The organism is Enterobacter cloacae complex sp. HYC033_NIDB (genome assembly GCF_056673335.1).
This window is the reverse complement of record NZ_CP115123.1, coordinates 4,420,562-4,478,232: the sequence shown is the minus strand read 5'-3', so window position 1 is coordinate 4,478,232 and position 57,671 is coordinate 4,420,562. Positions and strand designations below refer to the sequence as shown.

Here is a 57,671-nt window from a genome sequence, read left to right as displayed (position 1 = left end):
AAGACGGTTTACAGTTTGCTCGTGGCACTAAGGAGGCGGCCCTGAAAGCGGTGCTGCTTACCGGCATTAAAAAAGACACCCTGGATTTACATCCGCTCAACTGGCCGCTAATCGAAGAGGTACGCGCCCGCCTGACGCCGCAGCAGAAGTACATTCGCGGCCTGTTCTGCGGCGGCACCCTGTGCGACGAAGCGATGTTTGCCGCGCTGGAGAAGTTTGACGATGTTTACAGCAACATCCAGCCGGACCCGGCCAGGCGTCTGAAAGACATCAGCGTCAGCCAGGCCCACACCTTCCTTGATTTCGGTGACGATGACTTCACCAACGGCAAGCCACACCCGATGATCGACCCGACCAACCGCATCAGCCGCCTGCTACAGGAGGCGCGCGATCCGCAGGTGGGGGTGATCGTGATGGATTTCGTGCTTGGCTTTGGCGCGCATGACGATCCGGTTGGGGTGATGATCGAGGCGATCAAAGAGGCACAGGCGATCGCGAAAGCCGACAACCGTCCGCTGGAAATTCTCGGCTACGTGCTCGGCACCGATCAGGATCCGCAGTCGCTGGCGCAGCAGTGCCAGCTGCTGACTGACGCAGGCGTCATCTGGGCCAGCAGCAGCACCAATACCGGATTACTGGCACGCGAATTTGTCTGCAAAGGGGAGAGAGCATAATGACGACCTTATTCAACCAGCCGCTGAACGTGATTAACGTCGGGATTGCGATGTTCAGCGACGACCTCAAAAAACAGCACGTTCCCGTGACCCAGCTCGACTGGACGCCGCCGGGGCAGGGCAATATGCAGGTGGTGAACGCGCTGGATCGGCTGGCGGAAAAACCGCTGGCGGAGAAAATTGCCGCCGCGAACAAAATTGCCCTTGAGCGGATTATTCAGTCCCATCCGGTGCTGGTGGGCTATGACCAGGCCATCAACGTGGTGCCGGGCATGACCCGCACGACCATTCTGCACGCCGGTCCGCCTGTTACCTGGGAAAACATGTGCGGGGCGATGAAAGGCGCGATTACCGGCGCGCTGGTGTTTGAAGGGCTGGCGACGGATCTGGAGGACGCCGCAAGGCTGGCGGCTTCAGGCGACATAACCTTCTCGCCTTGCCACGAGCATGACTGCGTGGGCTCGATGGCGGGCGTCACCTCCGCGTCGATGTTTATGCACATCGTTGAGAACAAAACCTACGGCAACCGCGCCTTCACCAACCTCAGCGAGCAGATGGCGAAGATCCTGCGCATGGGGGCTAACGACCAGAGCGTGATCGAGCGCCTGAACTGGATGCGCGACGTGCTCGGCCCGATGCTGCGCGACGCGATGAAGATTATCGGCGAAATCGACCTGCGCCTGATGCTGGCCCAGGCGCTGCACATGGGCGACGAGTGCCACAACCGCAACAACGCGGGCACCACGCTGCTTATTCAGGCGCTGACGCCGGGGCTGATCCAGGCGGGCTATCCGGTGGCGCAGCAGCGTGAAGTGTTCGAGTTTGTCGCCAGCAGCGACTACTTCTCCGGTCCGACGTGGATGGCGATGTGTAAGGCCGCGCTGGATGCCGCCCACGGCATTGAGTACAGCACCGTCGTCACCACCATGGCGCGCAACGGCTACGAGTTCGGCCTGCGCGTTTCCGGCCTGCCGGGGCAGTGGTTCACCGGCCCGGCGCAGCAGGTGATCGGCCCGATGTTCGCGGGCTATAAGCCGGAAGACTCCGGGCTGGATATCGGCGACAGCGCGATTACCGAAACCTACGGCATCGGCGGCTTTGCAATGGCGACGGCCCCGGCCATCGTTGCGCTGGTGGGCGGCACGGTGGAGGAAGCCATCGATTTTTCTCGCCAGATGCGCGAAATCACCCTCGGCGAAAACCCGAACGTCACCATTCCGCTGCTGTCGTTTATGGGCATCCCGACCGCCATCGACATCATGAAGGTCGCGGGCAGCGGCATTCTGCCGGTCATTAATACCGCCATTGCCCACAAGGACGCCGGGATCGGCATGATTGGGGCGGGCATCGTTCACCCGCCGTTTAGCTGTTTTGAAAAGGCGCTGTTAACCTTCCGCGATCGCTACGTTCTATAAGGTATGCATCCATGAAAAACATGAAACTGGAGTGGAAAAGAGGTGACTGGGCAGCTTATTTCGGGTTGATGACCAACAACCTGACCAATTTGCTGACCATGATGGGGCTGCTCATTTTTGTCGTCGGCATCCCGAAGGAGATTGTTTATGGACGCATCGCGCCAGCCTTCGGGCTGGCGGTGCTGGTGGCGAGTCTTTGCTATACGTGGTTTGGCCTGCAAATGGCGCGCGCCACCGGACGAACGGACGTCACCGCGCTGCCGTCCGGCCCAAGCGCGCCGTCGATTTTTACCGTGACCTTCCTGGTCTTAATGCCGGTTTACCAGCAAACCGGCGATGCGGATTTCGCGATTCAGATTGGCCTGGTGTGGTGCTTTGTGGAAGCGATGATCCTCGCGGGCGGTTCCTTCCTGGGGGAAACCATCCGCAAGATGATCCCGCGTACCGTGCTGCTGTCGTGCCTGTCCGGTCTTGGCCTGCTGCTGCTGGCGATGAACCCGATGTTGCAGGCGTTCGAAGCGCCGACCGTGTCGTTTATCGTCCTGCTGCTGATCTTCATTAACTGGTTCGGTAAAAAGCCGATTTTTGCCAAAATCCCGACCGGCCTGCTGCTGTTAATTGCCGGTACTCTGCTTGCGTGGATCTCCGGCCTGCAAAGCCCGGATGCCATTAAAGCGTCCATGTCATCATTCGGCTTTAACCCGCCAGAAGTGCACGTGGACAGCTTCATGCAAGGACTGCCGCACGCGCTGCCGTATCTGGCGTCCGCCGTACCGCTGGGGCTGGCGAACTACATCTTTGACCTGGAGAACATCGAAAGCGCCCACGCGGCGGGGGATGAATACCCGACCCGCAAGGTAATGCTGGCGAACGGTCTGGCCTCGATGCTCGGCTGCCTGATGGGCAATCCGTTCCCGGTCACGGTCTACGTCGGCCATCCTGGCTGGAAAGCGATGGGCGCCAGCATCGGCTACACCCTGGCGTCCGGCGTGACCATGTTCATCGTGCCGCTGTTCGGGCTGGGGGCCTTTATGCTCGCCATCATACCGATGACCGCCATCGTGCCGATTCTGGTGTTTATCGGCGTAGTCACCGCCAACCAGGTGGTGAGGGAAACCCCGAAAGTGGAGGTACCCGTCATCTTCATCTGCCTGTTCCCGTGGATCGCCAACTGGGCGCTGACCATGATGAACAGCGTGATGAGCGCGGCGGGGACCAGCGCGGCGAAAATCGGCACCGACGTGCTGCACAGCAAGGGGATCTACTACGAAGGCCTGATGCATCTCGGCAACGGCGCGCCGCTCGCCAGCATGCTCTGGGGCTGTATCGCCATCTTCGCCATTATCAACAAACCGCTGCGTGGGGCCGTCGCGGCGGCCGGTGGAGCGCTGCTGGCGCTGTTTGGCGTGATCCACGCGCCGGTGGTGGGCTTTGCCGAGGGCAGTTCCCTGATGTTCGTCACGGCCTACCTGATGATGGGCGGGATGTTTGTGGTGAAGCATGTGCTGGATACCTCTGTTAATCCCCCTCTCCCTGTGGGAGAGGGCCGGGATGAGGGCACCAGAACGCACCTTCTAAAGGAAACAAAATGAAAGAGCTTATGGTCGTCGCCATCGGCGGCAACAGCATTATCAAAGACAACGCCAGCCAGTCGATTGAGCATCAGGCGCAGGCGGTCAAAGCGGTGGCAGAGTCGGTGCTCGAAATGCTGGCCTCGGACTATGACATCGTGCTCACCCACGGCAATGGCCCGCAGGTGGGGCTGGATCTGCGCCGCGCCGAAATCGCCCACGAGCGGGAAGGGCTGCCGCTGACCCCGCTGGCAAACTGCGTGGCGGATACCCAGGGCGGGATCGGCTACCTGATCCAGCAGGCGCTCAACAACCGCCTGGCGGCGCGCGGGGAACAAAAAGCGGTCACGGTCGTCACCCAGGTGGAGGTGGATAAAAACGATCCTGGCTTTACGCACCCGACGAAACCCATCGGCGCGTTCTTCAGCGAGGCGCAGCGCGACGAACTGCAACTTGCGCACCCGGACTGGCATTTTGTTGAGGATTCAGGCCGGGGCTATCGCCGCGTGGTGGCTTCACCGCAGCCGCGGCGCATCGTTGAGTCGGATGCCATCAAGGCGCTGACGCAGAAAGGATTTGTGGTGATCGGCGCGGGCGGCGGAGGCATTCCTGTGGTGCGCAGTGAACAGGGCGATTACCAGAGCGTGGACGCGGTGATAGATAAAGATCTCTCCACCGCGCTGCTGGCGCGCGAGATCCGCGCCGACGTGCTGGTGATCACCACCGGCGTGGAGAAAGTGTGCATCCACTTCGGCAAGCCAAACCAGCAGGCGCTGAGCACGGTGAACGTGGCGCAGATGACGCGCTACATGGAAGAAGGGCATTTTCCGGCGGGCAGCATGTTGCCGAAAATCGTCGCCTCGCTGGAATTTTTACGCCATGGCGGCAGGCGGGTAATCATTACCTCGCCGGACTGCCTGCCCGCGGCGCTGCGCGGTGAAACGGGTACCCACATTATTAATGAAGGAAGATAAGATGAGTGAGAATAAAAGCCGCCGCGAGTTTATCAGCCAGAGCGGCAAAATGGTTACCGCCTGCGCGCTGTTTGGCGCCACGGGTTCCGTCGCGTATGCTGCCGATTCAGCAAAGGCAACCTGCGAGACGGGTAAACCGATGAACATCACCGCAAAACATTACTATCTCGACAACGTGCTGCTGGAAGCCGGGTTTAACTTCGACGGCAGCGTGGCGACAAGTACCCGCACCGAGCTAAAAACGCTGGAAATCAAAGACGGGAAAATCTTCGCCCTGCGCGACAACAACAGCCACGCGGACGCGACCCTGCCGCACTTCGACGCGGGCAAAAAGCTGATGCTCCCGGCGATGCGCGACATGCACATCCATCTGGATAAAACCTTCTACGGCGGCCCGTGGCGCTCCCTGAACCGTCCGGCGGGCACCACCATTCAGGACATGATCCGCCTGGAGCAGAAGCTGCTGCCGGAGTTACAGCCCTACACGCAAGAACGCGCCGAAAAGCTGATCGACCTGCTCCAGTCCAAAGGGTCAACCATCGCCCGCAGCCACTGCAACATAGAGCCGGTTTCCGGCCTGAAAAACCTGGAAAATTTGCAGGCGGTACTGGCGCGCCGGGGCGCAGGCTTTGACTGCGAAATCGTTGCCTTCCCGCAGCACGGCCTGCTGCTGTCTCATTCTGAAAAGCTGATGCGCGAGGCGATGCAGGCGGGGGCGCATTACGTGGGCGGGCTGGACCCGACCAACGTCGACGGCGCGATGGAGAAATCCCTCGACACCATGTTCCAGATTGCGCTGGATTATGACAAAGGGGTGGATATCCATCTGCATGAAACCAGCCCGGCGGGCGTGGCGGCGGTGAACTACATGGTACAAACCGTGGAGAAAACGCCGGCGCTGAAGGGGAAGCTGACCATCAGCCACGCCTTCGCCCTGGCGACGCTTAACGAGCAAGAGGTGGATGAGATCGCCACCCGCATGGCGGCACAACAGGTGACCATCGCCTCCACCGTGCCGATTGGCACTCTGCACATGCCGCTGAAGCAGCTGCGTGATAAAGGCGTGTTTGTCATGACCGGTACCGACAGCGTGATCGACCACTGGTCGCCGTACGGTCTGGGGGACATGCTGGAGAAAGCCAACCTCTATGCACAGCTCTATATTCGCCCGAATGAGCAGACGCTTTCGCGTGCGCTGGGCATCGCCACCGGCGACGTACTGCCGCTGAACGACAAAGGCGAGCGCGCGTGGCCGAAAGCGCAGGATGACGCCAGCTTTGTGCTGGTGGATGCCTCCTGTTCCGCCGAGGCCGTGGCACGCATCTCTCCGCGTACCGCGACGTTCCATAAGGGGAATCTGGTCTGGGGCTCTGTGGGCTAATGTGGTGCCGGGTGGCGCTGCGCTTACCCGGCCTACGGTTCGGAGATTTTGTAGGTCGGGTAAGGCGAAGCCGCCACCCGGCAATGCCATATACTCGCCGCCCGTAAGGTTCAATAACCGACCTTATACACCCGCCCGCTCTGCACCCCTTCCACGCTGCGGCGGTAAGCCTGCGCAACGGTCGCGGCGGGAACGCTTTCAAAGCCCGGGAAGAAGCCGTCGTACGCTTCGGCGGATTCGGTCAGCACCGTCGGGCTGATCAGATTAATGCGAATACCGCGCGGCAGTTCACAGGCCGCGGCGCGCACAAACCCTTCCAGCGCGGCGTTAACCGTGGTGGCATTCACGCCCTGAGCAATCGGCTCGTGCGCCACAATCCCGCTTATCAGCGTAATCGAGCCACCTTCGTTCAGGTAGTGCTGGCCGGTCAGCGCCAGACGAACCTGCCCCAGCAGCTTATCCTGCAAACCCTGGTTGAACTCGCCGTCGGTCATGGTTGAGAGCGGGCCGAAGTGCAACCCTCCGCTGGCGGAGACAATCGCATCCACCGGACCGATCTTTTTGAACAGCGCCTGCACGCTCGCCTGCGAGGTGATATCCACCTGATGATCGCCCTGCGTGCGACCCACGCGGATCACCTCGTGGCGACGGCTTAGCTCTTCTGTCACAGCACGACCGACCGTACCGCTGGCACCAATAATGACGATTTTCATAGCAGACTCCTTATGTTGTGAGCCTTCATTCTTTAATAAATAAAAATTCAGATAAACTGGGATGATGTTAGAAGATTACTAACCAGAGGTTCGTAATATGGATAAGCTTCGCGGCATGGAGACGTTCATCGCGGTGGTGGAAAGCGGCAGCTTTACCGGCGCGGCGGCCCGGCTGGAGATGTCGGCGGTAATGGTCGGGAAGTATATTGCGCAGCTGGAATCGCAGCTCGGTACGCGGCTGCTGGAGCGCAACACCCGTCGCCAGAGCCTGACGGATGCCGGACGCGTTTATTTCGAAGAGGCCAGGCGCGTGCTGGAGCAGGTCTCGATTGCTGAAAACGCAGTTGAGCGCCTGCGAGCCACGCCCGCCGGCACCCTGCGCGTGACGGCGCCTACCTCGTTTGGCGGCTGCGTTATCGCGCCTCTGACGGCCACGTTTTTGCAGCGTTACCCGGAAGTGCGCATCGAACTGGATCTCACCAACCGAATGGTGGATCTGGTAGAGGAAGGGGGCGATCTGGCCATTCGTATCGGTGAGATCCGTAATGAGGATCTGGTGGCGAAATACCTGTGTCCCTACAACATGGTGATCTGCGCCGCGCCGGATTATCTGGCGCGTCACGGTACGCCGCAAACGCCAGCCGATCTGGTGGATCACCTGTGCCTGTCGCACACGGTCTGGACGGCGCGTAACGAGTGGCGGCTGCCGGGAGTGGAAGGCGAAGTGCGCTGGAAGCGTGATGCCGTCTTACGATGCAATGACGGCTACGGCTTACGCATGGCGGCGCGAGCCGGGGCGGGACTCCTGCTGCAACCGGAAGTGCTGGTGGCGGAAGAGCTGGCGAGCGGCAGGCTGGTTCGAGTTCTGGAAGCGTTTACGCCCGCGCCGAGGCCGGTGCATTTACTGTGGCGTCAGGATTTGCGGCCGCTGCCTAAGCTAACGGAATTTATTGCCCATATTCTGCTAAGATTGGGCACAATATAAAAAAAGAAGGTAAGTAAAGAATGTCTGCAAACAAACTCGCCAGCAGCGCGCAGGGCCTGCAATCCTCTGCCATCCGTGAATTATTAAAACATAGCAAAATGGCAGGCGTGATTTCGCTGGGTGGCGGTATTCCAAATCCGGACCTGTTCGATCATGAGGGTTTAAAAATCGCTGCTGATGCCGTGCTGTCTCAGCATTTTGGCGAAGCGTTCCAGTATGGCCTGACGGAAGGCGTCCCGGGGCTGCGCGAAGAGATCCAACGCATCTGTGAAGGTCGCGGCATCGCCTGTAAAGCCGATGACGTGGTCATTACTTCCGGCTCGCAACAATCGCTTGACGTGCTGGCGCGGGCGTTAATTAACCCGGGCGATACGGTCGTCGTGGAGCGGCCTACCTACCTCGCCGCGTTGCAGGTCTTTGGCCTGGCGCAGGCGAATTTTGAATCCGTTGGCACCGACGGCGACGGCATGAAAGTGGATGAACTTGAAGCGCTGGTAGCCACCAAAACCATCAAAGCGGTTTATATCGTGCCAACCTTTGGTAACCCGGGCGGCGTGACGCTCTCCGAAGCGCGTCGTAAACAGCTGGTGGAATTATCGAAGCGCTATGACTTCGTGATTATCGAAGACGACCCGTACAGCGAGATCAACTACACCGACGAAGCGTTCCGCCCGCTGATTGCTCATGCCAAAGATATCGGCAATGAGGATAACGTGGTGTACACCTCCACCTTCTCTAAAATCCTCGCGCCGGGCACCCGCGTGGGCTGGGTGCTGGTGCCGGAGTGGCTGAAGCGCGCGGTGGTGAACCTCAAGCAAACCACCGATCTGCACACCAGCACGCTGTCGCAGCTGATGACGTACGAGTATCTGAAAACCGGTCGTCTGGCGAATCAGATTAAAATGATCCGCGAAGCCTATCGCCAGAAATACCAGACCTTTGCAACGGAACTGGAAGCGGAGCTGGGCGATGTGATGTCGTTCCACAAGCCAAAGGGCGGCATGTTCCTGTGGGCAAAAATGAACAACGGCATCAATACGACGAAATGGCTGGAAAAAACGTTGAGCAACGGCGTCGTGTTTGTGCCGGGTGAGTTCTTCTACTGCAACGAGCCGGACCATACCACGCTGCGCATGTCTTTCGTTACCCCAACGGATGAGCAGCTTAAAGAAGCGGTTCGACGCCTCAAAATTTCCCTGTAACAGGATGCGCATAATGGCAGATGCCGTTATGCGCTGTTCCCGTGCAGGGTAACGTCTGGCTTGCCGGATTTTCGCTTCGCCATGACTTCCGCAACGGTTTTTATCCGGCTTAACTCCTCCTGCGTGCGGGAGTTAGATTGCGCTTCCCAGATATCAACGTTTAGCTGTAAGTTCAGCCAAAATTCAATAGTGGTATTAAAGGCTTTTGCCAGTTTGATCGCCATATCGGCAGTAAGTTTGCGATTGTTATTGACCAACGCGCTTACGGTATTGCGGTGTACATTTAGCATCTCTGCCAGATCGTTGATTTTCAGATTGAGCGGTTCAAGATACTCATACTGCAACACCTCGCCCGGCGTGGTGGGTTTGCGGAGTGCCTGTTGAAGTGTCATAGGTGATGCCTCACTTGTGTTGCGTGTACTTGTGTGGAGAGAGATAGAGATCGTCTGCTTTTCCCTCTGACCAGCGAAATACAAGCCTGTATTGTCTGTTTACCCGGATAGAGGAATATCCCTTCAACGGAGGACTCAATGCTTCATACATATTGCCCGGTGGCGATCGTAAATCCAGGTGCGACATGGCCGCATTGATGATGTCGAGCTTTCTTGCAAGCGCTGTTTCCAGATTCAAAGGAATAACATTGCTCGATCTCCCGTAGAGAAAAAAATCCTCAAGCCATTGATCCCGAAAATGATTAATCATAATGCTGGTAAGCTCCAGTCCTTGAAGCTGAGTGGATAGTAATGCACTCCTGCACTGTGCGCAAGTGCGTTTTGTCTGCGAGTAATATTACCCTGGTCATGGCTGAAGGGAAGTGTGATGCATGACTAAAGGTTAATTCTTCGAGGCGGATTCAACGTCTTGCGTGCGGATTAATGCCCGGCGGCGCTGCGCTTGCGCGGGTCTGCGAGAATGTAGGCCGGGTAAGGCGCAGCCGCCACCCGGCGTTTGACTACCGCTCCCTCAGCGCCTCCTTCGCCCGGTTAAACGGTTTGATCATATAATCCAGCACCGTTTTCTCCCCGGTCTTGATATCCACCGTCGCTATCATCCCCGGCACGATCGAGAAGTGCCTGCCCGCCTTATTCACCAGATAATCCTGGCTGGTACGGATAAACACCCGGTAATAGAACACCTCCGGCTTCGCTTCGTCCTGAATAGTGTCCGGCGAAATGGTCTCCACCACCCCGTGTAGCCCACCGTAAATCGCGTAATCGTAGGCGGTGATTTTCACCAGCGCCTCCTGATTAGGGTGGATAAAGGCGATATCCCGCGGCGAGAGGCGGGTTTCAATCAGCAGGTGATCGTCCACCGGCACAATTTCCATCAGCTCACCGTTGGGCGGGATCACACCGCCAATCGTTGTCACTTTGATGTTTTTCACGATCCCGCGCACCGGAGACTTCACCGTCAGACGAGTAACGGAATCCTCGCGGCCTTTCAGGATCGCTGACACCATATCCACCTCGGCGTTGGCCTTCGACAGCGCTTCACGGGCCTGCACGTAATACTGGGAACGTACGTCGGTGAGCTTCAGCTCCAGGTCGCTTTTCTGCCGTTGCAGGCGCAGCACTTCCACGTGGCTGGCGGCCCCGGTTTTCACCAGCCGCTGGGTGATCGCCAGCTCTTTGTTCGCGAGATCTAACGCGGCGCGCAACTCCCGCTGGGTATCCTCAAGCTGGGCGCGGCGCGAGTTGTAGAGCCGCGTTTCAGCGGCGGTCAGGTCGGTCCATTTCGCCAGGGACGGCGGGAATTTGAGCGGCAGATCGTTCACCTCGGCATACAGACGCGCGCTGGAGGCCAGCGATGCCCGGTAACGCGCCGCGCTTTCGCCGACGTTGGATTCCGAGCGGGTAGGATCCAGCCGCGCCAGCACCTGTCCGGCCTGCACCTGATCCCCTTCGTGCACGTTCAGCTCGGTGAGGATGCCCCCATCCAGCGACTGCAAAACCTGCTCGCGTGAGCTGGGGATCACTTTCCCGGTGCCGGTTGAGACTTCATCCAGCACCCCGAACCACGCCCAGACGCCAAGCACCACAAACATCAGCAGGGAGAAGAAAACAATGCGCCGGGCACCGGTATAACCGCTTTCTGAGTCGAGCGCGTTATCCAGATCTTCTACTGCGGCAACGTCACGCTGACTGATTTTCATTTTTCCACTCCCGTCCGGTTGCCTGCTGCTGTTGCTGCATACGGCTGTTGTTCAGCGCCTGGGCTTTTGGCGCGTCCATCACCAGCATGCCATCTTTGAGTACCACCACGCGCTCCACCAGCTCCAGCACCGGCACGCGGTGGGTCGCGACAATCAGCGTGCGGTTGCCAAGCCACGCTCCGAGGCGCTGAATAAATTCCCGCTCGGTATGCTCATCAAGGGAAGCGGTCGGTTCGTCCATCAGCACGATATTCGGATCGCGCAGTAGCATCCGCGCCAGCAGGATGGACTGCCGCTGCCCGCCGGACAGCCCGACGCCGTTCTCCATAATCGGGTAATCCAGCCCCTTCGGCAGCTTCTGCACAAAGCTGGCCGCGCCGCACATCTCCAGCACCTCGAAGATCTCTTTATCGGTGGCGCGCGGCATGCCGAGCGTGATGTTCTCGCGCAGGGTGCCGTAAAACAGCCGGGCGTTCTGGGTCATAAAGCCGACGTTTCGCCGCACGTCAGCCACGTCCAGATGCGGCAGGCTGAGGTTGTCGAGCCGCAGTTCACCGCCCGCCAGATCCATCCCGCCCGCCATCGCCTGCAACAGGGTTGATTTGCCCGCGCCGTTGCGCCCGAGGATCGCCACTTTCTCGCCCGCTTTGATCTCCAGACGGTTAATGCGCAGCGCCATGCGCGGATCTTCCGGGTGATAGCGGAACTGCGCCTGCTCGAACAGGTAATGTCCGCGCAGCACGTCCTGACGGATCGGCGTCTCTTCGCGCTGATTCTCGGTCGGCAGCTGCATAATGCTGTCCAGCCCCTCTTTGGCCGCCTTCACCTGCTGCCAGCGGGCCAGCACGCCGCACAGCGTCGCCATCGGGGCGATCATCCGTGAGGCGAGCATTGAGGCGGCCACCACTGAACCGGTGGTTAAGGTGCCGTCGATCACCATCGGCGCGCCCACCACGATCACCCCGGCATACACCAGGCTCTGAATGGTCATCCCCCAGCTGATCAGGTTCTGGGTCAGCTCGCGGGTGCGCAGGCCGGATTCGGCGGTGATCTGGATATAGCTGTTCCACTGCTGCAAAAAGCGGTTCTCCGCCTGCATCAGCTTGATGTCCTCCAGCCCCTGCACGCTCTCCACCAGCACCGCGTTGCGCAGGGTCGATTCATGCGCCGACTGCTTCGCCAGCTCCGCCAGCTTCTTTTGCAGCAGCAGGCCGGGCAGGACCATGATCACCGCCGCCACCGGGGCGATCCACGCCAGCTGCGGGGCGATGATCGCCAGCACAATCACAAACAGGATAAAAAACGGCAGATCGACGATGGTGGAGATGGTGGAGGAGGTGACCATCTCGCGGATCTGCTCCAGCTCGCGCAGCTGGGAGATAAAGCTGCCGGTGGATCGCGGAATGGCGCTGTGGCGCAGCCGCAGCGCGTGGCCGAACACCCGATCCGAGACGCGCAGATCCGAGCGTTTACCCAGCAGATCCATAATGTGTCCGCGCGCCACGCGCAGCACAAAGCCAAACAGCGTGGCGATCAGCACCCCGATGGTCAGCACATAGAGCGTCGGATAGGACTGGGCGGGGATCACCCGGTCATACACCTGCATGGAAAAGACGATGCCCGAGAGGGAGAGCACGTTAATGAACAGTGCCGCCAGCATTACCCAGCTGTAAGGGCGAAGGTCGCGCATCACCAGCCGGTAGAGCCAGTCCGGGCGGTATTTGGAGATATAGGCATCCACGCGGCTGTCCTTCAGCGCCGCCAGCGGACGCAGGGCGATGACGTGGCGGATGGCAGGCAGCATCGCGCTCATCGACAGGCGGTTGGTGTGCGTGCTGTCGTCGAAAAAGCTGACCTCAAGCATATCCTCGCCGTCGAAATTGTCGATCACGCCGATTTTACCGTCGTTCAGCTCAACCACCACCGGCAGACGCCAGCTGTTGATAGCGTGCTGATCGGCCGTCAGCAGCTGGAATGTCAGCCCGGCTTCACGGGCGAGTTGCGTCAGCGCGGGCACCATCGGTTTGCCTTTCAGCCACGGCGCGCCGGCGATCAGCGAGCCTGGCGAACAGGCAACGCGATAGCGCGTCGCCACATAGCCAAACGCCTGCGCCCACTGCTCCAGCGCCTCATCCGTCATATTTTCACCCTGCGGAATATCGCGTTGCTTCATGGCTGGATCTCCACGGTCTGGATGGTGCGGTTTTCAAGATCGAACGCGTGACGCAGGCGCCCGGTGTTGTACAGACAGTTGAGCTGAAGCTGATGCAGCTGTCCGGCGGTTTGCTGTTGGGTAAAGCGCGCCTGATACACCTCCTGCTCGGCGTTGAGCACGTCGAGCAGCGGGCGGGAACCAAGATCGAGATACTGTTGCTGATACAGCTCGCGGGTGCGGGCGCTGAGCGCTTCCTGACGGCCCTGGATCTGAAGCGTGCTCATCAGGCTCATCACCTGGCTGCGCGCTTCCAGCAGTTTTTGCCGCACCTCAAGACGGGTGCGCTGGATGGTGGACTGGGCGGATTCCACCGCGTGTCCGGCGGCGTTACGCCGGGCGGTGAGGCCGCCGCCCTGATAGAGCGGCATCTGCACTTTTACCCACGCGGAGTACTGGGTGCGGTCCCGCGTTTCGTTGCCGGCGTAGCGGTCGTTCAGGTAGTGACGAACTTCCGGCTCCAGCGAAACGGTAGGGGTCATTTGCGCGTTGGCATAGTCGAGATTAGCCTGCGCGACGTTGGCCTGCGCCCAGGCCGCTAATACCGAGGGCACCAGACGATCGTCCGGCTCGGCGATGTCGCAGCTGCGGGCCAGACTCTGCGGAAAGTCATTGCTGACCGCGTTCAGGCTGTCCCAGCCCAGCAGGCTCATCAGCGTGGCGCGCGAGCTGTCGAGGCTGGCCTGATACTGCATCAGCTGCGCACGCGCCCCTTCGATGCGGGCGTCGGTCTGCACCACGTCAGAGAGTGACGTTGCGCCTTCATCATTACGTTGTTTCGTCAGGGTGCCGATGGAGGACAGGGCATCCAGCTGTTCTTTGGCGGTCTCGACCATCTGCTGCCAGGTCTGCACCTGCACCATGGCGATGGCGGTATCGTGGGCGATGGTGTCGATGCTCACCAGCACGTTGGCCTGCTGCTGGGCGACGCCCGCGTTTTCCGCGCGTACCTGGCTTGCGACTTTGCCGAAGTCGTAAAGCATTTGCGAAAGAGAAAGCACCAGCGAAGGGGTAAAGCCATTATCGTCACCGTCGTGGCTATAACCGTTATCCATGCCGGCGTTAATTTGCGGATAATATTTCGATTTGGCGACGTCCACATTTTCGCTCTGCTGATAAAGTTTGCCGACGGCTTCACTGATGGCCGGATGCCAGGTCACGGCGCGGTTAACCGCTTCATTCAGCTGTAGCGTGCCGGGGGCGGCTTTGCTGGCTACGGGCGCCACGCGACCATTTAAAGAGGGGAGTTCCTGCGTTTCGCTTAATTCTCCGGTATTAATCATCGCCGCAGGGTTTGCCGCGATAGCGGGCACAGATATCAGGCAGCACGAGAGCCACCAGTAAGGCATCTTCTTTCCCATGTCTTGTCCCTAATAAAAAAGTACTGCTTTTTTGTTTATGCCCGGGCGCTGTGCGCGCCCGGGTCATTTATTGCAGGTGCTATCAGGTAATGATGTGTTGCTGGTTTACAAGCTCGTCGTAGGTGGTCTGAACGTTGTCCAGCGTAACGAGCGCAGATTTAGTGTAGGCGGCTCCCGTGCCGTCACGGTCGATGGAGATCACAGTATTGTTACCGCTTTGTGAAACAGACACATAGTTCCCCAGCGTCGACGCACTACCGTTCCAGCCCACCAGCAGATCGCCAATGTCGATCTTGTCTCCCTGCGTGAGGGAGAAGTTCGTCCAGTGGTCGCCCGTGCTGTTACCTGCGGTAGCGTTACCCGCCGTATTGTTCAACACCTGATAAATCAGCGTGTCGCCGTAGGCCGTGCCGCTAATCACATCGTTATGCTCCGAACTGACAAATTTCGGCGCCATGTCAATGGTCAGCGACGCGGTATCCGTGGTGCCGCTGGCATCGGTCAGGGTGTAGTTAAAGACCTCCTTGCTGGTAATGGTAGAGAGCGAGATCCCCGGGTTGAGGGTATAGGTGTAACTGCCGTCAGCGGCAATCGCCAGCGTCCCGTAGTGGCCCGTGATGTTGGACATCGTGCTGCCGGTGTACGGATCGAGCGTGGTGGTCATGCCGTCGAAGCCGGTGATGCTCACGCGGGTATCAACCGAGTGCAGCTGGTCCATCGCCCCTGCGGAGCCGGTGCCGTCGAAGATATTACCGTCAACGGTGTGGGTGCCCGTCGCGTCGTACTGCGACAGGGAGTAGGTCGTGCCGTTTACGCTTGGGGTAATGGTGATGTTCCCCACGCTCAGCCCCGGTACGCTGCCGGTAAAGTTCAGCGTATAGGTCCCGGCGTTGAGATCCAGCCCGGTCAGCGGAACGTCGATGCTGCCGCCCAGCAGTGAGCCTCCGCTGAAGGAGCCGCTGCGAATCACATTCGTCCCGTCAGTGATTGACCAGTTCACCGTCAGCCCGCCCAGCGACAGCAGCGAGGCCACGTTAAAGTGCAGCGAGGCGTTATGCAGCGCGGTGTTTGCATCCACCACGAAGGTTCCGCTTCCGCTGCCCTGCGTTGACCCCAACAGGGCGGTAGTCCAGCTGGCGGTGCCGACGGAGGTATCCGTATAGGTTGACGTATGGTGAACCGACGTGACGTCCATCGCGGTGCTGACATCGTTTACCGCATCCATTGGGCGCGCGGTTGGGGTGATGTTCAGCGATGCCGTGTCTTTCGAGCCGTCAGGCGCGGTGATGGTGTAGACGAAGGTATCCGGCGTGCTGATATGGTCCGCGCCGACCCCGCTGTCCAGGGTGTAGGTGTACTCCCCGGCCGCGTTGATCCGCAGCGTACCGTACTCGCCGGTGATCTCCGTCAGACCGCTGCTGTTCACCGCCACGCCGTTAACGTCGGAGACTACGGTACCCGCTGGCGCAATATCATCCGCCAGCACATCCCCGGTCGTGCTCTCGCTCACGCTTGCCACGCTGTAGACATGATCCTGCAAGACGTTCAGCGTGTAGGCCGTCAGCGCGGTGATCCCCGCCGCCGTATTGAGCAGGAACAGGTACTCGCCGGCGGGCAGATTCAGCGTCAGCTGCGAGGAGGTGCCGCCCAGCAGCGGCGCGCGCAGCCAGCCGGGTTCAACGCGCATCTGCTCGAAGGTCTGCGTCGCATTGTTGAACTTATAGATGTAGAGGTCGAACACCGAGGCCAGCGCCACGCCGCCCACGGACGCCTGAACGGTCATGGTGCGGGTGGTGCCTTCTTCTACGGAGTAGATGATCGGGTTGGCCAGATCGTCCAGCAGGTTCAGCCCCAGCGTATTGCCAAGGTTGATCCCCACCAGGGTAAAGCCGCCCTGCGACGAGGTGCCGTTGTTAATCGCCTCCACGGTGGTATCGAAGGTCAGCGAGGCGGTATCGTCCACGGCCACGATACCGCTGCTGCTGGTGCCTTCGCCCAGCGACAGAACCAGATTTGCCGAGGCGCTGGTGCCGTTGTGGGTGATGGTGTAGGTAAAGTTCTCCGTGCGCCCAATGACGGCGGCGCTGGTGTTGGTCAGGTTATAGGTATAGCTGCCGTCCAGGTTGATGGTCAGCGTGCCGTACTGCCCCTGAATCACCGTGCCGTCAGCCGTGACGCTGGTGGTGGTGCCCTGGGCGTTGGTGACCGCGGTGACGGTGGTGCCCGCCGGGGCGTTGTCGCTGCCTGCGGTTGGGTCCACGTCGGTGATGACGTTCCCGACAACGCTGGTCTCGCCGGACACGGTGCCTGCGCTGGTCTCTTTCACCGCCACATCAAGGCTGGTGTAAGAGCCGGTTGCCAGCAGGTTAGTGTTGTAGCTCAGGACGCGATACTGACCATCCGCCAGGCCGGTCAGGTTCAGCGACACCCCCGTCGCGCCGAGGGTCAGCAGGTCAGCGAACTGCGGCTGTCCGGTGTCGACCACGGTGGTCCAGGTGTTGTTGGCGGCGTCAAAGCGCTGTACCACCAGCTCAAGGGTATTGAGCAGGGAAAGAACGGCACCCGTGGCGTTGGCGTTCACGGCAATATCCGCACTGCCGCCGCTGCCGACGGTGAAACCTACCTGCGCGGTGTCGTTGCCGAGCAGGGTCAGCACGTTACCTACGGCGCCCACCAGCAGGAAACCATAGTCGCTGTACTGCGAGTTGGTCACCGTTGCGGTGGTCGTCAGCGCCAGCTCTTCAACGTTGGTGCTGGCTGAGAGCGGCACCACCGGCGCAAGGGCTGAACCGGGCAGCGAGACGTTGCCTGCCGCGTCGGTGGCGGTGATTTGCAGCGTCTGACCTTCCGTCTGTTTATTTAGGAAGGTGTAGCTCCAGGAGCCGTTGCTGTCTGCCGTGGCGGTGACCGTTGAGTTGTCCGCCAGACGGATGGTGACGGTACTGCCCGCTTCGGCGCTACCGGTCAGTACGCTGCCGTCTGCGTTGAAGGTCCCGGTTGGAGCCGTTGGCGCAGTGAGATCGACAATCACGGTGGTCGAGGTGGAAATCGGGCTGGTGCCCGAGCCGTTGCTCGCCGTGGCGGTGAAGGCATGCGGCCCTTCGCTCAGCACCGGCGTGGTGAAGCTCCAGTTGCCGCTGGCATTTGCGGTGACCGTGCCCATCAGCACCCCGTTGTTATAGAGGGTGATAGTCGCGTTTGGCTGCGCCGTGCCGCTCAGGGTTGGCGTGGTGTCATCGGTGGTTTTCCCGTTGGTCAGGTTGCCCGTCACCGTGCCGACGTTATCGTCGATGTTAGCGATAACCGGCGCGTTCGGGATCGTGGTGATCGGAGCAATCACGGAGGTGGTGATACCCGCGTTACCGGCCTTATCGGTAGCAAAGACAATCAGTGACTCCCCGCCGGTCTGTGGAGGGGTGAGGGTGGCGCTGAAGTTTCCGCTGCCGTCCGCGACGGCGGTACCAAGCACGGTTCCGGTGCTGCTGGTGATGGTGACGGTACTTCCCGCTTCCGCCGTACCGGTAACCTGCGTCCCGTTGGTGATCACCGCCAGCCCGGTTGGGGCTGGTGGCGGCGTCAGGTCAACGTTGATCGTGATAATCGGCGATGGCGCGCTGGTATTGCCCGCGGCATCGGTGGCGGTGGCGGTGAAGTTATGCGCGCCTTCGGTCAGCGTGGTGCTGGTTTGCGGCAGCGTCCAGTTGCCGTTGGCATCGGCAGTGACGGTTCCCACCAGCGTCGTGCCGTCGTAAATACGTACGGTGGCATTGGCTTCAGCCGTACCGTTTAAGGTCGGACGGGTGTCGTTGGTTGGGTTGGTGCCGGTGACAGGGCCGGTGACGGTTCCCACATCATCCACAATCGAGGTGATTGCCGGTGCGACAGGGGCGGTGGCATCCACATTGATGGTGTAACCCCCGGTCTGCGCGCTGGCGTTGCCCACGGCGTCGGTGGCGGAGAAGGTCAGATTATGCGGCCCGTCAGCCAGCGGGGTGGACGGCGTAAAGCTCCACGCGCCGCCGGTGGCGACCGCAGTGCCAATCTGTACCCCATTGTCATAGATGGTTACCGTCGCGCCAGCTTCTGCCGTACCGGTGAGCGTTGGACGTGCATCGTTGGTTAACCCGCCGTTGGCGACAGGCGTCGCAGCATTACCGACGTCGTCGGTGATGCTGGTCAGTACCGGTAGCGCTGGCGGCGTGGTGTCAATGGTCAGGCTGAAATCGGCGGACGGCGCGCCGGTGTTCCCCGCCTGATCCGTTGCTTCTGCGGTAAAGGTGTGTGACCCGGTGCCCAGCGGCACGGTGATATCCACGGTCCAGTTGCCGTTAGCATCGGCAGTACCGGTGCCCACCAGCGTAGTGCCTTCGTAGATATTCACGGTGGCCAGCGGCTCGCTGGTCCCCACCAGGCGCGGGAGAGGATCGTTCGTGGTCTGGCCGGAGCCAATCGCCCCGGTGATGGTGCCAACATCGTCAATCGCCTGGGTGATAACCGGCGCGGCAGGCGCAGTCGTATCCACCACCAGCGTAAAGCCTGGTGAGGCAGGACTGACGTTGCCCGCGGCATCGGTTGCCGTGGCTGTCCAGGTGTGGCTGCCGTTTGCCAGCGTGCCGGTGGTGAAGCTCCATACGCCGTTGGCATCAGCCACGGCGGTGCCCACCTGCTGACCATTCTCATAGATGGTGATGGTCGCGTTGGCTGCCGCGGTGCCGTTCAGCGTTGGCGTGGTGTCGTCTGTGCTTTGTCCCGAGGCGACCGGGCCCAGCACGGGACCGGCATTGTCGGTGGCAGGGGTAAAGACCGGTGCGTCGGGCACCGACGTATCCACCGTCAGGTTGAACGGTGGTGAGGTGACCCCGGTATTGCCTGCGGCATCGGTGGCGTTGAAGGTAATGGTATGCGGCCCTTCACCCAGCGCGGTGGTCGGCGTGAAGGTCCAGTTACCCTGGGCGTTGACGACCGCCGTGCCGATTTCCACATCATCGACAATAACGTGCACCGTTGCGCCCACTTCCCCCGTACCGTTGAAGGTTGGACGGGTGTCGTTGGTGGAACCGTTGCTGGCGATGATTCCCGTTCCCGGGCTGACATCGTCTATCACCGTGGTGACCACCGGGGCCGCAGGGCCGGTGGTATCCACCGTAAAGGCGAATACTGGCGAGTTGGCGGAGACGTTTCCGACATCATCGCTGGCGTTGACGCGCAGGTTATACGTCCCGTCCGTCAGAACAGGGTCCGGCGTAAAGGTCCAGTTACCGTTGCCGTCGACCGTAGTGGTACCAATCTCCACGCCGTTATTCAGAACGTGAATGGTGGTACCCGCCTGGCCGGTGCCGCTCAGGGTTGGCGTGGTGTCATTGGTGACCTGCCCGGCGGTAAGCGGGCCGGTTACGCCACCCGGAGCGTTGTCGCTGACCGTATCGATCGTCGGCACCTGTGGCGCCGTCAGATCGATATTGATGCTCCAGACGCCGGACGGCTGGCTGACGTTGCCCTGCGGATCCGTCGCTCTGACGGTAAAGTCATGCGTTCCTTCCCCGAGGGCGGTTTCAGGGGTAAATGTCCAGGCGCCGGTACCGTCTGCCGCCACCGTACCAATCTGCGTGGCGCCATCAAAAATGGCGACGACGCTGTTCGGCTCGGCGGTACCGGTCAGGGTTGGCGTGGTGTCGTTGGTTGGATCGCCGCTTGGGACAGGTGTTGCCGCATTGCCTGCGTTATCCGTCACGCTGGTAATCACCGGCGTGGTGGAGACGGTGTCGACCACAATGGTGATCCCGGCCGACGGGGTGCTCTCATTGCCCGCCGGGTCGGTGGCGGTAACGGTCAGGGTGTGGCTGCCGTCGTCCAGCGCAGGCGGCGTGTAGCTCCAGGTGCCGGTCGGACCGACAACAACGGTGCCCAGCGGGTCGCCGTCATCGTACACGGTAATAGTGTCCCCGGCCGTGCCTGTCCCGGTCAGGGTAGGACGGTTGTCATTGGTGCTCTGCCCGTCGGCGATTGGGCCGGTGATCGGACCTACGTCATCGGTCACCGCACCGATGGCTGGCGCTGTCGGGGCGGTAAGGTCGACGGTGACGGTCGCGACAGGCGACTGCCCGCTGGTCGCGCCGGTGGTGGTATTCGTGGCGGTGACGGCGAAGGTATGTGGCCCTTCCGTCAGCGGCAGGAGCGGCGTGTAGCTCCAGTTGCCGTTCACATCCGCAACAACGTTGGTCAGCGGAACCAGCACCCCATCCTGATAAATGGCGATCACGCTGCCCGGATCGGCGGTGCCGGTAAGGGTAGGCGTGACGTCATTGGTGGTTTTATCTTTCACATCACCCGTGACGGGATCGGCGTCATCGTTGATCGCCGTAATCACCGGTACCGCAGGCAGCTCGAGCGGAGAGTCCGGCACGTCAAAGGTGGTTGACGGGCTGAGATTGCCTGCGGGGTCCGTGGCGGTGAGCGTCAGCGTCGCGGCATCCAACTGGGCCGGGGATAGGGCGATGGTGAAGGAGCCTCCCGTCGCGACCCCGGTCCCGATGATATTGCCGTTGGCGTCACGAACCGTCACCGTGGTTCCGTCATCTGCCGTCCCGGTCAGCGGGGTGCCCTCCGCGGCAATGGTGATATTGGTTGGCGTTGCAGGCGGCAGGGTATCCACCGTCACGCTGAGATCCCCGGAGCTGGCGGAGGTATTCCCCGCCGCGTCACTCGCGGCCACTGAGAAGGTATGCGGCCCCTCGGTAAGCGCAGGGTCGGCGGTCCAGGACCATGTCCCGTTCGGCTGAACCTCCACGACCACCGGCGAGGCGACACCATCAACAGAAACGGTGACGCTCGAACCCGGCTCGCCAATCCCGGTGAGGGTTGGCGTACCGTCGCGGGTGTAAAGCACGCTGTTGGTCAGCTGGCTGTCAGAGACGGCGTCAATTTGCGGCACGGTTGGCGCCTGCGTATCAACCTCCACCGTAAAGACCGGGCTTACCGGGCTAACGTTACCGGCATCGTCCACCGCGGCGACGGTGATATTCAGCGGGCCGTCGGTCTGCGTCGGCAGGGTATAGGACCATCCGCCATTGACGACTTCAACGCGATCCACTTCCACGCCGTTGTTGTAGATGATCACCGTCTCGCCGGTGGTGCCGGTTCCGCTCAGGGTCGGTGTGGTGTCGTTAGTGGACCCGCCGTTCTGCGCGCCGGCGATGTCGCTGATGGTCGGGGTATCCGGGGCGAGGGTATCGACCGTTATCGTGATACCGGCTGATGGCACAGATTCGTTCCCGGCTTCATCGGTGGCGGTCGCCGTGTATTCGTGCGTCCCTTCGCCAATGTTGCTCTCAGGACGCCAGCTCCAGTTACCGTTACCGTCCACCGTAACGCTGCCCACGGCCTGCGGCTCGCCTGTACCCACCTGGTCATAGATGGTAATGACGTCATTCGGCGTACCGGTGCCGCTCAGGACCGGACGCGGATCGTTGGTGGATTCGCCATCCAGCACGGGGCCGGTGATCTGGCTTACGCTGTCTGTCACCGTTGGGGTTCCCGGCTGGGCAGGCGCGTCGGTATCAATGGTAATGGTCACCGGCGTGGACGGCGCGCTTTCGTTCCCGGCGCTGTCCTGGTTGGTGACCGTCAGGGAGAGATCGTAGGTGCCGTCAGGCAGCGGAGTGGTGGGTGTCCAGCTCCAGTTACCGTCGCCATCGATCTCGGCTTCACCAATTTTGGTGTCGCCATCGTAAATGTTGACGGTATCGCCCGGCGTGCCCGAGCCGCTCAGGGTTGGCGTGGTATCCCGGGTGGTCTCCCCAGGATTCAGGGCCGTCCCCGGCGTGCCGCCGTCCGGGTTGACGGTGATCTCAGGAATATCCGGCGTTGCAGGCGCTGTCGTGTCGATCGCCAGTTCAAACGGCGGCGAAATGGTGGTGTTACCCGCCTCATCCGTTGCGTGGACCGTCAGCGAGTGCGGGCCGTCCGTCAGCGGCGTGGTTGGCGTGAAGCTCCAGCCGCCGCTGCCGTCGAGCACCGCCGTGCCGAGCAGGGTGGTTCCGTCATAGATCGTGATGGTGGTGCCGTCCGGTGCGGTTCCCTGCAACTGCGGCAGCGTGTCGTCGGTGGTGTCCCCGCTGTTAAGCGGAAGCTGCACGGGCCCCACGTTATCGGAAACGATGTCAATGGTGGCCGCCGGTGGCGGAGTCGTATCGACGGTAAAGGTAAAGCCAGCTGATGGTGCGCTGGCGTTGCCCGCCGCATCGCTCGCGACGACGGTGAACGTATGCTGCCCGTTCACTAATGGGGTGGTGGGCGTGAAGGTCCATGCGCCACCGCTGTTAACAACGGCAGTACCAATATCCTGTCCGTCCAGGCGGATCGTCACGGTGGAGCCCGGCTCACCGGTACCGTTCAGCGTCGGGAGCGTATCGTTGGTGGTTTCATTGGTGTCGAGCGCACCCGTGCGGCCCGGTACGTCATCAATGACCTGCGTAATGGCCGGCGCGCCCGGGGCGGCGGTATCCACCGTGATGCTCCAGGTGTTCGATGTCCCGCTGAGGTTATTGTTGGCGTCAACCGCCGTCGCCGTCAGTACGTGCCCGCCGTCCGGTAGCGCGGTTTCCAGCGTGATGGACCACTGACCGTTCGCCGACACGACTGCGGTGCCAATTTCGGTAGTACCGCTGTAGAGGGTGATGGTGGTGCCAGGCTCGCCCGTTCCGTTGATGGTAGGCGTGCTGTCGTTGGTGAGACCGTTCTGGCTGACAGGACCGGTGACGCCGGGGGCATCATCCACCACGCCCGTGATGACCGGGGTTTGTGCCGCGGTGATGTCCGGCGCGTCAAACGGCGCGGTCGGACCGGTGTTTCCGGCGGTATCAGTGGCATCGGCAGTCAGGGCTTCGCCGTTGGCTTTCGGCGGGATCAGATCTACGCTGAAATTCCCCTGATCGTCGGCGACCGCTTCCCCGACCTTCACGCCATTTTCACGAATGGTGACGGTACTGCCCGGCTCGGCTGTACCGGTTACGGTGGTGCCGTCGGCAGAGATCACCACGTTTTCCGGCGCCAGCGGTGGGGTGCTGTCTGGCGCGTCGGCAAAGCCAGACGGGCTGGTGTTGCCGCTGCCGTCGGTGGCCGTCACTTCAAGGGCTTCGCCGTTGGTCTGGGCTGGCGAAATCGGGATGGTAAAGGTGCCGTCCGGGCCGGCGGTGGCCTGGCCGATGATCGTACCGTCCGGCGCTTTAATGATAATCGTGCTGTTTGGCTCGGCGGTTCCGCTGACGCTGGCTCCGTCTTCCGCCACCACCAGGTTGCCCGGTGCGGCAGGCGGGGTGATATCCGCTGCGTTAACCAGCGCCGGTGAGCTCTGGTTGCCTGCGGCATCGGAGGCGACCACGGAGATAATCTCACCGTTGGTCTGCGCAGGGTTCAGGTTGGCGACATAGTTGCCGTTGCTGTCGGCAGTGGCGGTCCCGATTTGCAGCCCGGCATTGTTGGTGATGACGATTTTACTGCCCGGCTCGGCGGTACCGGTGATCTGGGTGCCTGCGGAGTTGAGCGTCGCAACCGGCATGTCTGGCGGCGTAAGATCGACGGTAAAGTTGATCGGCTGAGACAGACCGCTCTGGTTGCCTGCCGCATCGGTTTCCCGCAGGGTAATCGAGTGTGTGCCTTCTGCCAGTGGATTCGTCGGCGTGATGCTCCAGGTACCGTTCGGCAGAACGGTGGTGGTGCCGATAACAACGCCGTTATCGTAAACCGTGATCGTGCTGCCCGGTTCGCCTCTGCCCGTCAGGCGCGGCTCTGAGGCATCGGTAAATTGCCCGGCACCGATCGCACCTTTCAGTACGCCCGTGTCGTCGTTAATGATAAATCCGGAAGGCGTTTGCGGCGCGGTGACATCTACCGTGACGGTAAAGACCGGCGAGGCCGGGCCAGTGTTACCGGCGACGTCGGTAGCGCGCACGGTAAGCTGGTGGCTGCCTTCGCTCAGGTTCACCGACGGCGTAAAGCTCCAGCTTCCGTTACTGCCCACAACCGCTGTGCCAATGGCAATGCCGTTATCATAGATGGTGACCGTCGAGCCCGCTTCCGCCGTGCCGGTGAGCTGTGGCCGTGGGTCGTTGGTGCTGCTTCCACTCCCGAGCGTGCCGGTGCCAGGCGCAACATCATCGGTGAGGCTGACGATCGCTGGCGCGCCAGGCGCGACGGTATCGACCACGAAGGTTACCGCCGTGGACGCCGGGCTGGTATTGCCTGCGGCATCGGTCGCGGTGGTGGTAATGGCGTGGCTGCCTTCAGACAGGTTGGTCGACGGGGTAAAGCTCCATTTCCCGGTGGCATCGGCTGTGGCGGTGCCAATCGGTTTCCCGTTGTCATAGAAGGTAATGACGGTGCCGGCTTCACTGATGCCGCTGAACGTCGGACGGGCATCGTCCGTGCGTTGTCCGTTGCTCAGCGGGCCTGTTTCGGCGCCCACGTTATCATTGACGGTGACAATCTCGGGTGCATCCGGCGCGGTTAAATCCGGTGCCGTGACCTGAACGCCCGGGCTGGTATTGCCGGACGGATCGGTGGCGGTAGCGGTGATCTGTTCTCCGTTGGTAAGCGGCGTACCGAGATCAATCGTAAATTTCCCGTCGCTGCCCGCTTTGCCCGTTCCGATGGTGTTGCCATCGGCATCTTTCAGGGTAACGGTGCTGCCCGGCTCAGCGGTACCGGTGACGGTTTTGCCGTCAGAGGAGACCTCCAGATTGGCCGGGGCGTCCGGCGCGGTGAGATCCGGTGCCGTGACCTGACCGCCCTGGCTGGTATTGCCGGACGGATCGGTGGCGGTGGCGGTGATCTGTTCCCCGTTGGTGAGCGGCGTGCCCAGATCAATCGTAAATTTCCCGTCGCTGCCCGCTTTGCCCGTTCCGATGGTGTTGCCATCGGCATCTTTCAGGGTAATCGTGCTGCCCGGCTCAGCGGTACCGGTGACGGTTTTGCCGTCAGGTGAGACCTGTAGATTGGTGGGGGCATCCGGAGGCGTGGTATCTGGCTCGGAAGGATTTCCCGGATTGCCGGGGTTCGGGCTGTTGTTATCGTCATCTCCGCCGCCTCCACCGCCGGTTCCCGCCGCAATGGCAATCCCACCTGCGACGGCCAGGCCACCCAGCACCCAGGGCCACGCTGCGGCGCCGCCGGTATCACTCCCTGACGCCGCCAGTAGGGCGTCCGTGGAGGCGATGGATTCATAGGTGGCGGCACCGGTTGGATCTTCAATCCACCACAGCGCACCGTCACTCTCCTCAAGCACCAGCTGGCTCACGCCCTGCGCGTCGGTGACGTAGAAATTCTTAAGGGTAATCACTTCGCCCGAGTGGAGGGTAATCACCAGATCGTTTCCGCTGCGGGAGTAACCTGAGATGTCGGCGCGATCCACGTTAAGTTTAACGATTGAGGAGTGATCGAGTGTTATCTGTGTCCCTTCCGTGGTCGTTTCCACGCCAGTTAATTAAGATATAACAGATATTTGGCTCATACAGTTATTACTCCAGCAGAGTTATTGTTTACGGCGTGTCAGACGTGGCCATATTTTCTGAAGGGATGAGGGCGCTCCCGGCGAAAATACTGTGAATAAAACAGTATTTACCGTTGCTTTCTTTAGAGCGACCGAGATCCGCCAGCAATCAACGTGGCAACATCAGGGCGAAGCTAATTATTTACATGAGAAACTGTTATTTATTTATATTTTCGTAATTTATAAACCTTATTATTTGTGCAGGTATTATTTATTTTGCTGTAAAAATGATATAGCTATAAATATCTGAATGTGCAAATTAAGTGTCTGTAAACCCTGCACTGTGATTGCAGAGAAAATTAATTGATAGCGCGAATATATTTTGTTGGCTATGCGGGCCGCGCCACAGAGGCGTTGGCGTACAGGCGGTCGGGATTAGGTAGTGGAAGAAATGAGAGGGGGATAATACTGAATACACAGGCTTTATTTATAATTCCAGCGAATATTAATGACTGCTTAATTATGATTTAAGTTAGGGTGAATCATCTGCTGTATGATATATTTCAAAGAATCGCATTAATAAAATATATTTTCGGTTTGGGTTTGGATTCTGCTACGCATAAAAATAAACTGTCGACTTCACATATTTCATAAATAAAAAGGCCGCAAATGTGGCCTTTCTGAGGGGGGAGGTTTAGCCGAAAGAGATAATCCCCATTTCAATCAGTGCGGCGAGCGTCAGAAGAATAAAGAGGATAACGACTATGGGTCTGTACATTTGATTTTCCATCCATGTTTATCATGCAATCCGTTTTATGTGCATCATTATTGATGATGGTGCAGGCGATCCCTGCCCCCCTATTTTGCGCCACTTTGCCGTAAAAATCAGTTAGCTGCTGGCACTTTTTCTACTTTTTCTCCGGCCCGACGGGCCGTGGCTGGCAGGATGTCGGCATCCGCCACGTAGCCATCAGGATCGAGACAGCGATTGTGTTCTCTCGCCTGGTGCAGGATCGCTTCGTCCCAGTACAGGCGCTTACGCTGATCGCCCCGGGTCGTCAGAATAAACTCCACATTGCCATCAACCGCGCGGTAGCGGCGCCAGCTGTTTGCCGGAATGGAGATCACCGAACGTTCCGGGGCGATAATGCTGACTTCCTTACCCGCCTCGTTCCAGGTCACCTCCAGCTGGCCTTTAAAGACCATGATCACCTGAATATCCGGGCAGAGATGGCGACCGACAATGTGGTCGTCAGCAAGCCGCAGCCATTCGACGGAAAAACCGTGCGGGCTCAGGATAGCGGGAGCGGAATCCCGATCCTGTGAAATGCCGAAACCGATAACCGGCGCAATTTCGCCGCCGTGTCCCGGCAGCACCGAGTCCAGCAGTCCCTGCGCTGACCAGCAGCGATCATCGCCGGTTACCGCACGCTGGCGCATCTCCTCAACGCTGTAGTCACGCAGACCGGCAATATATTGCTCTGACAGCGGCGTCAGCAGCGTGGCGGGATCGGGCGTTGGTTCACCTGCCTCCTGCGCAATCAGCATATTATCCTTGCTGAGATACATACCGTACTCGCTGGCGGCCGCCAGCACTGACGGGTGCCAGATGATGCCGCCCGTGTTGTCCCCGCCGAGCACGGTAAATACCATGCCGCAGGTATCTTCTTTACTGACGTTGGTGAAACCGCGGAAGATCCAGGTCGGTATTGAGAGGATGGTGGGCGCGCTAAATTCAGCTTCATGCTCGCCGTTGGCGCCCCAGCGAAAACGCCATGTCCCTTCATGGATGAGGAACACTTCTGCGGTGAAATGCAGATGCAGGTTATTGGTTACCCCTTTCGGCATAGCCGCCGCGCCAATGTTAAAGCCGTGCGGCTCGGGGATATTAACAATCTGCTCGCTGGACTGGGTTACACCCGGGCCGATGAAGGAATAGTTTTGTTTGAGATGCGAACCGGGCAGCTTGCAATCAATAAAGGCAAGATTGCAGGAAACCATATCGTCGGGGGCGATTAACCGTGTTCGTGCCTGGCTCTGGGTAAGATGGATAGTTTTCATCATTTCTCCTTTTAATAACCGGATGCACCGGTGGTAGGGATGGCGTTGCCGCGGGCGAGGGCAATTGCTTCACGTGAGGCGCGACCCAGCTGCATAACGTCGTTTGCAGGGGTAACAAACTGGAAACCCTGCGCAATACGCGCTGCGGCGGCCGCGCCGGAAGTGCAGAAAATACCGGCAATCTTCTGCTGCTGGCGGCAGCAGTGAATCACCCGCTCAATAGCAGCAAGCATTTCGGGGTGTTGGGATTCGGCGCTGGCGCTGCCGGTCAGCGTCAGCGAGAGATCGTTGGGGCCAATAAACACACCGTCCAGCCCTTCGGTATCAAGGATGGCGTCAAGATCCGCCAGCCCTTCGCGGGTTTCGATCATTGCCAGCGTCAGGATCTCGTCGTTAGCGTGCTGTGGATAATCACTGCCGCCGTAGAGTAGACCTCTGGCCGGACCAAAGGAGCGAACACCCAGCGGTGGATAGCGACAGGCAGCGACAAAACGGCGAGCCTGTTCCGCGCTGGAAATCATCGGACAGATTACGCCATACGCGCCGGCGTCTAATACGCGCATGATTTGCGCCGGATCGTTATCTGCCACCCTCACCAGCGGCACGGCAGGCGTGCTCGATAGCGCCTGTAGCATCGACAACGCGCTGGCAAAATCAATCATGCCGTGCTGCAAATCGACGGTGACGGCGTCGTAACCCTGATGGCCCATAATTTCCGCGCTATACCCGGACGGGATCGCCAGCCAGCCGTTAACGATCGGGGTATTTTCCAGAAATGCGGTCTTTAAACTGTTTTTGCGCACTGTATGCACTCCGTTATCCACTGACGCAGCAGCGGCGCGATCTCATCCGGTGTTTCCAGCGGAATAAAATGCCCGCCAGCCTCCACCGTATGCCTGGTCACGTTCGCGTTGCCTGCTGCCAGTAGCTGATGATGATGAGGCGTGCTGATAACGTCCTGCGCGCCGTTTAGAAGTAATGTGGGGCAGGAGAGGGCGTTAAACGCAGCCCGGTTGTCCTGCCGGTGAATGGCCATTTCCGTTTGCTCCGCAAAGGTCTCAATGCCGCACGCCTGCGCCATTTGGCAAATAGTCTCTTGCAGGATCCGATCGGACAGACGTGACGGGGCGACATAGCTCTGCCACAGCGAGGAGACCAGCCAGTCGGCCAGGCCCCGCGCCTGTGCGGTGTGTACCGCTTCCCGGCGTGAAGCGAGGGTGTCTGGCGCAACGGGCAACGGATTAACGGAAATCAGCGTCAGCCCGTTCACTCTTTCTGGCGCGTCGGCGGCCATTTGCAGCGCGACAATCGCGCCGAGCGAAAAGCCTGCCAGCAGAAAGCGCGGCGGCAGAACCTTTAATAACCGCCGTGACGCCTGCGGCGCGGACTCTGCGCCCGTCAGCGTGATGCACAGCACCGCTGAGACGTTCAGCCGTTCAATGACGGGCTGCCAGAGCCGGGCGTTACACAGCGTGCCGCCAAGCAGCACCAGTGGCAGATCGGTATTGTCCAGAAGCGGATATTCCATTGCATCCCTCACGTAGCCGTCCAGCCGCCGTCAACCATCAGGGCGCTGCCGGTGATCAGCCCGGCGGCCTCAGAGGCGAGGAACACCACCGGCCCCATAATGTCCTCCAGCCTGCCTGGCCGGCGCAGTTTGATGTTGTCCAGCACATAGCGGCGAAATGCCGGGTCGGCGAGCGACGAACGCGTCAGGTCGGTTTCAATGAAGGTCGGGCACAGCGTATTGACACGGATCCCCGCATCGCCCAGCTCCAGCGCCATCGTTCGGGTTAACCCTTCAAGCGCGAATTTGGAGGCACAGTACACGCTACGCTCGGGGCCACCAACGTGTCCCATTTGCGATGAGATGTGAATAATCGATCCCCCCTTACCGTCCGCCCGCATTCTGCGCGCCACATGCTGGCTGATAAAAAAGGTGGCGCGCAGGTTAAGCGCCATCACCGCATCGAAATTTTCCTCGTTCACCTCAAGAAACGGCTGGTGGCGGGCCAGCCCGGCACTGTTCACCAGAATGTCGGGCGTGGGCAACGTCGCCAGCACACGCGCCACCTCCTGAGTGTCGGTAATATCCAGTTCCAGCGGGTGAAATGCGAGACTGTGTTCCGCTGCCAGACCTGTGGCATGCGCCAGCGCCTCGCGGCCCCGGGCGGCGATCCATACCTCTGCTCCCGCCTGTGCGAGGGCGACGGCGGCGGCGAAGCCAATCCCTCTTGACCCGCCGGTCACCAGCGCGCGTTTGCCGTGCAGGGTGAAAGAGGGCGTTTGCAAAAGCGTCATGACTTACACCTTTTCCCTGACCGGGGCCGGTGTAGCGTAGGGAACTTCCGTCTGGCCATAACGGCGCACGCGAATATTGGCCTGCTCGGCATGTCCGGCGAACCCTTCCAGCAGCGACAGACGGGAACAATAGCTGCCGATTTCGGCAGTGGCTTCGTCGCTGAGGACTTTCTGGAAGGTGCAGGTTTTCATGAACTTGCCCACCCACAGGCCGCCGGTATAACGTGCGGCTTTCTGCGTGGGCAGGGTGTGGTTGGTGCCGATCACCTTATCGCCGTAGGCCACGTTAGTACGCGGTCCAAGGAACAGCGCGCCGTAATTGGTCAGGTTAGCCAGGAACCAGTCGTCCCGGTCGGTCATCACCTGAACATGTTCGGAAGCGATACGATCTGCCTCCAGCAGCATCTCTTCGTGGCTGTCGCAGACGATGATTTCCCCGTAGTCCTGCCACGACTGGCGGGCAATGTCGGCGGTAGGGAGCTTTTCCAGCAGCCGTTCCACTTCGCTGAGCGTCTCTTTGGCAAGTTGAAGCGAGTTCGTCAGCAGGATGGCAGGGGTGGTGACGCCGTGTTCGGCCTGGCCCAGCAGGTCAGTGGCGCACATTTCCGCGTCAACAGTGTCATCGGCAATCACCAGCGTTTCCGTCGGACCGGCAAACAGATCGATACCTACCCGGCCGAACAGCTGGCGTTTGGCCTCCGCAACGAAGGCGTTACCGGGCCCGACCAGCATGTCGACCGGTGCCAGCGAGTCCGTGCCCAGCGCCATGGCGCCTATCGCCTGAATGCCGCCAAGGGCATAGATTTCCGTTGCGCCAGCCATTTTTTGCGCCGCGACAATCGCCGGGGCGGGCTGACCGTTAAACGGCGGGGCACAGCTGATGATTCTTGAACACCCCGCCACGCTGGCAGTGATGATCGACAAGTGCGCGGAGGCGAGCAGGGGATATTTTCCGCCAGGCACGTAACATCCTACGGCGTTAATCGGAATATTTTTATGTCCGAGGATCACCCCGGGACGCGTTTCAATTTCCAGGTCCCGCAGACATTCTTTCTGCGCGCGGGCAAAATTCGCCACCTGCTGTTGGGCAAATTCAATATCCTGAATATCCTGGCGGCTTAACTGTTTTATGCAGCGGTCAATCTCCGCGGACGTCAGACGATAATCCTGACGGTCATAACGATCGAATTTAATGGATAATTCGCGAATGGCTTTATTTCCGCGTTTTTCAATATCCGCAAGTATTTGTTCAACCGTTTCCCTTATTTGCTGGTTGGCTTGCTGGCGCTCTTCGGTAGATTTACCGGTTTTTAATTTCCAGGACACTCGCTTCTCCTTACCTTTTTTAGATGTCAGTTGTCCTCCCGGCGAGCCGGGAAAGGGTGTTTACTTCAGAAAGAGTTATTGATCCGGCGCGGCAGCGTACGCACCGTTTTTTAATAATTGGGCTGAGATTTGCGTTTTACGGGCATATACCCATCGAGCGGACAGCGGCGTGGCAATAGCGGCCACAACGGAAAGGGCGGCAATCAATATATAACCGGACGACAGGTTAATATGTTGCATCATTACGCCCATCATTACCGGCCCGACAAACATGCCGCAGGAATAAATGGTCTGGAATAGTCCCATTCGCGTGGATTGTTCATCAGACGAGGTATTCACTACGCTGAGCGACATGAATGCGGCAAAGGCCATACCGAACGAGAACCCCGCCAGCGCCTGCCACAGGTAAATCACATAGATATTGCTGGTAAAGGGAATGCCGAAAGTGGAAATCACCTGTAAAACGATGCCGAGCACGGCGGTTTTTACCAGCCCAAGGCGCTGATAAAACACCGAGCTGCACAGGGCGATGGCCAGCCCGTAAAAAAGAAGGTGAATGTTACCCAGCAGCGCGAGGATCCCCGCCCGGGCGCCAAGCTGCTCGGCATAGACCGGCGTCAGCGTGTCGCGGGTGGCGAAGGGCACCAGAATGACGACGGTCGCCAGGATGCCAATCAGCCAGACGGAACGGTCGGCCAGCTGCTGGCGCGCGCCGGTAATGCAGGCTTTAAGCGTGGGGGCCTGAACCGGGTCGTGCACGTCCTGAATGCGGGTCGTCAGGAATAACGCCACCAGGGCGGAGATGCAGGAGACAAAAAAGGCGATATTATTGGCGAAATAGTGAATCAGCACCGCGCCAATACAGTTACCGAGAAACACGCCGATGGGCCCTGCCAGCGCCAGCAGCGCGACGGCGGCAGGCGCTTCGTTGCGACCGAAGTAACGCATGAACAGGATGTTGTACAGTACCCAGGTCGCCGCCGTGACACCGTCTGCCGCTTTCGCCAGATACAGCGTAATGGCGTTGGGTTCAAGCCAGGCAATCGGCCAGGCGATAATTGGCAGCAGCAGGCCAATCTGGATGAAGATCCTGCGGCTTTTAACCACGTCGGAAATAATGCCTAACGGGAAGCGTATCAGAAGGGTTGCCAGACCGGACGCGCCCATGATGATGCCCATGATCTGTGGCTCAATGCCCTGGTTGATCATCATGGGGGCCAGGAATGCATCAATGCTATGAATGCAGATAAAGAACAGGATGCTGATGATGAAAAAGAGCCGGGCTTCCCGACGGCGTAACAGTGCTTGAAACATGGTTTTGAACCTCTTAAGAATTAATGGGTTATAACCAGTCAGGGACGACGTTTACCGGTTCAATCCTTTGGGCGACTCCTGTTCTCTCCGGTACCATTGACGGTATGAAAACTCTTTGCATACGTATTCAAGATTTGAAGTTACGAAAAGGTTTCACATTTGTAAAGTGATCTCGATCTTGTTGTGAGAATTTTAATTTTTTGTGTTGCATACGCATGCAAAGGTGGTGTAAGTATAAAAAACACCCACTTGCTGAGGCGTTTGAAGCACGTGCAAATGGGCAGGACGTTGATAAGGAATCAGGGGTAATGAAACGTAAGACTTTTGCAGCAGTCACATCCCAACAGGTCGCTCAGCTGGCGGGGGTATCGCAATCTGCGGTGTCGCGAACGTTCACGCCGGGGGCCAGCATTTCACCGGCAACGCGTGAAAAAGTGCTGAAGGCAGCGCGCGAGCTGGGCTATCGCCCGAATGCGATCGCCCGTTCGCTCAACACGGCTCGTTCGCGCATTATCGGTGTCGTCATTTCTTACTTTGATAACCCCTTTTACTCGCAGGTGCTGGAGGCGCTGGCGCAAAAGCTGGATACGCTGAACTATCACCTGCTGCTGTTCGTTGGCGATCGGGAAGGTAACGTAGACCGTATTTTTGACCAGATTATGCAGTACCGGGTGGATGGCATTGTGCTGGCCTCGGTGACGCTGTCGCTGGAGTTATCCGAGGAGTGCCTTGCCGCCGGGATCCCGGTAGTGCTGTTTAACCGCAGCGAAGAGAGTGGCATGGCCTCCAGCGTCAACAGTAATAACGAAGCGGCCGCGCGGCAGATTGCCGAGTTTCTGCTGGCGGGGGAGCACAAGCGTTTTGCCTACGTGGGCGGCGTGGCCGATTCCCCGGTCAATATCGCCCGCCAGCGCGGGTTCATTTCCACGCTGGAAGAACATGGCATCACCGATGTCCGGGTGGTGCACGGGAATTACGACGCTCAGCAAACCACCCGGGCAGCCTATACCCTGTTTTCGACGTCGCCAGCGCCGGATGCGGTCTTTGTCGCCAACGATCATATGGCCGTCACGGTAATGGATGTGGCGCGCTATGAGTTTGGTTTGCGCATTCCGGAGGAGGTCTCCGTTGTCGGCTATGACGACATCGGCCCTTCCGGCTGGCCCTCTTATGCATTGACCTCGGCGTCGCAGCCGGTCGGCGCGATGGTGGATGCCACGGTGGAACTGTTAATGAAGCAAATTGACAGCGGAACCATAGAGCCTGAACAGATTACGGTGCCCGGTACGCTGGTGATACGCCACTCGGCGCGTCGCCCACGCAGCGGCGTTATCGAAACCAATGGTTTAACGCTATTCCAGTCTAAGGAGCGCACATGACCAGATTGCGGGGCTTCAGCCCTCAATTCGACTCTATCCAGCAGTTCATTTTGACGCTGACGCACGTGGTGTGGGAGCAGAAAGATATCGGCCAGCTGGCGGATTTTTACGCCACGCCGGTGGTTTTCACTACCCCCGAAAAACAGCTGCATGAGCTTTCCCAGTTTATGCGCCTGACGCTTGAGGCGATGCACAGCTTCCCGCAGCGAGCGGTGCTGACGGAGGATATTCTGTGCAGCCAGAACCCGGGGGACGAGTACTATGCGGCGCAGCGTACCGTAGCCCGCATTCAGCACCAGGGGGAGGGATTTTTTGGCCCGCCGACCGGGAAAAATGTCTGGGTCCGCACCTGGGCCGATCGCATTTGTGTTGATGGTGCCGTACGCCAGGAGTGGCTGCTTCAGGATCGTGCTGCGATTGTGGCGCAACTGGGGCTGGATGTCCGCGACTTTGCTTTTAACCTGGCGACCATGCGCCAGCAGCTTGGGCTGGAATCTGTGTCTGCTGAGACGCTGGACGCCCGCTGGGCGGGTGGGCCTGAGGGCGACGACGTGGAAGGGGCGCTGGCCGGGGTCGTTGAGCGCTACTTAACGATGTGGGCGGGCGGTAACAGCGGCGTGGTGCCCGGTCTCTATCACCCGGCGGCGACGCTGTACGCGCCGGGGCACTGCCTCTGCACCGGCGAACAGGAAATTGGCGCACAGCTTTCCGGTTATCGCGCTTCATTTGCCGACAGCGAAACGCAGCTTCATCACCTGATTGTGCGTAAAGATCCTAATGAGCCGATTCGACTTTCATTGCGCTGGTCGTTGTTAACCTGGCATGACGGTTACGGCAAATTTGGTGCGCCGACCCGTAAACCCATATCAATTACCGGTATCAGCCAGCTTGAATTACGTGATGGTTTAATTTTCCGTGAATATCTGGGGATCGATGAATTAGCGATTTGGTCGCAAATATTTAATTAATGGGGCGGCAGCCCCCTTATTCCGGCTGCAAAAAATAACCGTGTTTAATTCACCCTCACTTACGGGTGCGGGTTCTTATTGTCTGAAAACAGAGCAGGAGTTTATATGTCTTCCACCGAAGCAACAAATAAAGCACCAGCCGTACCCGAAAAAAGCAGCGTGAAATCGCTGAAAGAGGAACCTGTATTACAGGTGGAGCGTCGTGATTTTGTCGATCTGGTACCGGAAAAAAGACCGCGCGTGCAATCATTACGCGGCTTTGATGACTGCTATACCGATATTGTCGATTATATCGTTCGCTGCACCCATAAAATATGGGACGAGCGCGATGTTGGCTTAATTTATTCTCACTATACCCATAACTGCGTGCTGTATAACGCGCTGGGGACACTCTATAACCGCGAACAGGTGGTACAGGATACGCTGCAACGCTTAATTGCCTTCCCGGAACGGCGCGGAATGGCAACCCAGGTTATCTGGAACGGAAATGATGTTGACGGTTTTTATACCTCTCACCTGGTGACGGGAAGCGGGCGGCATACCCAGCACAGCCATTTAGGTAAGCCGACGAACCGTACGTTTGTGACGCGTACCGTGGCGGATTGCATGATCCACGAGAATAAAATTTATCGGGAGTGGGTGGTCAGCGACAATATGTCACTGATGAAACAGCTTGGCCTGAATACCGATCAAATCGCATTTAATATGGCAAAGGAGCAGTTCGATAAAGGCTTCCGCGTGATGGACATCGGCGAAAACGGCCGCATGCTGGGGCAATATCCGCCGGAGATGGAGTGCGATGTTTCCATTGCGCACACCGATACGGAGGAGCAGTGCCTGCGCTGGCTGCATGAGATCTACAACCGCCGGATGTTTGGCAAGATCAAAGAAGTGTATGCGCCTAACGTACAGTGGCACGGTCCGCTGATGAAAGAGCTGTACGGCACCGCGGCGGTAACCCATCAGACGCTGGCGCTGGTGGGGATGATCCCTGACGGCGCGTGGCTGCCGCAGCATATTTGTTCCAACCCGTGCGATGAAGGCGGCGTCAAAGTGGCCGTACGCTGGATTATCGAAGGACATCACCTGGGTTACGGCGAACTCGGCAAGCCGACCGGAGAACGACTGTTCGTGATGGGCATGTCGCACTACCACATCGTCAACGGAAAAATTGTTGATGAGTGGGTGGTTTATGACCATCTGGCGCTGCTGGCGCAGATCAAACTCGGCCAGATGGAGGACGCGTAAATGTTAAATCAGGTGAGCTGGATTAAGCGCCCGCAGGGGCAGGATGCGCAGGCCGATCGTTCCCTGACGGAGAAGGTCAGCGCCATTATCGAGCGCGTGAAAGCCGAGGGCGATACGGCGCTAAGAGCCTTTTCGCAGCAGTTTGATCATGTCGTACCGGCGCAGTTTGAGGTGAGCGAGCAGGAGATTGCCGAAGCACTGGAGGGGATGGATGCCCAGACGCGCCGCGACAGTGAGTTTGCCATTAATCAGGTGCGTCGTTTTGCGCAGGCGCAGCTGGCGACCATGCTGCCGCTGGAGGTAGAGACGCTGCCTGGCGTGCATCTCGGTCACCGGATCATCCCGGTGCAGACGGTGGGCTGCTACGTGCCGGGCGGACGGTATCCGATTCTCTCCGCACCCGTGATGTCGATTGTTCCTGCGACGGTGGCGGGCTGTGAACAGATTATCGCCTGTCTGCCCCCGGGCGCCCATCCGGCGATGATTGCAGTTTGCCATCTGGCGGGCGCGCACCGCATTTTCAAAGTTGGCGGCGCGCAGGCCATTGCGGCTATGGCCTGGGGAACGGAGAGTATTCCGTCGGTGGACAAAATCGTTGGGCCAGGCAACGCCTTCGTTAACGAAGCGAAACGCCAGGTGTTTGGTCGAGTCGGCATTGATGCCCTCGCCGGGCCGAGCGAGATTTTCACTATCGCCGACGACAGCGCCGATCCGCGCATTCTGGCCGCCGATATGCTGGCGCAGGCAGAACACGATATTCATACCCGCGTCGGGCTGGCGACAACCAGCCGGGATATCGCTGAGCGTACCCTGGCGGAGGTTGAGCGTCAGCTTGCCAGCCTGCCAACGGCCGCCACGGCGGGCGAGGCGTGGCGCCGGCAGGGTGAGATTGTGCTCTGCGAAGATGAAGCGCAGCTGATTGCGTTTGCTGACCATATGGCGACGGAGCATTTGCAGGTGCATACCCGCGATCCGCACGCGACGGCAGCGAAGATCCGCAACTATGGCTCGCTGTTTATTGGTCAGAACGCCAGCGTGGTGTTCTCCGATAAATGCTGCGGCACCAACCATACGTTACCGACGATGGCGGCGGCACGCTATACCGGCGGTCTGTGGGTAGGGGCATACGTCAAAATCTGTACCCATCAGTGGATTGACGAGCAGGGTATCCCGGCAATCGCAGAACCGGCGATCCGCCAGAGCCGTACCGAAGGGATGCAGGGGCACCGACGGGCGGCGGAAATTCGTCTGCGTCCGCAGGACATTGATGCCATTACTACCGGCATGCGGGACTAAAACGTATCCCGGGCAGCCTTCTGCCCGGTTTTCAGCACGGGGAGCCTGAGACTATGAAGCGCCTGATACCGCCAGACGACTGTCCGGAGGAAATTGCCCGCCGTCTCGACGTCATACAGCAGCACCGGGCGCTCAACGCGATCCTCGGGGTTAACCCTGACGCCATGTCTCAGGCGGAACAGCATCAGCAGCAGCGTCGGCGTGGAGAGCCGATCGGCCCCCTGCACGGCGTGCCGCTGATCGTCAAAGATAATATTGCCTGCGCGCCGATGCCGATCACCCTTGGCTGCCGTGCGCTGGCCTCACTTAACGCGACAGCGGATGCTCGGGTCGTGCAGCGATTGCGCAGAGCGGGGGCGATTATTCTTGCCAGGGCCAATATGTCCGAGTTCGCGTTCGATGTGCGCTCGCGTAGCTCGCTGGGGGGTGATGTGGCGAATCCACTTTGCCCGACACTCACCGCCGGAGGTTCCAGCGGAGGATGCGCCGCGGCGGTGGCGGCTGGAATGGCGGATGGCGCATTGGGTACCGATACCGGCGGCTCTATCCGCATTCCCTGTAGCTATACCGGGCTGGTGGGGCTACGGCCTGCCTTTCGCCGTTCACAGCTGGACGGCGTGGCGCCGCTCTCGCCCAGCAAAGATACCGTTGGGCCAATGGTACATAGCGTTGAGGATGCCGCCTTGCTGCATGCGGTGATCCATGGCCTGCCGCCGGTTGCGCTTCCTGTGCGTTCGCTGAAAGGCGTTCGCTTTGGCATGGTGACCGCGTTACAGGGAGAGGATGAGGTACAGCTGGAGGTCTGGCAGTCGGCGCTGCACACGTTGCGCCGTGCCGGAGCGACGCTGGTGGAGGTTTCACTCCCCTTCCTTGAAGAGGTGAGGCAGGCCACCTGCCTCAGTCTGTATGAATTTCGCGTGGCGATTGACGACTGGCTTAGCAAACAGCCTGGCGCTCCCTCCGGACTGACAAGCATTGTGGACTCCGGCGCTTTCCTGCCAGAGTTTGCGCCGTTTCTACATCAGATGCTGGCGAGTAACACGCTGAAAACCCCGCTCTGGCTGGCGGGGCGTCGCTTTCAGCGCCTGTTGCGGCAGAACCTTTGCCAGGTGGCGGAGGTGCAGCGCATCGACGGATTTGTGTATCCCACCGTACAACGATTACCAGAAAGTATGGCGAAGATGCCGCCAGGCTGCGCGCCGGAACTGGCCGCCATCAGCGGCCTGCCTGCCATTACGTTGCCCTGTGGCGTAAGCCGTATCGGGCTGCCGGTAGGGATGGAGATGTTATCGGCGCAGGAGGATGAGACGATGCTGATGACGCTGGCGCTGGCATGTGAGGGGGCGCTGGGCGGGATAAATGAGGTGCTGAGGTTTAAGGCAGGATATCGCCAGAGCGGTACCGTTTGTCAGAACCTCTCTTAAGGCGCCGATGGCCCCTTGCCGCGATACCTTATTGTGATTTCATTTTTCAGTATTGTCAGCGGCGGCGTCATTTCGCCGCGCGCTACCGACTGATACTCAAAGCGAAAGGGGCCCGCGGCCGGGAAACCCGCTGGCAACGGGATTTCGCCCGCCAGTTCCCTGAGCATCAGACAGCGCAGGCTGCTACAGACGCGAATGCGAAAGCCCGGCGGCGTGGGGCCGTCCGGTGTAATCTTCCACAGCAGATGCGTCGGCGTAACCCCTTTCGGAAGGGGCGCGGCGGGCTGAACTGGACGACTTTTCAGTACCTGCTTGCCGCGCGACAGCGTGCCGCCAAAACTATGGCTGCTCCATGAACCGTCCGCAGCAAACGCCGGTGGCACAAGCAGCAGAACAAGCAAGGCGGCTCTTATCACGATTTACCTCCAATGAGATACGTCATTCTCACGTTGCGCTGAGTGTTTATCTCCTGGCTGGAGAGCACTGCAAGCTGAGGGAAGATGCGACGAAGATAGCGGGACAGCATCAAACGCAGCGCCGGGTTCACCAGCAGAACCGGCGGCGCACCCAGCGCTTCCTGATGCTGCAACGCCTGCTCGGTCTGTTTCATTAAATTCTCGGCAATTCCCGGCTCGATAGCGCTTCCGCTCTGGGTTGCCTGTACCAGCAACTGCTCAAGTGACATATCAAGGCCGATTATTTGGATATCGTCGTCGCCAGGGAACCACTGCTGCGTAATCGCCCGGGAGAGGCGAGCGCGCACGCGGGCCGTCAGCTCGTCAGCGTCAGACTGAGGAGTGGCATACTCAGCCAGCGTGTCGATGATGGTCCGCATATCGCGGATCGGCACGCGCTCGGAGAGCAGATTTTGCAGTACTTTGTGCAGCGTGGTCAGGCTGATTACCCCGGGGATCAAATCCTCTATCAGCTTCGGCGACTGTTTGGTGAGCTGGTCAAGCAGCTGCTGCGCCTCCTGGCGACCGAAAAGTTCGTCCGTGTGGGTGCTGATAAGGTGGTTCAGGTGCGTAGCGACGACGGAACATGGATCGACTACGGTATAGCCCAGCGTCTGCGCCAGCTCGCGATGGACTTCATCGATCCATAGAGCGGGAAGTCCAAAGGTTGGTTCTTTACAGGGCGTACCGGGCACTTCTCCCTCTGCACAGCCTGGATCGATCGCCATCCAGCGATCGGGCTGGACCTCGCCTTTACCAATCGTCACCCCTTTTAGCAGAATACGATAGTGAGTCGGCGGCAGGTCGAGATTATCGCGAATATGAACTGCTGGCGGCAGAAAGCCCATCTGCTGCGCGAACTTCTTACGAATACCCCGTACGCGGGTTAACAGCTGGCCCTGCTGTTCATGATCGACCATAGGGATCAGTCGATAGCCAACCTCCAGCCCCAGTACATCTTCCATCTGCACGTCAGACCATGTCGCTTCATTAACCTGCGCCACGTCGGCTTCAGCTCGGGTAGGGGCGGAGGGGGCGGAGCCCGTTTTTTTCGCCTTACCTTCCTGGCCCCGCAGCCACCATGCAATGCCTAAAAGTGAGGAGGTAAAGAGTAAAAAGACCAGATTGGGCATGCCTGGGATTAGCCCCAGCAAACCAATTACGGCCGCAGAGAGGGCAAGCACGCGAGGTGAGGTAAACAGCTGGCCGACCATCTGCTCGCCTACGTCCTGCTCGTTGACCACACGCGTTACAACGACACCTGCCGCGGTGGAGATCACAAGACCAGGGATCTGCGCAACCAGGCCGTCACCGATGGTCAACAGCGTGTAGGCTTCTCCCGCTGCGCTGAGGGTCATATCATGCTGCATTACGCCGATAATCAGGCCACCGATAATGTTTATTGCCATGATCAGCAGGCCTGCGATGGCATCGCCACGCACAAATTTGCTCGCACCGTCCATGGAGCCGTAAAAATCTGCCTCCTGAGTCACCTCTTTTCGACGGCGTTTGGCCTCCTCCTCGCCGATCAGACCGGCGTTCAGGTCGGCATCGATTGCCATTTGTTTACCGGGCATACCGTCAAGGGTAAAGCGGGCACCCACTTCTGCAATACGCCCGGCCCCCTTGGTGATGACCATAAAGTTTATAATTATCAATATGATAAAAACGACGATGCCGATGGCAAAGTTGCCGCCTACCAGGAAGTGGCCGAAAGCTTCGATGACCTGGCCCGCGGCGTCAGCGCCGTTATGGCCGTGCATCAGGATAACGCGCGTTGAGGCGACGTTTAGCGCCAGGCGAAGCAGCGTTGAGAAGAGCAGTACCGTCGGGAAGGCGGAAAACTCCAGCGTATTCTGGGTAAACATGGCGACCAGAAGGATCATGATCGCCAGTACAATATTAAAGGTAAACAGCAAGTCCAACACGAAGGTTGGCAGCGGCAGGATCATCATCGCAAGGATCGTCATGATCAGGACTGGACCGGCCAGTACCTGCCACTGGGTCTCCTTGATGCCGGGCAAACGTAATTTGGTGGCGATATTAGCCATTACTCTTTACTCTCTTGTGCAAAATCGAGCGCCGGGGGAACCGGCAAATCTTTAGGTTCTGTTGGGCGCAAGCCAAAGCCTTTACGCCACCGGCGCAGGCTATATACCCAGGCCAGGACTTCGGCAACAGCGTTATATAATTCACCGGGCACCGGCTGACCCGGCTCGCAGTGCCGGTAAAGCGCACGCGCCAGCGGTGGCGCTTCCAGCATCGGAACCCGATTTTCTTCAGCCATCTCGCGGATGCGCAGGGCAATAAGTCCACTGCCGCTTGCGACGACGATCGGTGCGCCCATGGTGCCTTCCTGGTACTTCAGCGCCACGGAATAGTGGGTCGGGTTGTTGACGACCACATCGGCGGTGGGCACCTCGGCCATCATGCGGCTTTGTGCCATCTGGCGCTGAATCTGCCTGACGCGACCCTTAATGTGCGGGTCACCTTCCTGGTTTTTAAATTCATCCTTTATCTCCTGGCGGCTCATTCTCAGCTTCTTAAAGTTGCTCCAGAGCTGATAAATCACGTCGAAGGCCACCATGGGGATCAGTGACAAAATCACGTACAGCATGCAGCCAATCAGCAGGTTGCTGATGTCGTTTAGCGCGCCGCCCAACGGTTCATACATTAGATTGATGAACCTGCTTTTATTGAGCAGTAAAAACAGTCCTCCCCCCGTGGCGGCCAACAGCACCTTGAGGATGCTTTTGATCATCTCTGATACCATTTGGGCAGAGAAAAGACGCTTGATACCGGTGACGGGATTAAGTTTTTTAAGATTAACCTTTAGCGCCTTACTGCTTGCGTTCAGGCCGCCGATAATCGACGGTGCCGTTATTGCGGTCACGTACAGCCCGCTGGCGAAGGGCAGAATGGCGAGAAAAGCCATGCTCAACAGCGAGGCTGCACGATGTAACATATTCTGCGGGTCGCGGATCAGCAGTCGATCAAAGGTCAGCCCGTTGTGCAGAATAGATTCAAGCTGCGTCGCCAGATGGCTACCTGCGCCGACGATAAGCCCCCAGCCCACCAGAAGCATGGCAAGGGTGGTCAGCTCGCGCGAACGCGGAACCTGACCTTCCTCCCGCGCTTTCTGTTTTCGGTGGGGTGTGGGGTCTTCTGTTTTGTCGCTCTCGCTCTCTTCAGACATAGTGTTGGCCTGGGGTCATCAAAAGCCCAGCGACTCCAGCAGGTCATCCACCTGTTCCTGAGAGGCGACAATCCCGGCGACGCTGGTATCAATCTGCGGGCCGTTCTTGAGATGGGCGTCACCGCTCTGTTCGATACCCGCGTCACGTTCGCGCATGTTTTCAACCAGCACGCTGATCAGCTCGGTTTCGACGGTCTGAATCACCTGCATCAGGCTTTGTAGCACCTGGCCGGTGAGATCCTGGAAGTCTTGCGCCATCATTATTTCGGTGAGCTGTTGGTTGGTTTGCTGAGCGGTGGCCGGCACGTCCAGCAGAAAGGTACGTGTCTCTTTCACCAGTTCTCGCGCCTCGTCAAGCGGCTGTGGCTCTTCAAACCAGGCGTCCCACCGTTCAGTAAGCTTACCGGCATTTTCACCTAATCTTTCCTGGAGCGGTCGTGCCACCTCGACGGCCGTCAGCGCGCGATCGGCGGCCTGAGACGTTTTGCCAACAACGTAGTTGAGACGGTCACGCGTGTTGGGGAACGCGTCCGCGACTTCTTTAATGGCCTGCTCCAGGCCAAGATTTGCCATACTGTCGCGCAGCAGCCGGGTTAATTGACCGATACGCAAAAAGAGATCCTTTGGCGGTTCCGCGATCTCGCCAGGCTGAGTGGTCATAGTATTCACCCGAGTTTTTCAAAAATTTTGCCAAGCTTTTCTTCCAGCGTGGCGGCAGTAAACGGTTTAACGATGTAACCGTTGGCACCCGCCTGCGCGGCGGCGATAATGTTTTCGCGCTTTGCTTCCGCAGTAACCATCAGTACCGGCAGCTTTGACATCGCCGGGTCGAGGCGAATGGTTTTCAGCAGCTCAAGGCCATCAAGGTTGGGCATATTCCAGTCGCTCACAACGAAATCAAACTCACCGGCGCGCAGCTTGTTCAGCGCGTCCTGGCCATCTTCCGCCTCTTCAATATTTGAATAGCCCAGATCCTGAAGCAGGTTACGTACGATACGTCTCATGGTGGCAAAATCGTCCACCACCAAAAAACGCAGGTTTTTATCCGACATGTGTGTTCTCTCCTGAACGTCGTGGTTTATGGCTGAAACTTTCCAGCAGACGCTGGCTAATTTTATTGAGATCGACGATTTCTCGGGCAGCGCCAAGGGCAATCGCTTCGCGAGGCATACCGAACACCACGCAACTCGCTTCGCTCTGAGCGAGGGTAAACGCGCCCGACTCCCGCAACGCCAGCAACCCACGTGCGCCGTCGGCTCCCATTCCGGTAAGGATGGCGGCGCTGGCATGTGCGCCCACCAGCTGTGCAACGGAGTTAAAGAGAACGTCTACCGACGGGCGATGACGGTTGACGGGGGGCGCGTCGGTCAGCCTGACGGCGTACCCTTTTCCGTGACGGACGATCTCCATATGCTTATCGCCGGGGGCGATCAATGCCGTACCCGGAAGTACCGGATCGCCGTCATCCGCTTCATGCACCTTTATCTGGCAAAGTGAATCAAGACGCTGGGCGAAGGAGCGGGTAAATCCAGCAGGCATATGCTGGGCGATGACGATGCCGGGGACGCTGGCTGGCAGCGGCGTTAATACCTGGCGCAGCGCCTCCGTCCCGCCGGTCGAGGAGCCAATCGCCACAATGCTTTGTGGATCCACGGTAATGCCCCGCAGTATCGGCGAGGCCACTTCAGCCTGACGTCCCAGTTTTGCCTTCGCGGCAATGCGGATCTTCTCTGCGACCTGCACACCCCACAGTTCCAGATTTCCGGCGATACGCTGATCGGGTTTGGCCAGAAAATCGACGGCGCCGTGTTCCAGCGCGGCCATTGTCGCCTTCGAGCCTCGGGTGGTCATCGAGGAGATCATCACCACCGGCATTGGACGAAGGCGCATCAAACGGGAGAGAAACTCCAGCCCATCCATTTTCGGCATGTCGATATCCAGCGTCAGCACGTCGGGGTTCAACTGCTTAATCATCTCGCGTGCGATCAGCGGGTCTGGCGCGGTGCCGACCATCTCCATATCTGGCTGTTGATTGATCACTGCGCTCAGGATGTTGCGCATGAGCGCAGAATCATCAACTGTCAGCACCCGTATCCGTTTCACCGTAAGGCCTCCGTAAGTTCATACACCGACTGGCCGCGAAGCCTGAGTGGAATGTGCGGATGATTAAAATGTTCAGAGTGACCAACAAACAGCAGGCCGTCTGGCTTCAGCATGCGGGCAAAGCGCTCAAGCAGACGCTTCTGCGTCGGCGCATCGAAATAGATCATCACGTTGCGGCAAAAGATGGCGTCAAACGGTCCGGGTAGCGGCCAGCTGTTGTCCAGCAAGTTGAGCCGCTGATAGTGAATAGCGGCCAGCAGTTCTGGCTTTACCTTCACCCGATCGCTGTTCTCACCAGAGCCGCGCAAAAAATAGTGGCGTTTTTGCACCAGGGTCAGCGAGTGTAGGTCGGACATGCGGTATACCCCTGCCTCCGCTTTGGCCAGCACCTCGGTATCGATGTCAGAGGCCCAGACGCGTGGCCCTCCCGTCGCGCTCCCCAGAGTCTCGTCCAGCGTCATGGCGATGGAGCAAGGTTCTTCCCCGGTGGAAGCGGCGGTACACCAGACGCGGTAGCCGTTGGGCCGCTGACGGGCGTGTTCTGCGAGCACCGGGAAGTGGTAGGTTTCGCGAAAGAAAGAGGTCAGATTGGTTGTCAGCGCGTTGACAAAGTTCTGCCATTCCGGATGCTCGCTGTGGGATTCCAGAATGCTGATGTACTCAAGAAATGTGTCAATCCCCAGCGCCCGTAGCCGCCGTGATAAACGATTAAAAATCATCTCTCTTTTTTGTGCGTTGACTACAATCCCGGCGCGGCGATAGATCAGTTGCCCAATACGCTGTAATTCAGAATCGGATAACGTAAGCTTATTTGGCGATAAGCGCACGGGAATGTCTTTAAATTCACTCATAGACAGGGCGAGGCCTTATACCGGGGTATTCATGATTTCCTGGTAGGCACTGAGCATTTTATTGCGCGCTTGCACACCGAAGCTAAAAGAAATTGAGGACTTCTGCATTGCTAGCATTACGTCATTTAATCCAATATCGCTACTGCCAGACATCCACTGCTGCGTCATTTCTTTCGCGTTAACCTGAGTTTCATTAATTTCATTGATACTATTGAATAAAATGTCAGAGAACGACGGCGTGTTTTTCAGCGCGGCAGGCTGGTTTCGGCTCATGCCGGCTATTTGCTGTGACTGAGTGTTAATTTGATCGAGTACGCCACGCATTAAAGTTGCTGACATTGTTGACTTCCTGAATTAATAAGGGAAAAGCACACATTTATTACATATCTTTTAAACGTTGATAGTTTAACACGTAGGCAAAATGGCCATAAAATCCAATAAGCGAACATTACTTTAAGCTTATTTATCCTTAAAAAATCGGCCTTTCAGACGATAATGCCCGCCTGAAAATTTCTCTTAATTTGAAATCGTCGTTATCAGCCCTGCGATATCACAGGCGCTGACGCGCATTATTGTGCGTGCTATTTCTTACAGGATCACGGCATGAGTGCCACATTAAATGATTTAACGAATAATCCGGCTGACCGAATTAAATCGGCTCTGTCATGGCTTCGCGCCAGCCCGAAGCTATCGCTGGTCATTTGCGCCGCGGCTGCCGTATCGGTATTAATTGCGCTTATGTTCTGGGCAAAAGAGCCAGGCTATCGCGTGTTGTTTAGCAATATCAGTGATGAAGACGGTGGGGCCATTGTTGCCCAGCTGTCGCAGATGAATGTCCCTTACCGCATCGACGCGCCGGGTGGCGCTATTCTGGTTCCTGAAGGGCAGGTCCATGAAGTGCGTATGAAGCTGGCCCAACAGGGGTTGCCAAAAGGCGGCTCCGTAGGGTTTGAACTGCTGGATAAGGAAAAGTTTGGTATTAGCCAGTTTAGCGAACAGGTTAATTATCAGCGGGCGCTTGAGGGAGAGCTGGCGCGTACCATTGAAAACCTGGGGCCGATCAGATCGGCGCGCGTTCATCTTGCCACACCCAAGCAGACGATGTTTGTGCGTGAGCAAAAACAGCCAACGGCTTCCGTTACCGTCAACCTGATTCAGGGGCGTACCCTGGATGAAGGACAGGTCATTGCCATTACCCATCTGATTTCCAGCGCCGTGACGGGGCTGACGGCAGAAAATGTCACTATCGTCGATCAGCGGGGTGAGCTGCTCACCCAAAGTGGTTTGCGCGGCCTGCAAACGTCACAGCTGAAGTACACCAGTGAGATCGAAAGTGATTACCAGCAGCGCATCCAGCGAATCCTGGCGCCGCTGGTGGGCAGCAAAAATATTCGCGCCCAGGTCACGGCGCAGATTGATTTTACCCAGCAGGAGCAGACGCAGGAGCAGTATCAGCCCAACGCCGATCCGCAAAAAATGGTGATTCGAAGCCGCCAGACGAGCCAGTCTGAGCAGGGTAATGGACGCGGCAATGGCGGCGTACCGGGCGCGCTGACGAATCAGCCGCCAGCGCCTGCCACTGCGCCACTTACGCAGCCGCTTGACAAGCCTGCCGCTCAAACCAGTACCGCTGGTACCGGAAATGACCGTTCACAGCCCTACAACAATCACAACGATGAGACCACCAATTTTGAGGTCGATCGCACGCTAACCCACATTAAAAATGCCATGGGGCGCATCGATCGTCTTTCAGTCGCGGTGGTGATAAACCATCTGCCGCAAGGCGCTGAGGGCAAGCCGGGTCCGCTGAGTGAGGCTGAACTGAACCGTATTAATGCTCTGGTTAAAGAGGCTGTCGGCTATACGGCCTCACGCGGCGATAGCGTCAATATTTTGAACTCGCCGTTTAACGGGGTTGAGGAAGAGGAACTCCCGCCATTCTGGAAACAGGATAAGTTTTATCAGTTGATGATGGCGATTGCGCGTTATCTGGTTATTGCGATTATCGCCTGGTTTATGTGGCGTAAGCTTGTTCATCCGGCCTGGATCCGCCATCAGGAAACCAGCCTGCGCCGCATGGAAATGGAAAAAGAGGCGCGTCAGGAAGAGCTGGCCGCCCGCAAGAAAGCGTCCGAAAAGGATGCGCGTGACCGCGCTCAGCAGCGTGTGGATACGGAACTTAACAGTCAGCAGCTGCGCGAACTGGCGGAACAAGAGCCGCGGGTTATTGCGCTGGTTATTCGTCAGTGGATGAATCAGGAGCTCAAATCATGAATGCCGCAGAGAAAAGCGCCATCGTTATGTTGACGCTGGGCGATGTCCTGGCCGCCGAAGTCTTTAAGCACCTAAACGCGCATGAGGTGAAGACCATCAGCAGTTCTATGGTCAACATGGCGGGGTTTACCCACGATCAAATGGCCTCCGTGCTGCGCGACTTTAAAAATGACTCAAGCGAGTATGCCGCGCTGAGCCTTAACACGAACGAGTATCTGCGCAGCGTGCTGGTCAAGGCGCTGGGTGAAGAGCGTGCGTCAACGCTGCTTGAGGATTTGCTGGATACCCACCAGGGTGGAAACGGGATCGAAACGCTCAACTTTATGGATCCGCTGGCGGTATTCGATCTGATTCGTGAAGAACACCCGCAAATTATCGCCACGATCCTGGTCCACTTAAAGCGTAACCAGGCGGCGGACGTCCTGAGCAAATTCGACGATCGTGAACGTAACGACATTATGCTGCGTATCGCCACCTTCGGCGGGGTTCAGCCCGCCGCGTTGCAGGAACTGACGGAGGTACTCAACGGCCTGCTCCACGGTCAGAATCTTAAGCGCAGCAAAATGGGTGGGGTGCGCCCGGCTGCGGAGATTTTAAACCTGATGAAATCCCAGCAGGAAGAGGCCGCCATTGAGGCGGTTCGCGATTTCGACAGTGAGCTGGCACAGAAAATTATCGACGAAATGTTCTTGTTCGAAAACCTGGTGGATGTCGAGGATCGCAGCATCCAGCGTCTGTTGCAGGAGGTGGAAAGTGAAACCCTTATCATCGCCCTCAAAGGAGCAGACGAAGCGCTGCGGGCCAAGTTCTTCCGTAACATGTCGCGCCGTCAGTCGGATCTGATGACCGAAGATCTGGCATCGCGCGGCCCGGTTCGTTTGTCACAGGTGGAAGCCGAGCAGAAGACTATTCTGAACATCGTTCGTCGCCTTGCGGAGACAGGGGAAATCATCATTGGAGGCAGCGACGATGCCTACGTTTGATGCCAATAGCGCCGCTCAGTGGCGCAGCTGGCAGCCTGAGGATCTGTTAAACGAAACGGTTGAAGTACCGTTGCAGACGCAGGATACCGGCCATTCTGACGCGCAGTTTAAGGCCGAGCTGGCACGCCTGCGTAAGCAGGCTGAGCAGCAGGGTATTGCTCAGGGATTGGCGCAAGGCAAAGAGGAAGGCCGTCGCGAAGGCTATGAGGCCGGGCTGAAGGAGGGGCGTGAGGCGGGTCTGGCGCAGGGGCTGGAACAGGCTCGTGACGAACGGCAGGCTTTACTGCTCCAGGCTGGAGAATGGGTGACGCAGTGCAAGCTTGCGCTTTCGAATCTCGATAGCCTTATTCCCGGACGTCTGGTTCAGCTGGCGCTGACGGCGGTACAGCAGCTGTACGGCACCCTGAGCGTGGCGGATAACCATGCTCTGCTTGCGCAGATCCGCCAGTTAATGAAGCAGGATACCCTGCTCAACGGCCCGACAGAACTGCATGTGAACCCGCAGGATCTGCCCATGGTCTCACAGGCGATCGGTGAGACGCTCTCCTCAATGGGGTGGTCCTTACAAAGCGATCCCCAATTGGCCGCAGGGGGATGTCGTGTGGTCACGCCGGACGTGGAGTATGACGCCACCATGGAAACGCGCTGGCAGTCTCTCTGTCAGCTCGCCCGAGAGGAATTGTCCCAATGAGCCAGCAGTTAAAAAACTGGCTCTCGGTCATGGATCGGGTGGAAGAGAAGCTCGGAGAGCTCCCGCGCTTTCGTCAGTACGGCAAGCTGACGCGTGCTACCGGGCTGGTGATGGAGGCCGTTGGCCTGAAGCTGCCGATAGGCGCGTTGTGCATTGTTGAACGTCAGACCGGGCAGGCTATTTTACCGGTCGAGTGTGAGGTGGTCGGGTTTAACGGTCAGACGCTCTATCTTATGCCGCTTGAACATGTTGACGGTATTCTTCCCGGCGCGCGCGTGTACGCGCCAGAGGCCGATAAGGGAGCGGGTAAACAGCTGCCGGTGGGGTTACACCTGCTGGGGCGCGTGCTTGACGCTCAGGGCCGCCCCCTGGATGGTCGTCCACCGGCGGGAAAACCCGTAGCCGGCCTGTTTACCCCCTCGTTTAACCCGCTTCACCGCGATCCCATCAAGTCCGTGCTCGATGTGGGCGTGAGGGCAATAAATGGCCTGCTGACGGTTGGCAGGGGACAGCGTATGGGCCTTTTTGCCGGCTCGGGCGTCGGTAAGTCGGTACTGCTCGGCATGATGGCCCGTTTCACCACCGCCGACGTCATCGTCGTCGGACTGATTGGCGAGCGCGGACGTGAAGTAAAAGATTTTATCGAGAACATTCTTGGCGAAGAGGGGCTCTCACGCCCGGTCGTGATCGCCGCACCTGCTGACGTCTCACCGATCCTGCGTATGCAGGGTGCGGTTTACGCCACCCGAATTGCTGAGGATTACCGCGATCGTGGGATGAATGTCCTGCTGATAATGGACTCTCTTACGCGCTATGCCATGGCGCAGCGTGAAGTGGCGCTGGCTATCGGTGAACCGCCGGCAACGAAAGGTTATCCACCGTCCGTCTTCGCGCGTCTGCCCGCACTGGTAGAGCGTGCGGGTAACGGTATGCGCGGCGGCGGATCGATAACCGCCTTTTATACGGTTCTGACCGAAGGGGACGATCAGCAGGATCCGATCGCCGATTCGGCGCGCGCGATCCTCGATGGCCATATCGTGCTTTCTCGTCGCCTGGCTGAGGCGGGCCATTATCCTGCTATTGATATTGAAGCCTCTATTAGCCGCGCGATGACGGAGCTAATTCCGCATGTCCAGTACCGCAAGGTTCAGCGTTTTAAGCAGCTGTTGTCGACCTACCAGCGTAACCGGGATCTGGTCAGCGTAGGCGCTTACGTGAAGGGCAGCGATCCGCTGCTCGACAGAGCGATAGACCAGTATCCTGCGCTGGAAGCCTTCCTGCATCAGGCAATACACGAGCGGAGCGGTTACGACGAGGCTATTGCCGCACTGAGCCAACTTTTCCCAGACATCGTTGAACAGGCGGGATAAAACGTGAAAGTGAATAATCCAATGGTCATGCTGCGTGACATGGCTCAGGAAAAGCTTACGGAGGCCACTCGCGCCCTCGGCAGCGTCCAGCAGACGCTTATGGCAGCCGTGGCCCAGCATGAACAGCTTCAGCACTATGAGCGCGAGTACCAGCAATCTTTGCGTCAGGGCCTGCTGGGCAGCGGTATGTCGATGGCGGATCTGGTTAATCAACAGTCTTTCATTTTGTCACTTAACCAGGTGGTGAAGCAGCACGAATCACATGTTTCCACCTGCGAACAAGCCGTGGATCGGGTCAAAGAGAAGTGGCTACAGAAAAAGCAGCGCCTTAATGCGTTTGAGACGCTCATCGATCGCCGCGAAGCGGCACTGGCTATGGCACAGAGCCGCCAGGAGCAAAAAATGATGGACGAATTCGCCCAGCGTGCCGGACAGAAAAGAGAAAGGCTATGAATATTGATATTACGGCTCTGCTGTCCGGCGGAGCGCCGACGAGAGCAGGCAAAGGAAAACTCATCGGCGAGGATTTTGCTCTCACGCTCGACGACAGGTTGGCGCAGATGGGACTGTTGTTACCTGGGCTGGACGTTCCGGCGCAGCTGTTGAGTCATGAAGGATACCCTCTCCCGCAGCCGGTTTTGCCGCCGGTAGCTGAGCCGGGGGAGAGTGACGACACGCTGGCGGAGGTCAGAATCAGCGCCTCTCCCGGTGATGAAAGCCCGCAATGGCAGCTTCAGCAGATAGTCACCCGCCAGGCGAGGGGCGCTACAGAGGCTTCGACCCTTGCTGATGCGACTCTGCCACGTGAAGAAGTAGCTGGCGAAAAGGCGCCTTTAACGATCCCTGTTGACGATATTAAGCTGAAGCCCGCCCGACGCGAAGATACCCCTCTCCAGATGCAGGCACAGGCGTTAGGGGGGAAAGCCCCGGACGCCAGCGCCGTGATGCCAGGCTTAACGGCTCATCAGGGAGACGCATCGCAGCACGCTACGTGCGATCCCACGGTTCAGAGCGTCGTGATGGAGCCATCAACGGCGCGACTGGTCAGTCAGCCTGTCTCACAGCAGGTGGTCAACGTCCGTTATCCGCTGGAGTCGCCCGAATGGAAACAGTCGGTGAGCCAACATATTGCCCTGTTCAGCCGCGACAATTTGCACAATGCGGAGATCCGCCTGCATCCTCAGGAGCTGGGCTCATTGCATATCTCTTTGCGCGTGCAGCAGGACCAGGCGCAGATCCATATCGTCAGCGAACATGCCCAGGTGCGGCAGATGATGGAGACTGCTCTACCGCACCTGCGGGCGGCTTTAGCGGAAACCGGGCTTCAGTTGGGCCAGGCGAGCGTGAGCCCCGATCGACCACATACTGGCGGTGGCGAGCAGGGACGTCATCCTTCCGGAGAGCAGCATACCGCTCAAGGTGCAGATAACGTGTTCGTGGACGAAGACACTGTGGCGGAATTATTAACATCGACGCAAGGAAATATATACGGCATTAACACTTTTGCCTGAATTGCTGAATTGCCGACAGGAATGAAATTTTATCTCCTGATTATTCTGCTGATTAAATGGACTACAATGTCCGCCGTATTTATCGAGGGGCAGGTTGCTGCCTCTCTTATTTTATTGGGTTTACGTAATGGGTAACAAAAATAAAAATGCTGCGGCTCGCGGAGGGTCGCGCTCGCTTCTATTAATACTAATGTTTCTGATTGCCCTCGCAGCCTGCTGTTTTTCAGGCTATCTGTTCTGGTCGGTGAAATATGCACACGTGCAGACGGACAACAATTCGAGAAGTGAGCACGAAGCCCCGGCGGTACAGCAAGTTGAACCGTTATACGTGTCGATGAATACCTTTACCGTTAGCCTGACCCCGACGCAGCACGAGTCGGATCGCGTGCTCTACATTGGTCTGTCCGTACGACTTGGCGATACGTCGTCCGTACAGGTGCTTGAGAAATTCCTGCCGGAATATCGCAGCCGATTGTTTATGCTGCTTTCTCAGCAAACGTATGAAACGCTCTCAACGGATGAAGGTAAACGCCAGCTGATTAGCAACATCAATAATGAGCTTAAAAAACCGCTGGCGTTCAACAAAAAGATTAACGTCACTGACGTTTTGATTAATGAATTTATTCTGCGGTAAACACAATGGCTGATAGTTTTTTATCACAGGATGAGATCGATCGCCTGCTCAATGCTGATACGGAGAGTCCCGATGACCTCCATGGAAGCATGGGAGATGCGGGGATAAAACCTTACGATCCAAATACTCAGCGACGCGTGATTCGCGAGCGGCTTCATTCTCTGGAAATTATTAACGAACGCTTTGCCCGTCAGTTCAGGATGGGGCTATTTAACCTGCTGCGCCGCAGTTCAGATATTACGGCGGGAAATATCAAGATCCAGCCGTATCATGAGTTTGCCCGCAATTTACCGGTGCCAACTAACCTGAACCTGCTGCACCTTAATCCCCTGCGTGGGACCGCGCTGATGGCATTCTCCTCCGGTCTGGTATTTATGGCCGTGGATAACCTGTTCGGCGGAGACGGGCGTTTCCCGACGAAGGCAGACGGGCGGGAATTTACCCCAACCGAGCAGCGGGTGATCCACCGTATGCTGACAATGGCACGCGAGGCGTATGAGTTTGCCTGGGGCTCTATTTATAAAATTAAGACGGAATACATCCGTTCAGAGATACAGGTGAAATTTACCAATATTACCTCTTCACCAAACGATGTTGTTGTCACCACGCCTTTCTCCGTGGAAATCGGCTCGCATCGCGGGGAGTTCAATATTTGTATTCCCTTCAGCACGATAGAGCCTCTGCGTGAACTGTTAAGCAATCCGCCAATGGATAATTCGCGCCATGAGGATTCTGAGTGGCGCAGCATGCTGGCAAGCCAGATGCGTGAAACCGAGCTGGAGCTGGTGGCGCAATTTGCCGACATCAACACGCGGTTGTCAAACGTCATGAAGATGAAAAAAGGCGACATTATCCCACTGGATAAGCAGGAGTTTATAGAAGCGAACGTCGGCAGCGTGCCGGTATTTACCGCGAAATATGGCTCTGTAAATAATCAATATGCTCTGAAGGTCGATCGGATGAATCAGCCAGCATTAAAATCTTTCAATAAGGAGTGATTTCCCCATGAGCGACATGAATAACTCGTCGGGATCTGAAGATAAGTCTATGGACAATCTTTGGGGTGAGGCGCTGAACGAGCAGAACGCTGCGGGAAGTACAGAGCAAACGGCGGTTCCTCAGTTTTCTGAAGAGATGAACCTGATTCTGGATATCCCTGTCAAAATGACCGTTGAGCTGGGCCGCACAAAAATGACTATCAAGGAGCTGCTGCGCTTAAGCCAGGGCTCGGTGGTTTCGCTTGACGGTCTGGCGGGTGAGCCGCTTGATATTCTGATCAATGGTTACCTTATTGCCCAGGGCGAAGTGGTGGTCGTGTCCGATAAATTCGGGATTCGTATTACCGATATCATTACCCCATCCGAGCGAATGCATCGCCTGAGCCGCTAATGAACGCAGCACAACCTCCTTTTGCCGCAGGGAGCACGAACGTGCTCTCTGGCGGCGCAATCGCGCTATCGGTTATCGGTACGCTCATGCTCATTATTATGCTGATGGTACTGCTGGCGTGGATCGCTCGCCGCAGCGGGTTGGCGCGTTGCACCCGCGAAAGCCCGGCTGCGGTATCGCTGGTGGCAAGTAAACCTCTCGGCTCGCGCGAACGGCTGGTGGTGGTTGACGTGGGCGAACAGCGTCTGGTGCTGGGTGTTACCCCAACCCACATTAGCTGTCTTACCGTACAGGTTAGGCCAGAGGTGCCTGAGCAGGCGACTCCTTCAGCGGCTTTCCCCGCCATGCTGGATAACTTTCTTCATAAATACCGTTCGGGTGGTGAGCAAAAATGAACCGTCTGTTGATTGCCCGTGCTGCGACGGGGGTTGGTCTGCTGCTGCCCGTCGCCTCTGCGCTCGCCGCTAACGGCGACATTACGCTGGCCAGCTCGCCGGGGAGCGCTGGCTGGACGCTACCCATCCAGACGCTATTGTTGCTCAGTGGATTCACGTTCATCCCTGCGGTACTGCTGATGATGACTGGCTTTACGCGTATCGTTATCGTGCTGGGATTGATGCGCAACGCGCTTGGTACGCCGACCGCACCGCCAAATCAGGTATTAGTGGGACTGGCTCTGTTTTTGACCTTTTTTGTGATGTCGCCAGTGCTCAACCAGATCTATGAACAGGCATGGCAGCCGTTGCAGGCCAATAAAATCACCATGGAAACGGCCCTAAAGGAAGGCGTAAAACCGCTGCGGGCCTTTATGCTTGAGCAGACGCGTGAAGCCGATCTGGCGATGTTTGCCCGCATTGCTAAAACGCCGACCCTTACCGGCCCGGAGGACGTGCCGTTGAGTATTCTGGTGCCTTCCTTCGTCACCAGCGAGCTGAAAACCGCCTTCCAGATTGGTTTTACCATCTTTATTCCGTTTTTGATTATTGATTTGGTGGTGGCCAGCATTCTGATGGCGCTGGGGATGATGATGGTTCCGCCAGCGACAATTGCGCTGCCTTTTAAGCTGATGCTGTTCGTGCTCGTGGATGGCTGGCAGCTGCTGGTCGGTTCGCTTGCACAAAGCTTTTACTCATAGGAGCCTGGTATGACCCCCGAAAGCGTCATGGTATTGGGCATGGAAGCTATCAAGGTTGGGCTAATGATTGCGGGGCCGCTGTTGCTGGTCGCGCTGGCAACCGGTCTGATTATCAGTATTCTTCAGGCCGCGACGCAGGTGAACGAAATGACCATGACCTTTATCCCTAAAATCCTGATGATCGTGGGTGTCGGCGTACTGCTCGGTCCGTGGATGATGAAAATCTTTATTGAATACACGCGCATGTTGTTCGCCAGCATTCCTTACGCCATCGGCTAATGATTTTTAATCTTCCCCTTGAGCAGCTTTACGCCCTGATAAGCCATTACTTTTTGGTCATGGTGCGTATCTCGGCGCTTCTGCATGTTGCGCCAGTCTTTAGCGAAAAAGCGATCAGCGCCCGCCTGCGTGCGGCATTGGCCTTAACCCTCGCGCTGCTGCTGGGCGGGCTGGTTTCTGACGCGGATATAGGACTTTACTCCTGGGCGGGCGTCTGGACGATGGCTAAGCAGGTGCTTATCGGCGCCGCGATGGGGCTGACGATGCAACTGCTGTTTGCCGCCGTTCGCCTGGCGGGCGAGATCATTGGGATGCAGATGGGACTCTCGTTTGCCACCTTCTTCGACCCGGGCAGCGGTAACAGCCCGGTGATCGCTCGCCTGCTAAACATGCTGGCGATGCTGCTCTTTCTGGTGTTTAACGGCCATCTGTGGTTGCTTTCGCTGCTTGCAGAGACATTCGAGGCTCTCCCCATTAACTCAGAACCGCTGCATGCTGGCGGGATGTTTTACCTCGTTAATCATGCCGGACTCATCTTCAGTCAGGGACTGATCCTGGGCCTCCCGGTGATAGCCCTGCTGCTGAGCATAAACATGGTGCTTGCGCTGCTAAACCGTCTTACCCCGCAGCTCTCGATCTTTGTAGTAGGGTTCCCGCTCACGCTGACCTTTGGCATGCTGGCACTGTTGCTCATCGACGAAACGCTGGCTCCATTTTTTGAACGTCTTATGAGCCACGGCTTCGAGATCCTGAGCGGGTTACTACAGGCGCTGGTTTGAGGGCTTAATTCGTGCAGGCTATCCGTACTACCGTCTCCGTTCCCGATGCCAGGATGCTGTTTTCCAGCAAATAGAGGGAACTGGTGGAGGTTTCGCCGCTCTTAAGCTGCGGAAAAATATAATCCGTCACCTCTTTTTCGTTGCTTTGATCGCCCAGCCGACGGGCGTGGCTAAGCATCGTCAGATGCAGCAGGTTGCCGGAGAAGGACATGGTATAATTCACGCTGCGCTGTACGGGTGAAGCTTGCCCTACGCGTTTTCCGTCCTGAAAATGGCGGATGTTACCGATATAGGTCGTGTGTCCCTCATGAAGTCCATCGCGGTATGAGCGATAAATTCCTCGCGCCAGCGTCACGTTGTTTTCGTCCTTGATAGTGTAAAACGAGGCTGGGGCAAAGCACGTCTGTCTCAGCGGCGACGTGGCGATCGTGTACCCGATTGTTAACGCTAAACCTGTCATCAGACCGCCAGCAAAGAGGATCTGCGGGCGTTTAATAAAGATGAAAATAGAACGATTCACAGTCATTCTTTTGCTCCTGAATGGGTTTTTGACAGGCAATAACTGCCTGATATTTATCT

Annotated in this window: 48 protein-coding genes (2 of these 48 running past the window's edge); 25 read left to right on the top strand and 23 right to left on the bottom strand. The window is 58.3% G+C overall.

Features of this window, described 5'->3' with window-relative positions; translation table 11 throughout:
• The 5 genes in view from fdrA to O1721_RS21355 are tightly spaced (at most 11 nt apart) and all read left to right on the top strand, a layout consistent with a single transcriptional unit that may run on beyond the window.
• A protein-coding gene (fdrA, locus tag O1721_RS21375; RefSeq protein ID WP_032649268.1) for an acyl-CoA synthetase FdrA crosses the window boundary here: on the top strand, nt 1-674 show its end. The gene continues 868 nt to the left of window position 1, outside the view; only the last 674 of its 1,542 coding nucleotides appear in the window; its start codon lies beyond the left edge, outside the window; the stop codon is at nt 672-674.
• Entirely contained in the window at nt 674-2,089 is a 1,416-nt protein-coding gene (locus O1721_RS21370) for a YlbE family protein (RefSeq protein ID WP_032649267.1), read from the top strand. Before fdrA ends, O1721_RS21370 begins: the two co-directional genes overlap by 1 nt.
• A gap of 11 nt (nt 2,090-2,100) precedes the next feature.
• Entirely contained in the window at nt 2,101-3,681 is a 1,581-nt protein-coding gene (locus tag O1721_RS21365; RefSeq protein WP_023295308.1) for a hypothetical protein, read from the top strand.
• A complete protein-coding gene (locus tag O1721_RS21360; RefSeq protein WP_017382762.1) occupies nt 3,678-4,634 on the top strand; it encodes a carbamate kinase family protein in 957 nt (318 codons plus the stop codon). Before O1721_RS21365 ends, O1721_RS21360 begins: the two co-directional genes overlap by 4 nt.
• Nucleotide 4,635: 1 nt before the next feature.
• On the top strand, nt 4,636-6,015 hold the full coding sequence (locus O1721_RS21355) for an amidohydrolase family protein (RefSeq protein ID WP_032649259.1): 1,380 nt from the start codon (nt 4,636-4,638) through the stop codon (nt 6,013-6,015).
• A 110-nt stretch (nt 6,016-6,125) separates the two neighbouring features.
• On the opposite strand, the gene O1721_RS21350 is transcribed toward O1721_RS21355, so the two are convergent.
• Nucleotides 6,126-6,728, bottom strand: a complete 603-nt coding sequence (locus O1721_RS21350) for a short chain dehydrogenase (RefSeq protein ID WP_017382759.1) — start codon at nt 6,726-6,728, stop codon at nt 6,126-6,128.
• 97 nt (nt 6,729-6,825) lie between these two features.
• Between O1721_RS21350 and O1721_RS21345 the strand changes: the two genes are divergently transcribed.
• Both O1721_RS21345 and O1721_RS21340 read left to right on the top strand, forming a co-directional pair.
• Complete coding sequence (locus O1721_RS21345) at nt 6,826-7,713, top strand: LysR family transcriptional regulator (protein ID WP_045324726.1); 888 nt, start codon at nt 6,826-6,828, stop codon at nt 7,711-7,713.
• A gap of 20 nt (nt 7,714-7,733) precedes the next feature.
• A complete protein-coding gene (locus O1721_RS21340; protein WP_017382758.1) occupies nt 7,734-8,915 on the top strand; it encodes an aminotransferase-like domain-containing protein in 1,182 nt (393 codons plus the stop codon).
• Between the two features lie 26 nt (nt 8,916-8,941).
• Here the strand turns inward: O1721_RS21340 and O1721_RS21335 are convergent, their stop codons facing one another.
• The 12 genes from O1721_RS21335 to O1721_RS21280 form a co-directional block, all read right to left on the bottom strand.
• Nucleotides 8,942-9,307: a HigA family addiction module antitoxin gene (locus tag O1721_RS21335; protein ID WP_015571639.1), complete on the bottom strand. Its 366-nt coding sequence runs from the start codon at nt 9,305-9,307 to the stop codon at nt 8,942-8,944.
• A gap of 10 nt (nt 9,308-9,317) precedes the next feature.
• Complete coding sequence (locus O1721_RS21330; protein ID WP_015571638.1) at nt 9,318-9,617, bottom strand: type II toxin-antitoxin system RelE/ParE family toxin; 300 nt, start codon at nt 9,615-9,617, stop codon at nt 9,318-9,320.
• A 250-nt stretch (nt 9,618-9,867) separates the two neighbouring features.
• Nucleotides 9,868-11,067 carry a beta-barrel domain-containing protein gene (locus O1721_RS21325; RefSeq protein WP_017382757.1) on the bottom strand — a complete coding sequence of 400 codons (1,200 nt, stop codon included), beginning with the start codon at nt 11,065-11,067 and terminating at the stop codon, nt 9,868-9,870.
• Nucleotides 11,048-13,240 carry a type I secretion system permease/ATPase gene (locus O1721_RS21320; RefSeq protein WP_032649255.1) on the bottom strand — a complete coding sequence of 731 codons (2,193 nt, stop codon included), beginning with the start codon at nt 13,238-13,240 and terminating at the stop codon, nt 11,048-11,050. Before O1721_RS21320 ends, O1721_RS21325 begins: the two co-directional genes overlap by 20 nt.
• Nucleotides 13,237-14,640 carry a TolC family outer membrane protein gene (locus tag O1721_RS21315; protein ID WP_032649252.1) on the bottom strand — a complete coding sequence of 468 codons (1,404 nt, stop codon included), beginning with the start codon at nt 14,638-14,640 and terminating at the stop codon, nt 13,237-13,239. Before O1721_RS21315 ends, O1721_RS21320 begins: the two co-directional genes overlap by 4 nt.
• Before the next feature lie 82 nt (nt 14,641-14,722).
• The gene (locus O1721_RS21310) at nt 14,723-26,110 is read right to left on the bottom strand and encodes a BapA/Bap/LapF family large adhesin (RefSeq protein WP_223259303.1); all 11,388 of its coding nucleotides are present in this window, start codon (nt 26,108-26,110) and stop codon (nt 14,723-14,725) included.
• 900 nt (nt 26,111-27,010) lie between these two features.
• Nucleotides 27,011-28,186: a cupin domain-containing protein gene (locus tag O1721_RS21305; protein ID WP_023295302.1), complete on the bottom strand. Its 1,176-nt coding sequence runs from the start codon at nt 28,184-28,186 to the stop codon at nt 27,011-27,013.
• Nucleotides 28,187-28,197: 11 nt separating this feature from the next.
• Nucleotides 28,198-28,989 (bottom strand): HpcH/HpaI aldolase family protein, encoded by a 792-nt coding sequence (locus O1721_RS21300; RefSeq protein ID WP_023295301.1) that lies wholly within the window; start codon nt 28,987-28,989, stop codon nt 28,198-28,200.
• Nucleotides 28,971-29,714 carry an alpha/beta fold hydrolase gene (locus O1721_RS21295; RefSeq protein ID WP_032649247.1) on the bottom strand — a complete coding sequence of 248 codons (744 nt, stop codon included), beginning with the start codon at nt 29,712-29,714 and terminating at the stop codon, nt 28,971-28,973. The genes O1721_RS21300 and O1721_RS21295 overlap by 19 nt, the downstream gene beginning before the upstream one ends.
• An 8-nt stretch (nt 29,715-29,722) precedes the next feature.
• Entirely contained in the window at nt 29,723-30,487 is a 765-nt protein-coding gene (locus O1721_RS21290; RefSeq protein ID WP_023304287.1) for an SDR family NAD(P)-dependent oxidoreductase, read from the bottom strand.
• A 3-nt stretch (nt 30,488-30,490) separates the two neighbouring features.
• Nucleotides 30,491-31,813: a histidinol dehydrogenase gene (gene hisD, locus O1721_RS21285; RefSeq protein WP_045324728.1), complete on the bottom strand. Its 1,323-nt coding sequence runs from the start codon at nt 31,811-31,813 to the stop codon at nt 30,491-30,493.
• A gap of 75 nt (nt 31,814-31,888) precedes the next feature.
• The gene (locus O1721_RS21280) at nt 31,889-33,127 is read right to left on the bottom strand and encodes an MFS transporter (protein WP_479953379.1); all 1,239 of its coding nucleotides are present in this window, start codon (nt 33,125-33,127) and stop codon (nt 31,889-31,891) included.
• 308 nt (nt 33,128-33,435) lie between these two features.
• On the opposite strand from O1721_RS21280, the gene O1721_RS21275 reads away from it, so the two are divergent.
• The 5 genes from O1721_RS21275 (at nt 33,436) to O1721_RS21255 (ending at nt 39,442) form a co-directional block, all read left to right on the top strand.
• Nucleotides 33,436-34,506: a LacI family DNA-binding transcriptional regulator gene (locus O1721_RS21275; protein WP_003862277.1), complete on the top strand. Its 1,071-nt coding sequence runs from the start codon at nt 33,436-33,438 to the stop codon at nt 34,504-34,506.
• Nucleotides 34,503-35,474, top strand: coding sequence for a nuclear transport factor 2 family protein (locus O1721_RS21270; RefSeq protein WP_015571630.1), 972 nt, complete (start codon nt 34,503-34,505; stop codon nt 35,472-35,474). Before O1721_RS21275 ends, O1721_RS21270 begins: the two co-directional genes overlap by 4 nt.
• Nucleotides 35,475-35,579: 105 nt before the next feature.
• On the top strand, nt 35,580-36,722 hold the full coding sequence (locus O1721_RS21265) for a nuclear transport factor 2 family protein (RefSeq protein ID WP_015571629.1): 1,143 nt from the start codon (nt 35,580-35,582) through the stop codon (nt 36,720-36,722).
• Complete coding sequence (gene hisD, locus O1721_RS21260; RefSeq protein ID WP_032649245.1) at nt 36,723-38,018, top strand: histidinol dehydrogenase; 1,296 nt, start codon at nt 36,723-36,725, stop codon at nt 38,016-38,018.
• Nucleotides 38,019-38,071: 53 nt separating this feature from the next.
• Nucleotides 38,072-39,442, top strand: a complete 1,371-nt coding sequence (locus O1721_RS21255; RefSeq protein ID WP_032649242.1) for an amidase — start codon at nt 38,072-38,074, stop codon at nt 39,440-39,442.
• Here O1721_RS21255 and O1721_RS21250 read toward each other — a convergent pair.
• Genes O1721_RS21250 through fliE form a run of 8 tightly spaced genes read right to left on the bottom strand, consistent with a single transcriptional unit; the run spans nt 39,439 to nt 46,386 of the window.
• Nucleotides 39,439-39,858: a flagellar protein FlhE gene (locus tag O1721_RS21250; protein ID WP_369793900.1), complete on the bottom strand. Its 420-nt coding sequence runs from the start codon at nt 39,856-39,858 to the stop codon at nt 39,439-39,441. The genes O1721_RS21255 and O1721_RS21250 overlap by 4 nt on opposite strands.
• Nucleotides 39,855-41,948, bottom strand: coding sequence for a flagellar biosynthesis protein FlhA (flhA, locus tag O1721_RS21245; protein WP_023295296.1), 2,094 nt, complete (start codon nt 41,946-41,948; stop codon nt 39,855-39,857). The genes O1721_RS21250 and flhA overlap by 4 nt, the downstream gene beginning before the upstream one ends.
• Entirely contained in the window at nt 41,948-43,093 is a 1,146-nt protein-coding gene (flhB, locus tag O1721_RS21240) for a flagellar biosynthesis protein FlhB (protein WP_032649240.1), read from the bottom strand. The genes flhA and flhB overlap by 1 nt, the downstream gene beginning before the upstream one ends.
• A gap of 18 nt (nt 43,094-43,111) precedes the next feature.
• On the bottom strand, nt 43,112-43,753 hold the full coding sequence (cheZ, locus tag O1721_RS21235; RefSeq protein WP_015571624.1) for a protein phosphatase CheZ: 642 nt from the start codon (nt 43,751-43,753) through the stop codon (nt 43,112-43,114).
• A gap of 5 nt (nt 43,754-43,758) precedes the next feature.
• A complete protein-coding gene (gene cheY / locus O1721_RS21230; RefSeq protein ID WP_015571623.1) occupies nt 43,759-44,145 on the bottom strand; it encodes a chemotaxis response regulator CheY in 387 nt (128 codons plus the stop codon).
• Nucleotides 44,135-45,196: a protein-glutamate methylesterase/protein-glutamine glutaminase gene (locus O1721_RS21225; RefSeq protein ID WP_017692814.1), complete on the bottom strand. Its 1,062-nt coding sequence runs from the start codon at nt 45,194-45,196 to the stop codon at nt 44,135-44,137. The genes cheY and O1721_RS21225 overlap by 11 nt, the downstream gene beginning before the upstream one ends.
• Nucleotides 45,193-46,047 carry a CheR family methyltransferase gene (locus O1721_RS21220; protein ID WP_015571622.1) on the bottom strand — a complete coding sequence of 285 codons (855 nt, stop codon included), beginning with the start codon at nt 46,045-46,047 and terminating at the stop codon, nt 45,193-45,195. Before O1721_RS21220 ends, O1721_RS21225 begins: the two co-directional genes overlap by 4 nt.
• A 15-nt stretch (nt 46,048-46,062) precedes the next feature.
• Complete coding sequence (fliE, locus tag O1721_RS21215; RefSeq protein ID WP_020480519.1) at nt 46,063-46,386, bottom strand: flagellar hook-basal body complex protein FliE; 324 nt, start codon at nt 46,384-46,386, stop codon at nt 46,063-46,065.
• A gap of 264 nt (nt 46,387-46,650) precedes the next feature.
• On the opposite strand from fliE, the gene fliF reads away from it, so the two are divergent.
• The 13 genes from fliF (at nt 46,651) to fliR (ending at nt 57,092) form a co-directional block, all read left to right on the top strand.
• Nucleotides 46,651-48,321, top strand: a complete 1,671-nt coding sequence (gene fliF / locus O1721_RS21210) for a flagellar basal-body MS-ring/collar protein FliF (protein ID WP_032649237.1) — start codon at nt 46,651-46,653, stop codon at nt 48,319-48,321.
• On the top strand, nt 48,318-49,304 hold the full coding sequence (gene fliG / locus O1721_RS21205; protein WP_015571619.1) for a flagellar motor switch protein FliG: 987 nt from the start codon (nt 48,318-48,320) through the stop codon (nt 49,302-49,304). Before fliF ends, fliG begins: the two co-directional genes overlap by 4 nt.
• Nucleotides 49,291-49,995, top strand: a complete 705-nt coding sequence (locus O1721_RS21200; protein ID WP_017692817.1) for a flagellar assembly protein FliH — start codon at nt 49,291-49,293, stop codon at nt 49,993-49,995. Before fliG ends, O1721_RS21200 begins: the two co-directional genes overlap by 14 nt.
• A complete protein-coding gene (gene fliI, locus O1721_RS21195; protein WP_032649235.1) occupies nt 49,992-51,365 on the top strand; it encodes a flagellar protein export ATPase FliI in 1,374 nt (457 codons plus the stop codon). The genes O1721_RS21200 and fliI overlap by 4 nt, the downstream gene beginning before the upstream one ends.
• A 21-nt stretch (nt 51,366-51,386) precedes the next feature.
• Nucleotides 51,387-51,818, top strand: coding sequence for a flagellar export protein FliJ (fliJ, locus tag O1721_RS21190; RefSeq protein ID WP_032649234.1), 432 nt, complete (start codon nt 51,387-51,389; stop codon nt 51,816-51,818).
• Nucleotides 51,815-52,876 carry a flagellar hook-length control protein FliK gene (locus O1721_RS21185; protein WP_032649231.1) on the top strand — a complete coding sequence of 354 codons (1,062 nt, stop codon included), beginning with the start codon at nt 51,815-51,817 and terminating at the stop codon, nt 52,874-52,876. Before fliJ ends, O1721_RS21185 begins: the two co-directional genes overlap by 4 nt.
• A gap of 127 nt (nt 52,877-53,003) precedes the next feature.
• The gene (fliL, locus tag O1721_RS21180; protein WP_032649229.1) at nt 53,004-53,510 is read left to right on the top strand and encodes a flagellar basal body-associated protein FliL; all 507 of its coding nucleotides are present in this window, start codon (nt 53,004-53,006) and stop codon (nt 53,508-53,510) included.
• A gap of 5 nt (nt 53,511-53,515) precedes the next feature.
• The gene (gene fliM, locus O1721_RS21175; protein WP_015571613.1) at nt 53,516-54,508 is read left to right on the top strand and encodes a flagellar motor switch protein FliM; all 993 of its coding nucleotides are present in this window, start codon (nt 53,516-53,518) and stop codon (nt 54,506-54,508) included.
• 7 nt (nt 54,509-54,515) lie between these two features.
• Nucleotides 54,516-54,899 carry a flagellar motor switch protein FliN gene (fliN, locus tag O1721_RS21170; RefSeq protein ID WP_015571612.1) on the top strand — a complete coding sequence of 128 codons (384 nt, stop codon included), beginning with the start codon at nt 54,516-54,518 and terminating at the stop codon, nt 54,897-54,899.
• Complete coding sequence (gene fliO, locus O1721_RS21165; protein ID WP_023295289.1) at nt 54,899-55,294, top strand: flagellar biosynthetic protein FliO; 396 nt, start codon at nt 54,899-54,901, stop codon at nt 55,292-55,294. The genes fliN and fliO overlap by 1 nt, the downstream gene beginning before the upstream one ends.
• Nucleotides 55,291-56,034 carry a flagellar type III secretion system pore protein FliP gene (gene fliP, locus O1721_RS21160; protein WP_015571610.1) on the top strand — a complete coding sequence of 248 codons (744 nt, stop codon included), beginning with the start codon at nt 55,291-55,293 and terminating at the stop codon, nt 56,032-56,034. The genes fliO and fliP overlap by 4 nt, the downstream gene beginning before the upstream one ends.
• A 9-nt stretch (nt 56,035-56,043) precedes the next feature.
• Nucleotides 56,044-56,313: a flagellar biosynthesis protein FliQ gene (gene fliQ, locus O1721_RS21155; protein ID WP_017692822.1), complete on the top strand. Its 270-nt coding sequence runs from the start codon at nt 56,044-56,046 to the stop codon at nt 56,311-56,313.
• Complete coding sequence (gene fliR / locus O1721_RS21150; RefSeq protein ID WP_017692823.1) at nt 56,313-57,092, top strand: flagellar biosynthetic protein FliR; 780 nt, start codon at nt 56,313-56,315, stop codon at nt 57,090-57,092. The genes fliQ and fliR overlap by 1 nt, the downstream gene beginning before the upstream one ends.
• 4 nt (nt 57,093-57,096) lie before the next feature.
• On the opposite strand, the gene O1721_RS21145 is transcribed toward fliR, so the two are convergent.
• Together O1721_RS21145 and O1721_RS21140 are read right to left on the bottom strand one after the other, a co-directional pair.
• On the bottom strand, nt 57,097-57,618 hold the full coding sequence (locus tag O1721_RS21145; RefSeq protein ID WP_015571609.1) for a hypothetical protein: 522 nt from the start codon (nt 57,616-57,618) through the stop codon (nt 57,097-57,099).
• Nucleotides 57,584-57,671 carry the final stretch of a winged helix-turn-helix domain-containing protein gene (locus O1721_RS21140; RefSeq protein ID WP_032649227.1) on the bottom strand. It continues 731 nt past the right edge of the window, so only the last 88 of its 819 coding nucleotides appear in the window; its start codon lies off the right edge, out of view; the stop codon is at nt 57,584-57,586. Before O1721_RS21140 ends, O1721_RS21145 begins: the two co-directional genes overlap by 35 nt.

Coding starts and splice junctions, on each gene's coding strand:
- O1721_RS21370 (WP_032649267.1), top strand. CDS start 674: ATGACGACCTTATTCAACCAGCCGCTGAACGTGATTAACGTCGGGATT.
- O1721_RS21365 (WP_023295308.1), top strand. CDS start 2,101: ATGAAAAACATGAAACTGGAGTGGAAAAGAGGTGACTGGGCAGCTTAT.
- O1721_RS21360 (WP_017382762.1), top strand. CDS start 3,678: ATGAAAGAGCTTATGGTCGTCGCCATCGGCGGCAACAGCATTATCAAA.
- O1721_RS21355 (WP_032649259.1), top strand. CDS start 4,636: ATGAGTGAGAATAAAAGCCGCCGCGAGTTTATCAGCCAGAGCGGCAAA.
- O1721_RS21350 (WP_017382759.1), bottom strand. CDS start 6,728: ATGAAAATCGTCATTATTGGTGCCAGCGGTACGGTCGGTCGTGCTGTG.
- O1721_RS21345 (WP_045324726.1), top strand. CDS start 6,826: ATGGATAAGCTTCGCGGCATGGAGACGTTCATCGCGGTGGTGGAAAGC.
- O1721_RS21340 (WP_017382758.1), top strand. CDS start 7,734: ATGTCTGCAAACAAACTCGCCAGCAGCGCGCAGGGCCTGCAATCCTCT.
- O1721_RS21335 (WP_015571639.1), bottom strand. CDS start 9,307: ATGACACTTCAACAGGCACTCCGCAAACCCACCACGCCGGGCGAGGTG.
- O1721_RS21330 (WP_015571638.1), bottom strand. CDS start 9,617: ATGATTAATCATTTTCGGGATCAATGGCTTGAGGATTTTTTTCTCTAC.
- O1721_RS21325 (WP_017382757.1), bottom strand. CDS start 11,067: ATGAAAATCAGTCAGCGTGACGTTGCCGCAGTAGAAGATCTGGATAAC.
- O1721_RS21320 (WP_032649255.1), bottom strand. CDS start 13,240: ATGAAGCAACGCGATATTCCGCAGGGTGAAAATATGACGGATGAGGCG.
- O1721_RS21315 (WP_032649252.1), bottom strand. CDS start 14,640: ATGGGAAAGAAGATGCCTTACTGGTGGCTCTCGTGCTGCCTGATATCT.
- O1721_RS21305 (WP_023295302.1), bottom strand. CDS start 28,186: ATGAAAACTATCCATCTTACCCAGAGCCAGGCACGAACACGGTTAATC.
- O1721_RS21295 (WP_032649247.1), bottom strand. CDS start 29,714: ATGGAATATCCGCTTCTGGACAATACCGATCTGCCACTGGTGCTGCTT.
- O1721_RS21290 (WP_023304287.1), bottom strand. CDS start 30,487: ATGACGCTTTTGCAAACGCCCTCTTTCACCCTGCACGGCAAACGCGCG.
- O1721_RS21280 (WP_479953379.1), bottom strand. CDS start 33,127: ATGTTTCAAGCACTGTTACGCCGTCGGGAAGCCCGGCTCTTTTTCATC.
- O1721_RS21275 (WP_003862277.1), top strand. CDS start 33,436: ATGAAACGTAAGACTTTTGCAGCAGTCACATCCCAACAGGTCGCTCAG.
- O1721_RS21270 (WP_015571630.1), top strand. CDS start 34,503: ATGACCAGATTGCGGGGCTTCAGCCCTCAATTCGACTCTATCCAGCAG.
- O1721_RS21265 (WP_015571629.1), top strand. CDS start 35,580: ATGTCTTCCACCGAAGCAACAAATAAAGCACCAGCCGTACCCGAAAAA.
- hisD (WP_032649245.1), top strand. CDS start 36,723: ATGTTAAATCAGGTGAGCTGGATTAAGCGCCCGCAGGGGCAGGATGCG.
- O1721_RS21255 (WP_032649242.1), top strand. CDS start 38,072: ATGAAGCGCCTGATACCGCCAGACGACTGTCCGGAGGAAATTGCCCGC.
- flhA (WP_023295296.1), bottom strand. CDS start 41,948: ATGGCTAATATCGCCACCAAATTACGTTTGCCCGGCATCAAGGAGACC.
- flhB (WP_032649240.1), bottom strand. CDS start 43,093: ATGTCTGAAGAGAGCGAGAGCGACAAAACAGAAGACCCCACACCCCAC.
- cheZ (WP_015571624.1), bottom strand. CDS start 43,753: ATGACCACTCAGCCTGGCGAGATCGCGGAACCGCCAAAGGATCTCTTT.
- cheY (WP_015571623.1), bottom strand. CDS start 44,145: ATGTCGGATAAAAACCTGCGTTTTTTGGTGGTGGACGATTTTGCCACC.
- O1721_RS21220 (WP_015571622.1), bottom strand. CDS start 46,047: ATGAGTGAATTTAAAGACATTCCCGTGCGCTTATCGCCAAATAAGCTT.
- fliE (WP_020480519.1), bottom strand. CDS start 46,386: ATGTCAGCAACTTTAATGCGTGGCGTACTCGATCAAATTAACACTCAG.
- fliF (WP_032649237.1), top strand. CDS start 46,651: ATGAGTGCCACATTAAATGATTTAACGAATAATCCGGCTGACCGAATT.
- fliG (WP_015571619.1), top strand. CDS start 48,318: ATGAATGCCGCAGAGAAAAGCGCCATCGTTATGTTGACGCTGGGCGAT.
- O1721_RS21200 (WP_017692817.1), top strand. CDS start 49,291: ATGCCTACGTTTGATGCCAATAGCGCCGCTCAGTGGCGCAGCTGGCAG.
- fliI (WP_032649235.1), top strand. CDS start 49,992: ATGAGCCAGCAGTTAAAAAACTGGCTCTCGGTCATGGATCGGGTGGAA.
- fliJ (WP_032649234.1), top strand. CDS start 51,387: ATGGTCATGCTGCGTGACATGGCTCAGGAAAAGCTTACGGAGGCCACT.
- O1721_RS21185 (WP_032649231.1), top strand. CDS start 51,815: ATGAATATTGATATTACGGCTCTGCTGTCCGGCGGAGCGCCGACGAGA.
- fliL (WP_032649229.1), top strand. CDS start 53,004: ATGGGTAACAAAAATAAAAATGCTGCGGCTCGCGGAGGGTCGCGCTCG.
- fliM (WP_015571613.1), top strand. CDS start 53,516: ATGGCTGATAGTTTTTTATCACAGGATGAGATCGATCGCCTGCTCAAT.
- fliN (WP_015571612.1), top strand. CDS start 54,516: ATGAGCGACATGAATAACTCGTCGGGATCTGAAGATAAGTCTATGGAC.
- fliO (WP_023295289.1), top strand. CDS start 54,899: ATGAACGCAGCACAACCTCCTTTTGCCGCAGGGAGCACGAACGTGCTC.
- fliP (WP_015571610.1), top strand. CDS start 55,291: ATGAACCGTCTGTTGATTGCCCGTGCTGCGACGGGGGTTGGTCTGCTG.
- fliQ (WP_017692822.1), top strand. CDS start 56,044: ATGACCCCCGAAAGCGTCATGGTATTGGGCATGGAAGCTATCAAGGTT.
- fliR (WP_017692823.1), top strand. CDS start 56,313: ATGATTTTTAATCTTCCCCTTGAGCAGCTTTACGCCCTGATAAGCCAT.
- O1721_RS21145 (WP_015571609.1), bottom strand. CDS start 57,618: ATGACTGTGAATCGTTCTATTTTCATCTTTATTAAACGCCCGCAGATC.